This is a genomic window from Spongiibacter sp. UBA1325 (assembly GCF_002306875.1).
Taxonomy (GTDB): Bacteria; Pseudomonadota; Gammaproteobacteria; order Pseudomonadales; family Spongiibacteraceae; genus Spongiibacter; species Spongiibacter marinus.
Map to the genome: position 1 here is coordinate 206,780 of NZ_DBTD01000003.1, position 56,431 is coordinate 263,210.

At 55.2% G+C, this 56,431-nt stretch carries 54 protein-coding genes and 4 tRNA genes (2 of these 58 cut by a window edge); 46 read left to right on the forward strand and 12 right to left on the reverse strand.

Translation table 11 applies throughout. The features are described 5' to 3' along the window. From uvrC to B3K78_RS02400, 4 genes are all read left to right on the forward strand, one after another. Window positions 1–495 carry the 3' portion of an excinuclease ABC subunit UvrC gene (gene uvrC, locus B3K78_RS02385; protein WP_286694175.1) on the forward strand. 1,341 nt of this gene lie to the left of the window's left edge, so only the last 495 of its 1,836 coding nucleotides appear in the window; its start codon lies off the left edge, out of view; it ends in the stop codon at window positions 493–495. A 42-nt stretch (window positions 496–537) separates the two neighbouring features. Beyond that, window positions 538–1,104 carry a CDP-diacylglycerol--glycerol-3-phosphate 3-phosphatidyltransferase gene (gene pgsA / locus B3K78_RS02390; RefSeq protein ID WP_286694176.1) on the forward strand — a complete coding sequence of 189 codons (567 nt, stop codon included), beginning with the start codon at window positions 538–540 and terminating at the stop codon, window positions 1,102–1,104. Window positions 1,105–1,209: 105 nt separating this feature from the next. Further along, window positions 1,210–1,285 (forward strand) — tRNA-Gly (locus B3K78_RS02395). Window positions 1,286–1,316: 31 nt separating this feature from the next. Then, window positions 1,317–1,390 (forward strand) — tRNA-Cys (locus B3K78_RS02400). A gap of 89 nt (window positions 1,391–1,479) precedes the next feature. Here the strand turns inward: B3K78_RS02400 and B3K78_RS02405 are convergent. Beyond that, window positions 1,480–2,070, reverse strand: a complete 591-nt coding sequence (locus B3K78_RS02405; protein WP_286694177.1) for a hypothetical protein — start codon at window positions 2,068–2,070, stop codon at window positions 1,480–1,482. Between the two features lie 520 nt (window positions 2,071–2,590). Here B3K78_RS02405 and B3K78_RS02410 point away from each other — a divergent pair. From B3K78_RS02410 to B3K78_RS02445, 8 genes are all read left to right on the forward strand, one after another. Further along, window positions 2,591–2,815 carry a hypothetical protein gene (locus tag B3K78_RS02410; RefSeq protein ID WP_286694178.1) on the forward strand — a complete coding sequence of 75 codons (225 nt, stop codon included), beginning with the start codon at window positions 2,591–2,593 and terminating at the stop codon, window positions 2,813–2,815. A 9-nt stretch (window positions 2,816–2,824) separates the two neighbouring features. Continuing rightward, on the forward strand, window positions 2,825–5,188 hold the full coding sequence (locus tag B3K78_RS02415) for a S8 family peptidase (protein ID WP_286694179.1): 2,364 nt from the start codon (window positions 2,825–2,827) through the stop codon (window positions 5,186–5,188). 106 nt (window positions 5,189–5,294) lie between these two features. Beyond that, a tRNA-Leu gene (locus B3K78_RS02420) sits at window positions 5,295–5,381 on the forward strand. A gap of 222 nt (window positions 5,382–5,603) precedes the next feature. Beyond that, window positions 5,604–6,341: a helix-turn-helix domain-containing protein gene (locus B3K78_RS02425; protein ID WP_286694180.1), complete on the forward strand. Its 738-nt coding sequence runs from the start codon at window positions 5,604–5,606 to the stop codon at window positions 6,339–6,341. Window positions 6,342–6,421: 80 nt separating this feature from the next. Continuing rightward, window positions 6,422–7,363, forward strand: a complete 942-nt coding sequence (locus B3K78_RS02430; protein WP_286694181.1) for an alpha/beta fold hydrolase — start codon at window positions 6,422–6,424, stop codon at window positions 7,361–7,363. After that, complete coding sequence (locus B3K78_RS02435; protein WP_286694182.1) at window positions 7,363–8,733, forward strand: flavin monoamine oxidase family protein; 1,371 nt, start codon at window positions 7,363–7,365, stop codon at window positions 8,731–8,733. Before B3K78_RS02430 ends, B3K78_RS02435 begins: the two co-directional genes overlap by 1 nt. Before the next feature lie 57 nt (window positions 8,734–8,790). Beyond that, window positions 8,791–10,839, forward strand: coding sequence for an MOSC N-terminal beta barrel domain-containing protein (locus B3K78_RS02440; protein ID WP_286694183.1), 2,049 nt, complete (start codon window positions 8,791–8,793; stop codon window positions 10,837–10,839). Window positions 10,840–10,961: 122 nt separating this feature from the next. Beyond that, on the forward strand, window positions 10,962–11,606 hold the full coding sequence (locus B3K78_RS02445; protein WP_286694184.1) for an SOS response-associated peptidase: 645 nt from the start codon (window positions 10,962–10,964) through the stop codon (window positions 11,604–11,606). A gap of 12 nt (window positions 11,607–11,618) precedes the next feature. On the opposite strand, the gene B3K78_RS02450 is transcribed toward B3K78_RS02445, so the two are convergent. Both B3K78_RS02450 and B3K78_RS02455 read right to left on the reverse strand, forming a co-directional pair. Next, window positions 11,619–13,907: an ATP-dependent DNA helicase gene (locus B3K78_RS02450; RefSeq protein WP_286694185.1), complete on the reverse strand. Its 2,289-nt coding sequence runs from the start codon at window positions 13,905–13,907 to the stop codon at window positions 11,619–11,621. Beyond that, window positions 13,904–15,595, reverse strand: a complete 1,692-nt coding sequence (locus B3K78_RS02455) for a VRR-NUC domain-containing protein (RefSeq protein WP_286694186.1) — start codon at window positions 15,593–15,595, stop codon at window positions 13,904–13,906. Before B3K78_RS02455 ends, B3K78_RS02450 begins: the two co-directional genes overlap by 4 nt. Window positions 15,596–15,893: 298 nt before the next feature. Here B3K78_RS02455 and B3K78_RS02460 point away from each other — a divergent pair, with 298 nt between their 5' ends. The 8 genes from B3K78_RS02460 to B3K78_RS02495 all read left to right on the forward strand — a co-directional run bounded on the left by B3K78_RS02460 (window position 15,894) and on the right by B3K78_RS02495 (window position 23,898). Further along, window positions 15,894–17,165, forward strand: coding sequence for an ABC1 kinase family protein (locus B3K78_RS02460; protein ID WP_286694187.1), 1,272 nt, complete (start codon window positions 15,894–15,896; stop codon window positions 17,163–17,165). 75 nt (window positions 17,166–17,240) lie between these two features. Beyond that, window positions 17,241–17,915, forward strand: coding sequence for a porin family protein (locus B3K78_RS02465; protein WP_286694188.1), 675 nt, complete (start codon window positions 17,241–17,243; stop codon window positions 17,913–17,915). A 164-nt stretch (window positions 17,916–18,079) separates the two neighbouring features. Then, on the forward strand, window positions 18,080–18,586 hold the full coding sequence (locus B3K78_RS02470; RefSeq protein WP_027872564.1) for a (2Fe-2S)-binding protein: 507 nt from the start codon (window positions 18,080–18,082) through the stop codon (window positions 18,584–18,586). Further along, window positions 18,583–20,745, forward strand: a complete 2,163-nt coding sequence (locus B3K78_RS02475; RefSeq protein WP_286694189.1) for a xanthine dehydrogenase family protein molybdopterin-binding subunit — start codon at window positions 18,583–18,585, stop codon at window positions 20,743–20,745. Before B3K78_RS02470 ends, B3K78_RS02475 begins: the two co-directional genes overlap by 4 nt. A gap of 114 nt (window positions 20,746–20,859) precedes the next feature. Further along, window positions 20,860–21,963, forward strand: a complete 1,104-nt coding sequence (locus tag B3K78_RS02480) for an MBL fold metallo-hydrolase (RefSeq protein WP_204995441.1) — start codon at window positions 20,860–20,862, stop codon at window positions 21,961–21,963. 2 nt (window positions 21,964–21,965) lie between these two features. After that, window positions 21,966–22,385 carry an HIT family protein gene (locus B3K78_RS02485; RefSeq protein WP_286694190.1) on the forward strand — a complete coding sequence of 140 codons (420 nt, stop codon included), beginning with the start codon at window positions 21,966–21,968 and terminating at the stop codon, window positions 22,383–22,385. Window positions 22,386–22,481: 96 nt separating this feature from the next. Then, window positions 22,482–23,351 (forward strand): amidohydrolase family protein, encoded by an 870-nt coding sequence (locus B3K78_RS02490; protein ID WP_204995437.1) that lies wholly within the window; start codon window positions 22,482–22,484, stop codon window positions 23,349–23,351. 103 nt (window positions 23,352–23,454) lie between these two features. Then, the gene (locus B3K78_RS02495; RefSeq protein ID WP_286694191.1) at window positions 23,455–23,898 is read left to right on the forward strand and encodes a nuclear transport factor 2 family protein; all 444 of its coding nucleotides are present in this window, start codon (window positions 23,455–23,457) and stop codon (window positions 23,896–23,898) included. Window positions 23,899–23,907: 9 nt separating this feature from the next. Here B3K78_RS02495 and B3K78_RS02500 read toward each other — a convergent pair whose 3' ends face one another. Continuing rightward, window positions 23,908–25,758, reverse strand: a complete 1,851-nt coding sequence (locus B3K78_RS02500; RefSeq protein ID WP_286694192.1) for a cation:proton antiporter — start codon at window positions 25,756–25,758, stop codon at window positions 23,908–23,910. A gap of 136 nt (window positions 25,759–25,894) precedes the next feature. Between B3K78_RS02500 and B3K78_RS02505 the strand changes: the two genes are divergently transcribed. Next, the gene (locus B3K78_RS02505) at window positions 25,895–27,520 is read left to right on the forward strand and encodes a hypothetical protein (RefSeq protein ID WP_286694193.1); all 1,626 of its coding nucleotides are present in this window, start codon (window positions 25,895–25,897) and stop codon (window positions 27,518–27,520) included. Between the two features lie 81 nt (window positions 27,521–27,601). After that, entirely contained in the window at window positions 27,602–28,519 is a 918-nt protein-coding gene (gene rdgC, locus B3K78_RS02510) for a recombination-associated protein RdgC (RefSeq protein ID WP_027872557.1), read from the forward strand. 50 nt (window positions 28,520–28,569) lie between these two features. Here rdgC and B3K78_RS02515 read toward each other — a convergent pair whose 3' ends face one another. Next, the gene (locus B3K78_RS02515; protein WP_027872556.1) at window positions 28,570–29,064 is read right to left on the reverse strand and encodes a TIGR00645 family protein; all 495 of its coding nucleotides are present in this window, start codon (window positions 29,062–29,064) and stop codon (window positions 28,570–28,572) included. Window positions 29,065–29,541: 477 nt separating this feature from the next. Here B3K78_RS02515 and B3K78_RS02520 point away from each other — a divergent pair, with 477 nt between their 5' ends. From B3K78_RS02520 to B3K78_RS02540, 6 genes are all read left to right on the forward strand, one after another. Next, entirely contained in the window at window positions 29,542–30,450 is a 909-nt protein-coding gene (locus B3K78_RS02520; protein ID WP_286694194.1) for a LysR family transcriptional regulator, read from the forward strand. A gap of 107 nt (window positions 30,451–30,557) precedes the next feature. Then, on the forward strand, window positions 30,558–30,827 hold the full coding sequence (locus B3K78_RS02525; protein WP_286694235.1) for a response regulator transcription factor: 270 nt from the start codon (window positions 30,558–30,560) through the stop codon (window positions 30,825–30,827). Window positions 30,828–30,922: 95 nt separating this feature from the next. Further along, window positions 30,923–31,873: a hypothetical protein gene (locus B3K78_RS02530; RefSeq protein WP_286694195.1), complete on the forward strand. Its 951-nt coding sequence runs from the start codon at window positions 30,923–30,925 to the stop codon at window positions 31,871–31,873. Window positions 31,874–31,959: 86 nt separating this feature from the next. Further along, window positions 31,960–32,217 carry a DEAD/DEAH box helicase family protein gene (locus B3K78_RS16855; protein ID WP_414711276.1) on the forward strand — a complete coding sequence of 86 codons (258 nt, stop codon included), beginning with the start codon at window positions 31,960–31,962 and terminating at the stop codon, window positions 32,215–32,217. Then, the gene (locus B3K78_RS02535; RefSeq protein ID WP_286694236.1) at window positions 32,165–32,386 is read left to right on the forward strand and encodes a LuxR C-terminal-related transcriptional regulator; all 222 of its coding nucleotides are present in this window, start codon (window positions 32,165–32,167) and stop codon (window positions 32,384–32,386) included. The genes B3K78_RS16855 and B3K78_RS02535 overlap by 53 nt, the downstream gene beginning before the upstream one ends. A gap of 460 nt (window positions 32,387–32,846) precedes the next feature. Further along, a complete protein-coding gene (locus tag B3K78_RS02540; protein WP_286694196.1) occupies window positions 32,847–35,894 on the forward strand; it encodes a hypothetical protein in 3,048 nt (1,015 codons plus the stop codon). Window positions 35,895–36,101: 207 nt separating this feature from the next. Here the strand turns inward: B3K78_RS02540 and B3K78_RS02545 are convergent. Further along, a tRNA-Ser gene (locus tag B3K78_RS02545) sits at window positions 36,102–36,189 on the reverse strand. A gap of 171 nt (window positions 36,190–36,360) precedes the next feature. Between B3K78_RS02545 and B3K78_RS02550 the strand changes: the two genes are divergently transcribed. Next, entirely contained in the window at window positions 36,361–36,687 is a 327-nt protein-coding gene (locus tag B3K78_RS02550) for a hypothetical protein (protein ID WP_027872548.1), read from the forward strand. A gap of 18 nt (window positions 36,688–36,705) precedes the next feature. Here B3K78_RS02550 and B3K78_RS02555 read toward each other — a convergent pair whose 3' ends face one another. Next, on the reverse strand, window positions 36,706–38,544 hold the full coding sequence (locus B3K78_RS02555) for an amidase family protein (RefSeq protein WP_286694197.1): 1,839 nt from the start codon (window positions 38,542–38,544) through the stop codon (window positions 36,706–36,708). 224 nt (window positions 38,545–38,768) lie between these two features. Between B3K78_RS02555 and B3K78_RS02560 the strand changes: the two genes are divergently transcribed. From B3K78_RS02560 to B3K78_RS02600, 9 genes are all read left to right on the forward strand, one after another. Further along, window positions 38,769–39,413: an MBL fold metallo-hydrolase gene (locus tag B3K78_RS02560; RefSeq protein ID WP_204995728.1), complete on the forward strand. Its 645-nt coding sequence runs from the start codon at window positions 38,769–38,771 to the stop codon at window positions 39,411–39,413. Between the two features lie 4 nt (window positions 39,414–39,417). Then, the gene (moaC, locus tag B3K78_RS02565) at window positions 39,418–39,915 is read left to right on the forward strand and encodes a cyclic pyranopterin monophosphate synthase MoaC (protein WP_286694198.1); all 498 of its coding nucleotides are present in this window, start codon (window positions 39,418–39,420) and stop codon (window positions 39,913–39,915) included. Then, on the forward strand, window positions 39,908–40,150 hold the full coding sequence (gene moaD, locus B3K78_RS02570; RefSeq protein ID WP_286694199.1) for a molybdopterin converting factor subunit 1: 243 nt from the start codon (window positions 39,908–39,910) through the stop codon (window positions 40,148–40,150). The genes moaC and moaD overlap by 8 nt, the downstream gene beginning before the upstream one ends. A gap of 8 nt (window positions 40,151–40,158) precedes the next feature. Next, window positions 40,159–40,602: a molybdopterin synthase catalytic subunit MoaE gene (gene moaE / locus B3K78_RS02575; RefSeq protein WP_414711279.1), complete on the forward strand. Its 444-nt coding sequence runs from the start codon at window positions 40,159–40,161 to the stop codon at window positions 40,600–40,602. 120 nt (window positions 40,603–40,722) lie between these two features. After that, on the forward strand, window positions 40,723–41,199 hold the full coding sequence (locus B3K78_RS02580) for a flavin reductase family protein (protein WP_027872542.1): 477 nt from the start codon (window positions 40,723–40,725) through the stop codon (window positions 41,197–41,199). A 31-nt stretch (window positions 41,200–41,230) separates the two neighbouring features. Then, window positions 41,231–41,794 (forward strand): NUDIX hydrolase, encoded by a 564-nt coding sequence (locus B3K78_RS02585; RefSeq protein WP_027872541.1) that lies wholly within the window; start codon window positions 41,231–41,233, stop codon window positions 41,792–41,794. Window positions 41,795–41,871: 77 nt separating this feature from the next. Further along, on the forward strand, window positions 41,872–43,320 hold the full coding sequence (locus tag B3K78_RS02590; RefSeq protein WP_286694201.1) for a DNA recombination protein RmuC: 1,449 nt from the start codon (window positions 41,872–41,874) through the stop codon (window positions 43,318–43,320). 10 nt (window positions 43,321–43,330) lie between these two features. After that, window positions 43,331–43,825 (forward strand): thioredoxin-dependent thiol peroxidase, encoded by a 495-nt coding sequence (gene bcp / locus B3K78_RS02595; protein ID WP_204995415.1) that lies wholly within the window; start codon window positions 43,331–43,333, stop codon window positions 43,823–43,825. A gap of 72 nt (window positions 43,826–43,897) precedes the next feature. Next, complete coding sequence (locus B3K78_RS02600) at window positions 43,898–44,338, forward strand: hypothetical protein (protein ID WP_286694202.1); 441 nt, start codon at window positions 43,898–43,900, stop codon at window positions 44,336–44,338. On the opposite strand, the gene B3K78_RS02605 is transcribed toward B3K78_RS02600, so the two are convergent. From B3K78_RS02605 to B3K78_RS02615, 3 genes are read right to left on the reverse strand one after another with little or no spacing between them, the layout of a single operon-like run. Then, entirely contained in the window at window positions 44,335–44,760 is a 426-nt protein-coding gene (locus tag B3K78_RS02605; protein ID WP_286694203.1) for a YkvA family protein, read from the reverse strand. The two genes, B3K78_RS02600 and B3K78_RS02605, sit on opposite strands and share 4 nt — an antisense overlap. A 44-nt stretch (window positions 44,761–44,804) precedes the next feature. After that, window positions 44,805–46,523 carry a class I adenylate-forming enzyme family protein gene (locus B3K78_RS02610; RefSeq protein ID WP_286694204.1) on the reverse strand — a complete coding sequence of 573 codons (1,719 nt, stop codon included), beginning with the start codon at window positions 46,521–46,523 and terminating at the stop codon, window positions 44,805–44,807. Between the two features lie 12 nt (window positions 46,524–46,535). Next, on the reverse strand, window positions 46,536–47,015 hold the full coding sequence (locus B3K78_RS02615) for a nuclear transport factor 2 family protein (RefSeq protein WP_027872536.1): 480 nt from the start codon (window positions 47,013–47,015) through the stop codon (window positions 46,536–46,538). A 204-nt stretch (window positions 47,016–47,219) separates the two neighbouring features. On the opposite strand from B3K78_RS02615, the gene B3K78_RS02620 reads away from it, so the two are divergent. The 5 genes from B3K78_RS02620 to B3K78_RS02640 all read left to right on the forward strand — a co-directional run bounded on the left by B3K78_RS02620 (window position 47,220) and on the right by B3K78_RS02640 (window position 51,801). Next, window positions 47,220–47,990, forward strand: a complete 771-nt coding sequence (locus tag B3K78_RS02620) for an exodeoxyribonuclease III (protein ID WP_286694205.1) — start codon at window positions 47,220–47,222, stop codon at window positions 47,988–47,990. A 97-nt stretch (window positions 47,991–48,087) separates the two neighbouring features. After that, window positions 48,088–48,426: a preprotein translocase subunit YajC gene (gene yajC / locus B3K78_RS02625; RefSeq protein ID WP_027872534.1), complete on the forward strand. Its 339-nt coding sequence runs from the start codon at window positions 48,088–48,090 to the stop codon at window positions 48,424–48,426. Between the two features lie 70 nt (window positions 48,427–48,496). Then, the gene (locus tag B3K78_RS02630; RefSeq protein WP_286694206.1) at window positions 48,497–49,507 is read left to right on the forward strand and encodes a D-cysteine desulfhydrase family protein; all 1,011 of its coding nucleotides are present in this window, start codon (window positions 48,497–48,499) and stop codon (window positions 49,505–49,507) included. A gap of 72 nt (window positions 49,508–49,579) precedes the next feature. Beyond that, window positions 49,580–50,938 carry an alanine/glycine:cation symporter family protein gene (locus B3K78_RS02635; protein ID WP_286694207.1) on the forward strand — a complete coding sequence of 453 codons (1,359 nt, stop codon included), beginning with the start codon at window positions 49,580–49,582 and terminating at the stop codon, window positions 50,936–50,938. Then, a complete protein-coding gene (locus B3K78_RS02640) occupies window positions 50,935–51,801 on the forward strand; it encodes a CPBP family intramembrane glutamic endopeptidase (RefSeq protein WP_154653802.1) in 867 nt (288 codons plus the stop codon). Before B3K78_RS02635 ends, B3K78_RS02640 begins: the two co-directional genes overlap by 4 nt. A 19-nt stretch (window positions 51,802–51,820) precedes the next feature. Here the strand turns inward: B3K78_RS02640 and B3K78_RS02645 are convergent, their stop codons facing one another. Then, a complete protein-coding gene (locus B3K78_RS02645) occupies window positions 51,821–52,576 on the reverse strand; it encodes a lipoprotein intramolecular transacylase Lit (protein WP_286694208.1) in 756 nt (251 codons plus the stop codon). Further along, window positions 52,569–53,645: an alanine racemase gene (alr, locus tag B3K78_RS02650; protein ID WP_286694209.1), complete on the reverse strand. Its 1,077-nt coding sequence runs from the start codon at window positions 53,643–53,645 to the stop codon at window positions 52,569–52,571. The genes B3K78_RS02645 and alr overlap by 8 nt, the downstream gene beginning before the upstream one ends. Between alr and B3K78_RS02655 the strand changes: the two genes are divergently transcribed. The 3 genes from B3K78_RS02655 to cysB all read left to right on the forward strand — a co-directional run. Further along, window positions 53,640–55,016: a trypsin-like serine peptidase gene (locus B3K78_RS02655; protein ID WP_286694210.1), complete on the forward strand. Its 1,377-nt coding sequence runs from the start codon at window positions 53,640–53,642 to the stop codon at window positions 55,014–55,016. The genes alr and B3K78_RS02655 overlap by 6 nt on opposite strands. A 64-nt stretch (window positions 55,017–55,080) precedes the next feature. Further along, complete coding sequence (locus B3K78_RS02660; RefSeq protein WP_027872528.1) at window positions 55,081–55,992, forward strand: 5'-nucleotidase; 912 nt, start codon at window positions 55,081–55,083, stop codon at window positions 55,990–55,992. Window positions 55,993–56,017: 25 nt separating this feature from the next. Then, window positions 56,018–56,431, forward strand: partial view of an HTH-type transcriptional regulator CysB gene (gene cysB, locus B3K78_RS02665; protein ID WP_286694211.1) — the 5' end (the start) only. The gene runs 561 nt beyond the window's last position; the window shows 414 of its 975 coding nt (coding positions 1–414); its start codon is at window positions 56,018–56,020; the stop codon falls past the right edge of the window.

Here is a 56,431-nt window from a genome sequence, read left to right on the forward strand (position 1 = left end):
GCGCTGAGTCGCCGTTACAAGCGTATTGCCAGCGGCGAAGTTCCCAAACCTGACATCCTGTTCATCGATGGCGGCAAAGGGCAGTTGAATCAGGCGCTTAAGGTTTTGCATGAGCTCGGCATTCGCGATCTGCTGACCGTGGGTGTTGCCAAAGGCTCCGATCGCCGCGCGGGATTAGAAGTGCTGATTCGCGGCGATAATGGACGCGAACTCAGCCTGCCAGACAACAGCCCCGCGCTGCATCTTATTCAGCATATCCGCGATGAATCGCACCGCTTTGCGATTGGTGGGCACAAAGCCCGTCGCGACAAGGCGCGCCGACAGTCGGGGCTGGAGGCGATTCCCGGCGTGGGCGCCAAGCGTCGCAGAGAGCTTCTGCGCCATTTTGGTGGCTTACAAGGAGTGCGCCAGGCGAGTATCGCCGACCTGTGTCGCGTGTCGGGTATTAGCGAAAAAATTGCCCGTGATATCTATGAAGGACTGCGTAGCGCCTAGAAAAAGCCTAAAATAGCGCCAATTCAAAGAAATGAGAGCCCCATGAATATACCCAACGCCTTGACGCTATTCCGGATTGCATTGATTCCCGTGTTTGTAATCCTGTTCTATCTGGACTTTCCCGGTAGTTACATCGCAACGGCCGCGGTATTCGCAATAGCCGGCATGACTGACTGGCTCGACGGCTACCTTGCCCGCAAGCTTGAGCAGTCCACGCCGCTGGGCGCGTTTCTGGATCCCGTGGCCGACAAGCTTATGGTCGCCGTTGCCCTGGCGCTGTTGATAGAGCGCTACAACACCCTCTGGTTTACTGTGCCTGCCATCGTAATCATTGGTCGGGAAATTGTAATTTCCGCTCTGCGTGAGTGGATGGCGGAATTGGGCAAGCGCACCAGTGTGGCCGTTTCTTACTTAGGTAAAGTTAAAACGACGGCGCAAATCGTCGCCATTATCGGCCTGCTGATGATGCCGCCCGTGGAGGGCAGTTTGTGGTACCAGGCAAATATGCTGTGCTTGTATGTTGCGGCGGTATTAACCCTGTGGTCGATGTTGATCTATCTTCATGCAGCGTGGCCGGATTTGCGCGGCAAAGTGGAAGAAAACAGATAAAACTGCGATAAATCAGCAACTTTCCTTGACAGCAAGCGGCGAGAAGCTAGAATAGGCGCCTTCTTGAGTTGCCGCCCTGTAGGGCCTTGTCTGGCATCTCAAATTGCGGGAATAGCTCAGTTGGTAGAGCGCAACCTTGCCAAGGTTGAGGTCGCCGGTTCGAACCCGGTTTCCCGCTCCAATACTTGCAACTCATCGGTTCGAGTATTAAAGGCGCGGTGGCAGAGTGGTTATGCAGCGGACTGCAACTCCGTGTACGCCGGTTCGATTCCGACCCGCGCCTCCATTTTTCTTCAGACATAATTCCCAGACATAAAAAAACGGCTGGATAATCAGCCGCTTTGTAGTGTTTTTTTCCGTATTCTTTATCTGAAATCAGGCAATGCCAACACCAACATGGCGGGTAGTGTCGTAATGCCCCCGGTGCGCCTGGCTAAAGTGCTCCCAGCTCATTGGCATTTTTTGGCGCCAGCGGCCGGGTAGGTTGCTCAGTGGCACCGCAATGCCGTCGCTGTCACGCCAGAACAGCCAGTCACAGTGTAAATGCGGTGTCAGGCGGCTGGCGATCTGCGCGGCCGCGGGACTTAGCTTTACGCCGCGCAAGTCACTGCGTTTCATGGTAATGGCTTCGAGTAGTGACAGATTTTCGCTCAAGGCAAACAAGATGGCGGCTCGTTCACCTCGTTCAAAGCGCGAGATCATATAACCCGTTTCTGACACATTGCTTAATGGGTCTGGCAGCAAGCTGTTAGCGGTGGCAATCCAGCCGTTTTGCTCAGCTTGCTCGGCGGAGATTTGTAAACGGTGAAAGGCGTCGTGCCGAGCGCTTGCACCGTCCATTAACTCAATGCGGTTAAGGGCTTCCGCCACATCCTTGAGAGCGACTTCCTCCAGTCGTAGGTCATAAAAGCATGTTTGTTTAAAACAGCTTAGGTCCACAAAGCAATTCAGGTCTGAAAATCGCATGGTTTATCCGCCTCTGTGCTCTAACGGTTTTATTATGTCTCTGGTCTGGCGTAGGAACAAATCCAGATACGTATTTTTCCCTATTGTTACAGAAAAACGTGCAGTGTGTCTCCTTTTCTAATGGTATTGCTGCGGGTATTTTGCTGCGAAATGACGCGAAAACCCCTAACTTAACTAGTGTTAAACCATATATCTGCAGAAAAGTGTGCAGTAGTCTTTTGGCGTTTATGTCAGCCCGTGCAGACGGCTGAACACTGCGTGAATCCCTTACTGCCCCTCGTCAGCCTTCGCTTTATCCTTTTTCCTATGTTTGTGTCATAACCAGTGTGAGGGATCGGTGTTGGGGAAGCTGCGCGTAATACATTGGCTGCTTTGCGTCATTACGCTGCCCGGCGCGCTGGTATTGGCGTGCTCCGGCGGTACAGGACATCAGTCACAATCCGGTGACGCACAATGGCGAGCGGACACGTTTTATGGGCCGCGATTACGAGAATACATAGAACGGGGCAGGGGGGAGGTTTTGTTTAATACAGAACAGCGTGTTCTGCTGCATTACCGCGCGGGAAGTCTGGCCGATGTACTTGAGCGCTTAAAACTCCACGACTACGCTGTGGAGAAGACAAATGCGACCTTTCTGCAGATTACGCTGCGCCTAAACAGTGAAGAGAAGCTACATCAACTGCAACAAATCGATGCAATAACGGCGGTATCTCTCGCGCCAAAGCTACCCCCAATTTCTAAATGAGATCCTAATATGACCTTAGCCCCAGCAAAAATCGGATGTGCGATCGCGGGAATACTGAGCCTGGGCATGAGCTCAGTAACATTGAGTCAGGGGGCAGGCACTGCCATTAGCGAGCGATTGGGCAGCCATTTGCGGGATATTCGCGCAGGCGTCGGCCAACGCGACAGCACCGGACTAACGCGCTTGATGCGCAGTAGTATGGAGCAAGCGCGCTTGTTCATCACGTTGCGCATCAACCCGGAGAATGTCACGGACGAGGCTTTGCGCCGCGAAATAAACAGCCTGACGGGCGTTGATCTACGCTATCTGAGCGGCGATAGGCGCTGGGCGCGCATCAGTATTTCCAGCCTGGATATACTCGATCAGCTTAGTCAGCAGCCGTGGCTGAGTGAAGCAAGTTTTGCCCCGTCGGCCATTCTTCGCCGTGGCGAAGCCCGAAGCCGAGCAGGCGTTGCGCTGCGTAGCGAGCAACTGGCGGCAAGCTATACCGTTGATGGCAGCAGTCAAGCGATTGGTATTATCTCAGACAGTTTCTCGCACACCAGCAATGTCCGTGACGCCAATACCACGCCAGCGGTGGGCCAGGCGGGCACGTTAATGGGCAGTCGGCCGCAAGACAGTGGCGATTTGCCGCAATCCGTGCGTATCCTCGCCGATGGCAGCCGAGACGAAGGTGGGAATTTCGACGGTACGGATGAAGGCGCCGCTATGGCCGAGCTGGTGTACGACATCGCTCCCGGCGCCGATATTCTATTCCACACCGCGGGGGGCAATCGTCGCGAATTCGCCGATGCAATCAGTAACCTTTGCAATGGCGGCGCCAGCATTGTCGTCGACGATATTCTATTTCTAACCGAATCCAGTTATCAGGACGATTTACCGGCGATTGCGGCCAGTAATTGTGTCGCCAAAGGCATTCCCTATGTCAGTGCGGTCGGTAATGACGGCGACCAAGGGCATCGCTTTGTCTATCGCGACAGCAACCGCTTGGTTGATGAAGAGGCCGGCAATCGCAACGCGCCGACGGGCAGCGATCTTCACAATTGGTCGCAGAGCGGCACTGACCGCTTTATGGCGGTCACCCTGCCAGCCCGCGCGTCCACGTTTGTATTGCTTAACTGGAATCAACCCAGTGCCAGCGTAAACCCAAGCAATGGCGCGCAAGTTGACTTAGACCTCTACGCGACAACCCGCGCCGATATCAGTGCTCTCACCACCACTAACGCAAGCTTCTATGCGCGCGGCGCCAATACACAGGGCACCACCAATAACCCGCGTGGCGACGCCGTCGAGTTTTTATTGCTTGAAACCGGCAGCACTGCCCAGACGTTTTACCTGGCCGTTGAGCACTATGCCGGCAGCCAGGGAGATATCCCGCAACAGAGTGGGGTGCCCTTGGAGTTCCGGCTGCTATTTACCGGTACATCGCCTGACTCTGTTGAGTACGACTACAACGGCCCCAGTACCTGGGGGCACGCGCTTACCGCGGGCATAGCCGCCGTGGCGGCCGTGCCGTGGTGGGAATCACCAGAGTTTGCACCCAGCCGTTACACCACACCGGATATCGATCCCGAGCCATTCACCTCTCGCGGTGGCAGCCAAACCATCCAATTCGATTCCCAGGGTAACTACCAAGCCAGCAATCGCAACCCGCCTGCCTTCGCCGGCGTCGATGGCAATAACACAACCTTCCTGGGCTCGCCCTCCAGCAGTGCAGCCCCCGAAGATGGCGAGCCCGACGGTTTTCCCAATTTCTTTGGCACCTCAGCCGCGGCCCCCAATGTTGCTGCGGTTTTTGCGCTGATGTTGGAAGCGTTTCCGGCCGCAACGCCCGCGCAATTAATCAGTGCCGCGCGCGATAGCGCCATTGATGTCACCGGATTTCGCGCCGCTTCGGGCAACGACGATGTAACCGGCCCGGGCTTACTAAACGCCAGCGCAGCGGCGGACTTATTAGCGCAGCGTGTTGGCGACGATGACAATACCGACGACACTCCGCCGCAAGATAATGACGGCGGCAATACCGGTGGCGGCAGCGGAGGTAGTGTCGGTGGCAGCTCCGGCGGAGGCGGTGGTGGGTGTTTTATCGCCACGGCGGCCTACGGTAGCTTTATTGCCGAAGATGTTGAGCTGCTGCGGGACTTCAGAGACCGCGTGCTGTTGCAGTTTGGTCTTGGCAGACAATTTGTCGCCTTTTACTACCAGCACTCGCCAAAACTCGCCAACGCCATTGCCGAGCGAGAATGGGCAAAATCGGTGGTTCGTGCTGGCCTGTACCCAATGGTACTTTCTATTCGTTATCCGCTGAGCAGCGCGGCAGGCTTACTGCTGTTGCTGCTGGCGTTGCACATCCGACGTCAAAAAAAGCGCTGATTCAAGTGTAGAACAGCGCTAAGGCATTGTTTTTGAGGGGGGTAGGCAGTAGAATCTGCCGCCTCTACAAAAACCGCGACGGCTGCAATAGCCTCGTCGGCCTTTTGCCCGGATGGTGAAATTGGTAGACACAAGAGACTTAAAATCTCTCGACCTCACGGTCGTGCCGGTTCGATTCCGGCTCCGGGCACCAATATCTCTCAAGCGCTTACTGTATATTCGCTGATTACGCATGATTTTCTGACCTCAACCGTGCCTTTACGGCGCGCTTAAATGATCAATAGTGACCGTTTCTAAAACAACACGTCGTATTCCTAGGTCATCACTCTTCTCGTTGTTTGCCTCCCGACCTATTTTTCTTTGGAAATGCCGTTAATATGCCCTTCAATACAAAAATACTGTCGAGGCAGACTAGTTGACGAGTAGAGATTGGGGTGGCGATATTGTTGTGTCTCAAGGGGTGGCAATTTACCGAGGTCGCGTCGGCGATAATCGTTTGCATAGCCACTGGGCATCGCAGTTAACCATAGCGCTGGATTCTGAACTCATTTTTGAAACACGCGCGGGTCGGCGCAGTGCCGGCGCGGTGTATTTCTCCTCAAAGACTGAGCATCGCCTTGAGTCGGGCTTTGTCTGTTCAATCTATCTTGATCCATTGGCAGCGCCGCTTCCCGATAGTGTCGATTTTAAGCTGGTTGATGGCTGGGCGACGTTGCCATTGGATACCTTTCCGGAGTGGTTATCGGGCATTGACCGAGAGACAGATTTACGGGCGCTCGTAGAGTCGGGGAACTTGCTCAGGCCACGTCAAACGATGGATCCGCGATTTGCTTTAGTCGCCGAGGAAATCAGCCAGCAGCTGGCGTTGGGACGGGATATTAGTCGAGATGCCCTGGCGGCGGTGGCGGGTTTATCTCCTAGTCGTTTTTCGCATTGGTTTGTTGAGTGTTCTGGTGTGCCACTGCGGAGCTACAAAAAATGGCTCAAGTTGAGGCTGGCGGTGGATGCGGTGTTGGCGGGCCAGCCGCCGATGGAGGCGGCAATGCAGGCAGGTTTTAGTGACCTGGCTCATATGAGCCGTGCGTTTTCAGCGTCTTTTGGCTTCACCTATTCCGATGCAATGCGCGCGATGGCGCAATCAACCTTGGTATAGCTGTTTCGTTCAATACCTCTGCCAACTCACAGAGTAGACTGGGTCTTTTAGAATAATCAGCGGCTGATAGGGGGGCTGGCATGAAGGTCAGAGAGGGTTTCGTTGAGTCGGATGGCCATCGCTTCGCTTATTTAGCGGTCAATGAACACTTGGCGAGCGATGATCAGCCGGCGATTATCTTTATTCATGGAGTGCTGGCCTCAGTCAATTTTTGGCGAGACTGTGTGCCGGCCAGCTTCCGTGAACAGCGCGCGTGGTATGCCTTAAGTTTGCCCGCCCATCACCCCTCTACCGTTTCGGAAAACTTTGCTTCTGAAAACCTGGATGAGCAGTGGTTTTACGACATTACCCACGGCGCAATTTCCGCATTGCTAGGTAGCCGAAAGGCAATTGTTATCGGGCATTCCACTGGTGGTTTCTGCGCGTTAAATCTGGCGATCCGTCGTGCGCCGAATGTGATTGGTATTGTAAGTATTGCTGGCTTTCACAGCGGGAACTGGGGCGGAGTGGAAGGTTTGCTCGTTAAGCTGGCGGCTGCGGGAAGCTGGGCAAAAGGCTTGTTTGCAGTAAATATCTGGTTGGCCAAAAAAAGCGCATTCGTTCAGCGCCTGTTTGCCAGTTTGCTGGCCTATGACCGACATGCTTACCTGGCAAGCCCATTGAGTCAGAAGATGATCGACAATATTCGGCCTAATGTTCGCAGCCAAGACTCCTCGGCATTGTTTTATTTATTCCGAGGTATCAACCGTCTGGAGATTGCTGAGCAGCTGAATGACATTTCCATACCGTGCTATCTGCTCGCCGGCACTCACGACCCAGTTGTGCCAGCCGAGCAATCTCTGTTGTTGGCGGGAGCGATTAAACGGGTCAAAACGGTGGTGTTCCAAAATGTTGGTCATATGCCGTTTATGGAAGCTACCGAGGTCTGCATGGCCGCCATCGAGGGGGCTGTTAACGACATTGCATCGCAGTATAGCCGCTATAGCATCGAGGTTGATGCTCAGCTTGAAGGAGAGCGCTGATGAACGCTACGGGTGCCAACAATGTCATTGTCATCGGAGCGGGTTTTTCTGGGCTGGCGGCGGCTGATGCACTCAATGCCGCGGGCCTGGCGGTGACCGTTGTGGAAGCTCGTGACCGCGTGGGTGGACGAGCGCGCACGCAGCAACAGGAAAATGGTATTTGGCTGGATTATGGCGGTCAATGGCTGGGGCCCGGGCAAGACGAAATGTATGCGCTGGCAAAGCGCTTGGATCATAGCACCTGGCCGATGTATACCGCTGGCAAGCACCGCACCTTATTTTCCGGGCGGCTCGGGGCATATCGCGGCAGCATTCCCCTTAACTTGCCACTGCGCGCACTCTCTAGCTTAGGCTATGCCTACTTTCGCTTGCTGCGCCTGATGCGAAGGGTCGACAGAAATAGCCCGTGGCTGTCGCCGTGGGCACAGGAGCTGGATAGCCAAAGCATGGGGGAGTGGATGCGCGCGCATGTGCGTCACCCCGATGCCTTCAGTGTTTTTCGTATTGCTGTGGAAAGTATCTTCGCGGCTCACCCGGACGATATAAGCCTGCTGCATGCGCTGTTCTATTTTCGCAGTGGTGGAGGCTTTTTCTCCTTGGTGGAGTCCGAGGGTGGCGCGCAGCAAGACCGCCTGCAGAGAGGCGTGCAACCCTTGGCCGAGGCCTACGCTAAGGACCTGCAGCAGCGCGGTGTGCAGATGTTCCTCAATGCGCCTGTGCGCAGCGTCGAGCAGACGGGCAGCGCAGTAACAGTAAAAAGCGATACCCGCGAGTGGCAGGCAGCGGCAGCAATATGCGCCGCGCCGCCAATATTGGCCCATGACATTGTATTTACGCCGGCCTTGTCGGAGGCCAAGAAGGCGCTGCTGAACAATCTACAACCGGGCTGCGCCATTAAGTGTTTCGCTATTTATGAAACGCCATTCTGGCGCAACCAGGGTTGGTCTGGTTCGGCGGTCTCGGATGTGCCCCCGGTACATGTGTGTTTTGACGTAACGCCTCCCGATGAAACGCGCGGCATTCTTATGGGCTTTATCGAGGGGCGCGAAGGCGTCAAATACACGGAATTGGGTGAATCGGCGCGCCGCGAAGCCTTCTTGGAAGCGCTGACAAATTGGTTTGGCGATGAGGCAGCAACCCCGCTGGATTACTGCGACCACAGTTGGCGAAATGATGACTGGGCGCGTGGTTGCTATGCCGGCGTCGCCGGCCCGGGTCACTGGACGTCCGTTGGGCATAGCATTCGTGCGCCGCACGAGCGGGTGTTCTGGGCGGGAACGGAAACGGCGACGCAGTGGAATGGCTATTTTGAAGGGGCGGTGCGCGCGGGTAAGCGCGCTGCTTCTCAAGTGATCGAGACTTTGTCTTAAAACGGCAAGTGATTCGCGTTAAAACGGTCGGTGATTCTCTGAGGGTATGGGTGAAAAATGCATGTAGGCACCATTAAGGAAATATGGCGTTTTCCTGTGAAGTCGATGGGTGGTGAGCGCATCAGCGCAGCCAACATTGACTATGCGGGATTTGCAGATGATCGTACCTGGGCGGTCCGCGATGACGAGACCAATGAGATTGCCACTGCTCGGCGTATTCCCAAGCTAATGATGCTAAAGGCCCGCTATCTCACTGAGCCGACTACCGGCTTTGGCCCGGTGGCGGCGTCGCGGGTAGAGATCGAATTGCCAGATGGGCGCCGCGTGAGCTCTGATGATCCCTATGCGTCGGCGATTTTGTCGATGTATCTCGGCAAACGCGTCACCCTGATACCGCGACCGGCTGCGCGAGATAAGGCTGCCTACCGCCTGACTCAGCCGATGAGCCCGCGAGAAATCCGCTATATATTGGGCATGGCAGCGGATGATCCAGATCCCGATTTTTCTTGGTTTTCGCTCAAAGTACTCACCAATTTGTCCAAATACACAACGCCGCCAGGTGCGCTCTACGATGTCTATCCGCTGCATTTCATCACAACTGCCGCACTGGATAGCATGAATGCTATTTACCCTGAGGGAAACTTTTGCCCCCAGCGCTACCGGCCGAGTTTTGTTATCGAAACTAAGCCCGAGTTAACGGGCATAGTGGAGAACAGCTGGCGCGGCCGTGACCTGCGTATCGGCGATGCCCTCATTCGCTGTAATCACCCGACTATCCGCTGTTCTATGCCCGGCACGCAGCAGCCCGGTATTCACCAAGACCCCAATGTTCCCCTCACGGTGATGCGGCATGCCGGTCAGCACCTGGGGGCGTATGCGAGCCCGCGTAACCGCGCGGTGATTCAGCTCGGTGATAGCGTTGAGCTGGTCGATCAGGCAAGCACAAAACTTTACGTCTGGTTTGATGACGTTGGGCGTCGAGTCAAGTCGCAGGTCGTTAAGGCAGGGAATCGTATTGCCCAGTGGCAGGAGCAGAAGCGCGCACCGTCGTCCGCGGTAAAATCGCCTTATCCCCGGGGATTCCGCCCTTTTACTCTGGTTAAACGGGAGCAGGAATCCAGCGATATTATCTCGCTGTGGTTTCAAGACCCGGAGCGCAGCGAGCTGCCGCGCTTTGTACCCGGTCAGCATATCGTGCTGGCCATACCGCAGATTGATGGCGGCCTGGTTTATCGGCCCTACACGCTGTCCAGCCCCAGCGATCAGTTGGATAGTTTTCGCATATCCGTGAAGCGCGAGGTCGGCACGGTGAGCGGTGAATCGGCGGTGGGCAGAGGCTCCGGTTGGCTGCATGATCAACTCGCCGTCGGTGACAGTGTGGCGATTAAAGATCCGAATGGGCAGTTTGGCGCCGTCCCGACAGACTCCCAGCCACTGGCGTTAGTTAGTACCGGCATCGGTATTACGCCGATGCTATCGATCCTGCAGAGTGTCGCCAAAGAAAACCCCGAACGGGATGTGCGCTTATTTCACGGCATTCGCGACCCACAAGATTTTGCTTTCCAAGGTGCACTCGAGGCGCTGAAGCAGCAATTAACCAATTTCGACTTACAGCTTTATGTGACGGGGCAGGGAAGTGAGCCGCCTGTTGGCAGCCATGCGGGTCGCATGACCCCTGAGCGAGTGTGCGCTGCACTACCCGATGTCGACAAATATGATGTTCTGATCTGCGGAAAACCGGCATTTAGTAAGGCTTTCCACGATGGCTTGTTAGCGTGCGGAATCGCCGCAGAACGCCTGCACTTCGAGAGTTTCGGTGCTAGCCTTGGCGTCGATGACGGCGACCAAACCGCGTATCGCATCTACTTTAGCCAGAGCGAGCAAACAGTAGACTGGAACCCTGCACAGGAGAGTTTGCTTAGTTTTGCCGAAGAGCAGGGCATTCATGCCAATTCAGGCTGTCGCTACGGCGCCTGCCAGGCTTGCGAGTGTACCTTGCTTTCCGGCGAGGTCAGCTATCCCGACGACGTTCAACCGCCGGGAGGCAAAAACAAAATCCTACTTTGCTCAGCGAGGCCAAAGTCGGACTTAACGCTAGCGCTGTAAGTTGCCGTCAATGTAGGGTTGCGAAGAGTAACGCTCGGGCTTGTTGTCGATTACAACAAGCGTGTTTTAAGAATTGCGGCTGTGCTTGGCTGAGCGCGGCCGCGTTGTTTGGGTAGCGTTAAATGTGTGGTCGCTTGTTTTTTGAACACAATGCGTCGGTTGAAATGTTAATCAGAGCACTGGGGTTTAATGACTTTCAAATGCCGTCGTTGCCCAATGTGGCACCTACTGAGGCCGTGCCCGTTGTGCATTTTCTAGAGGGGCAGTTGACGATCAGCCCTATGCGTTGGTGGTTGGTGCCAAGTTGGTCAGACGGGCCAAGCACGAAGTTTGCGATGTTCAATGCTCGGATCGAGTCGGTACAGACAAGCAGGGCCTACAAGGGGCCACTCAAATACCGGCGTGGGATTGTTCCGGCGTCAGCATTCATGGAATGGCAGACGGTAGCGGGTAAGAAACAGCCCTATTATTTTACCGGTGACCCAAAGCCGCTGGCGCTAGCGGCTATCTGGGAGGAGTGGGGCGGGGAATTACTGTCAGTATCGGTGCTCACGCAGTCTGCCGATAGCAATTTTACCCGCTACCACCCGCGTATGCCGGTTATGCTATCGGGCGAGCAAATAAACCACTGGCTCGACCACCGGCTTGCGCCAAAAGACGTGCTGGCGGCTGTGTCTGGCGCAAGTGTTCCGCTGTTGGCCAGGACGGTTGATCCCCAGCTCAATAATGCCCGGCTGAAGGTCTTTCCCGATTCTTTCACACCGTAGTATTCATGGCGGTCAACGCAGGCCCCACCACTTGGGCAGTAATGCCCGGATTGCGGGCCGGCTAAAGCGATCATCGATTAACTCGATAACGCCGCGATCCTCCTCGGTGCGAATCAATCTCCCTGCCGCTTGTACCACTTTTTGTATGCCGGGGTAGAGGTAGGTGTAGTCATAACCGCGGCCGTAGCGCGCTTCAAGCCGTTGCCGGAGAACTTCGTACAGGTCGTTGTGGGGAGGAAGGCCGAGGGTGGCAACAAACACGCCGATCAGCCGTTCGCCCGGTAAATCTATGCCTTCGCCAAACACCCCGCCTAATACCGCGAACCCGACACTGGGGGTGGCGTCGCTGACTTCAGTAATGAAACTGTCTCTTTCAGCGGGAGGCATGCCCGGGCGTTGGCGCAGTAGCCGCAATGTGGGGGCGTGCTCCCGCAGGTATTCAAACAGGGCGTTTAGGTAGTCAAAACTGCTGACATACACCAGGTAGTTGCCGGGGGTTACGGTCATTTGTTGCACGATACGGTCGCAAATTGGCGCGAGTGAGTGCTGGCGCTGCTGCTGACGCGTGTTGATTGAGGTGATGAGTCTCAGGTCTATTTGCTCGCGAGAAAATGGGCTCTCCACATCCTTAAAAACCGTATCGGCGGGCAGTCCCAGCAGGTCTTGGTGGTACTGAGGAGGGGACAGGGTGGCGGAGAACAACACGGTGCAGGCGGCGGCGTCAAAGCGAGGCCGCAAATGGTCGGCGGGAATGAGGTTGTCGATACACAGTTTGCCACTTCCCGGCTTGGCTTGAAGACTACCACTTACGGTTTCAAAGCTGAGCGTACACAGGGAGTGGTCTGCAAAGCTGTCAGCTAGGCGCAGAAAGGCGAGGGCGGTGAATAGTACCTGCTGTACATCGGCGGCGGCCGGGTGGTCAGTGAGGTAGTCGGTAATGGCGGCAATGACACTGTACAGCGCGCTATTGAGCGCCTCTGGCACCTCGTCGAGATAGTATTGGTGGTGAAGTTCGAACTCGCTGTCCTCAAGATAGGGGCGAATCAAGGCGGCCCAGGCGGTTTCCAGCTCAGAGAGTGGTTTGAGTAGCGGTGCCGGAACCTTGCGCACGGTGTAAAGTAACTCGGCCTCGGAAAGCTCCATGCTGTACATACCGCGGGCCCGGTCGATAAGGTTGTGGGCTTCGTCGACCACCGGCATTACTCGCCATAGATGTTGCTGGGCCAAGCTGTATAGGAGGGCGAATTGATCGAAATAATGATTCACATCGCCCACCACAATATCTGACCAGCGCGCCATTTCCTGGGCGAGAAAGTAGCGGCAAATGTCGTGCTCTGCGGCAATCTGGCGCAGCGTTGTTTGGTCGAGACAGCGCGTCTGGGTCGCCTGCTGGCGCGCTGCGCTAAGCCTGTCGAAAAAACCATTGGCCAGGGGGCAGGAATCGCCGTGACAGGCTTTGTCTGGATGGTCACAGCTGGCTTCTTTGGCAGAGAGCTCCACGAATCGCAGGGGCACTGTGGTGTCTTGGTGGTCGAGGATGCTGCGAAGGCCGTCTAAGCCGAGCTGGCGCCCGGTGTTGCGATTACTTAGAAAAAACACGCGATCGAGGTCGCTGGCTGGCATAGCCTTTAGCGCCGGGAATAAAACACCAACGGTTTTGCCGATACCGGTCGGGGCTTGGAGTAACAGTGGCGTGTCGCGCCTTGCGGCCTTGTACACGTTTTCGGACAGTGCCCGTTGGCCGGTGCGAAAGTCCGGGTAGGGGAAACGCAGTGCCGCGAGGGCCTCGTCCCGCGCGCGGCGATGTGCGGTTTCACTTTCCGCCCAGTGCCGATAGCGGTCGCAAAGTGTGGTTAAAAACTCTATCAGTAATGCGGCCTCGAAGGTTTGCGTGTCCGGCGTTTCCTGTTCGTCGCGGACTTCAAAGTAGGTGAGCCGCAGGTCGATATTGTCGCGTTTGTCGCGCAGGCACAGTAAAGCGCCGTACACTTTCAGCTGCGCCCAGTGTAAGGCTCGCCGCCCGGGTCCAATGCGGTTGATATTTCCCCGATGCGTTTTAATTTCTTCCAGATAGCATTTGTCGGGGTTCGCGTAGTAGCCGTCTACGCGCCCACTTATCACGATGCCCGCGCACTCCCCGGTTAACCGGTATTCGGCGACATAGGGGTCGGGTCGGCGTTGTTGAACGGTGAGGTGGCCGATAATGCCCTCATCGGCGCTCGGTGCGGGGGTGTAGCGAAACTCCAGGCTGCCGCTTCGCGCGGCAAATTCGCAGAGGTTGCGCACCGATACCTCAATCATGATTTGCTCTCCCAATCGACTTCTGCAACGGATACGGGTAAACCGGCCTGAAGCATGGTTTCAATCCACAGGCGCTGATGGTCTTGCAGGCGGTCGCCGGGGCCTTTGACTTCAATCAGTTGATAGCGGCATTGGGCGGTATCGAATAACACCAGGTCCGGCATACCGCGTCGGTGGTGGCGAAGATCGCTGAGTAGGTGGCGGAAAACGATGCGCAAATGCTCGGCAGGAATACAGCGTAGCGCCGCTTGGACAAGCGCCTCGCTCATCGCCGGCCAGTGTATCAATGTGCAGGAAATACCGTGCTTGGCCCGCCAGATTTTCCATATTTCCTGCTGATAGGCCTTGGTTTCCAGCAAGCGCAAGCGCTGGTCGATTAGTGTTTGCCGGCGAGTGACAAAATCGGCTCTAAACAAGTCGGCGGGGCCGGCCTGAAAGGGATGAAAGAAGGCGCCGGGCAATGGTTCAAATAACACCGGCCAGAACAGCAATCCAAAAAGCCCAGTGAATAAGGTGTTTTCGCTATAGAAGCCGGTAAGCGATTTATTTTCGGTTAGCGCAGCAAGCGTTGCGACTTCCACGCTGTGTTCAGATTGACGCAATAGCAGGGTCTGGCTGGGAATAGGCTGTAGGCGCCGGGCAGCGCTGGGCTGACCGGCCTTGCGCCGAAGGCGATGCTGAATCCGTTGTAAGTGCAGCCGAGTTTCCGGGCGCTGCACGTTGTGAAGTGACGCATCCAAACGCGGCAGCAGTTGCTCGGGTAAGGGTGTGGATTTTTCCAACACGCGAAACTGCCTGACCAGTGCTTCTTCCAAGGGGTTGTCTCGGTAGAGCTGCAGTGCGGTATCGATATCACCGCAGCGCTCAGCGTGATGGGCGAGCTGAAAGAGTAGTTTTTGTCGGCGGTGTTCCAGCCAGCTATTTGTGCTGGGGCCAGGCACCTGAAGCTCATTGACTGAAACGCCCTCTGCCAGGGCAGTTTGGCAGTGATAGATGTCGAGGTAATCGTCGACGTCATTGCGATCTGAAAACGCGCGCGATTGAGGCGTGAAACTCACTGCCTCGTAACGCTGATAGCCCAGCTCGGCGAGCACAAATTCCGACCAGTCTTGGTAGAGGTTGCCGAAGAACATCAATCGAATTCGCTGCAATAGCGCGTCGCGAAGTAGGCTGATTGTATTAATAGTGCCCTCGGGCCACCACTGCTGCATGGTTCGTCCGGAGTGATCGGCAACCAGGGTTTGCAGCGGCGCCAGCATCTCGCTTTTGCGCAGTGTTCGTGGGCAGTCAACGCCGCGGCTGGTCAGTAATTGCAGTAATTCCGCTCGGCGGCACAGCTTGTGAACATCGTTGGCCGTTATAGACGGGTTTAGCGCCACCCAGCCAGCGTCGACCAGTGGCCGTAGCGCGTCATCGATAGACGGAATCTCTCGATAGCGCAGCGTGTCGCCACGAAATAGTGTGCCACTGCGCATGCTTAGTCTTGCGAGTAATGCGCGGCTGTGCTTCGGTAACGCGATAAACTGGTCGAGTATCGATCGTTCTGCCGTCTCCAATAAGTCACTGTGGTGGCTGCGTACCCAGTGAATAACCGTTTCCAGATTCGCCAGGTAGTACAGCGGATCGTTCAGCGAGGCGCGCTGAATTTCTGCGTTGTGATGGCGTTTATCCGGGGGCGTTGTTTTCATAGAGGGTGTTTGTGAATGAAGCAAGGGCCTTAGCAGTTAGAGGAAAGCGACTGGCGATACTGCGTTGATCGATCTTCGCTCATCATACATTTTGTACTGTACGGGTGTACAGTGATAGACCTGAGCGGGCGGGAATGCAGCCGCGCGCCTGTGGGGCGATTAAATAAACCGTAATCCAAATCCGCGCTGTAACATCGTATACCGTAACAAACGGCTCAGTAGTGATGTGATCACCGCCGTGGCGGGTGAATTTTATCGGTGTTGGGATATCGCCAACCTATATCGGAGGGAAATGGCATTGCCGAATTCTACAAAGCGCGGGCGGCGCATCCTGGCGGCGGGGGCGCGTACCTTAGGGCGCGGCATTGTGCGCACCGTTACCCGATCAGATGCGGGGGCACACTGGGCGCGGGTAGGAGGCGACTGGTACGAAACCCTGGGGGAGCTTAAAGGTGCGGCAATGAAACTTGGCCAGCTAGCATCCCAGTATCACGATGTGCTGCCGCCGGAGTTGTCTAAGCAGTTGGCGCGGCTGCAGGCCGATGCCGCGCCGTTGCTCTGGAAGAACATCCGGGAAGTGCTTGATGGACAGTGGTCAGCGCATCAGTGGCAACTGATTGCAGAGATTGAACACGCGCCACTGGCCAGTGCCTCGATTGGTCAGGTGCATCTGGCAACACTTCGTGACGGGCGAAAAGTGGCAGTAAAAATACGCTACCCCGGTGTTGCTGCGGCGATGGACGCTGATATTAATAATCTCGGCAGAATGCTGCGGATGGCGGGCATTTTGCCCTTTGATGGCGCCAGCCTGAAGGCCTTGCTGGAAGAGGTTCGCGAGCGGATGGCCGAGGAGATGGATTACCAGCGCGAGCGAGAGTATTTAGAAATTTTTGCCGGCTTGCCAAATCGCGATGGCATCATCGTTCCCGATGTCGTTACTGAGCTCTGCAGTCCATCGGTGGTGGTGACGGAGTTTGTCAGCGGTAGCGGCATCGAGGTGGCGCAACACTGGCCTCAGGCTGTGCGCGATCGCATTGGTGAGCGCTATGTAGACTGGATGGTGGCGCAGATATTTGATCACGGTATTGTCCACGCCGACCCACACCCCGGTAACTACAGTTTCCGCGAAGACGGCAGCATCGTTGTTTTCGATTTTGGTTGCGTGAAACGTGTTAGTGGCACGGATCAACGGCTAATTGCCGAGCAAGTGCGCGCGGTGGTTGAGCGCAATATGGCGGCGCTGCATCAATCGCTGGGGGAGATGGGGAGTTTGGCCAAGCCGGGCCGTCAGCCCTCTGCTGGCCTGGAGCGCGCATACACGGAAAGCACCGAGTTTTTGCATGAGCGGATGATTGTCGAGCCGCCATTCGATTTTGCAGATCCGAGTTTTATTACCGACGCCCGGGCGATCGCGCGGCGCGCACTGCCGGTATGGGGGCAATTTCAGCCGGTTCCTGACCTGGCCTTCGTCGCTCGCTCTCTCAGTGGTGGCTACTGGTTGCTGCGTCGACTGGAAGCGCAAGTCGATTTACGTGAGCGCATTGTGGAAATAGCAAAACGGCGCCACTAGCTAAGGTCGTTATTCAGGCTCGATTCAGGCTGAGCGCGCCACACTGGCGTCACTGTTCACTCTTGGAGTACTGCAATGAAGCCACAACTGATGGGCTGGGCGCTTTTACTTTCTACAACCTCCGGTATTGCGATGGCCAGCCACGCTGGCGGGCATTATTCTTCCTATAGCCGCTCCCCTAATTTTTATTTATTCGGAGGCCTGGGAGCCTCTGAGTTCACCACCGATGCAGGTGATATTCGCTACAGTTTCGGTGACGGCTCACTGAGAGATATCGAGGTGGATAACCAGTCTACCGCTGGGCGTTTTGGATTTGGGATTGTGCTCAGTGAGGCGCTGTCGCTGGAGCTGGGTTACGCGCACTTAGGTGAGCTCAGTGCCAGAGCGCAATCCGACGGCAGTCAGGTGTTAAATAATGGCTATGCGCCCGGGCCGGTTGCGATCGATGGCGACGTAGACGGTGCGTTTTTTGGTGTGCGCTTTCATACGCCGATGTCAGAACCGGCGTCGGCCTTTGTTCGGGCGGGGATGTATGGCTGGACAATGGAGGGCTGGGTGGACGACAGCGATCGCCGCGGCCAATTCACCCTTGAGGGTAGCGATCCCTACGTGGGCGTTGGCTTTATGATGGCGATCTCGCCCGCCGCTGCGGTATCGCTTTCCTATGATTACTATCCTCTGGAAGACGACCGCCGCTCCTTCGACTCAGCAGCCGATGTGTTGTCGCTGGATGTGGTGATGAGCTTCTAGCAAGTTACGGCTATGTAACCCGATAATAATGCATTTTCGCCGCATGTTCTGCGAATTATGAACAAGCTGTAATGGGGTTGTCAGCATCTTTTCTCCATAATCGTCGTTTATAAAAAATAGTCGTATGCTCGCTGCTGAGCATGCAGATCTAGTACGGAGAAAATATGACCAGTCTGGCATTTACGCTAAACGGTAAGGCCGTTGAACTTGATGTTGACCCGAGCACACCGCTGTTATGGGTCATTCGCGACGAGCTGGCAATGACCGGCACCAAGTTCGGTTGCGGCATGGGGCTGTGCGGCGCATGCACGGTGCACTTAAACGGCAACCCTATTCGCAGCTGTAGCTTCCCTGTTCAGGGGGCCGTAGGCCAGGCAATCACCACGATTGAAGGCTTGGTTGACGAGCAGGGTGGCCTCCACCCGGTTCAGGAAGCGTGGATCGAGCACAATGTTCCCCAGTGTGGATATTGCCAGTCCGGTCAAATTATGTCGGCGGTGGCCTTGTTGGAAAGCAATCCGCAACCGAGCGATGCCGATATCGATGCGGCCATGTCCGGTAATATCTGCCGCTGCGGTACGTATTCAAAAATTCGCGCGGCGATTCACGCTGCAGCAGCGGGCGTGCAACATTATGACCCCCAGGCAAATAAAGCGGAGGTGGCGTCATGAGTATTCGTCGTCGCCGTTTTATCCAAGGTAGTGCCGCCGTCGGCGGGTCCCTGGTTCTGGGCGTTAATCTCACCGGTTGTGGGCCAACGCCGCTGCCGCATGCCGCGTCAGCAGACCTTCAACCCAATGCGTTTTTGCAGCTGAGCCCCGACGGGCAGATAACCTTGCAGCTGCACAAATCGGAAATGGGTCAGGGAACCTACACAGGAATGGCGACGATGGCCGCCGAAGAGCTGAACATGCCGCCAAGCATGCTGCATATCGAACAAGCTCAATTCCACCCGGATTTTATCGACCCCGATTTCTACGTAATGCTTACCGGTGGCAGCTCATCGATTCGCACCAGTTTTGAGCCCTTGCGTAAAGCTGCCGCCAGCCTTGCGTATTTGCTGCGCAGCGCCGCGGCGGAGCAGGCGGGCGTGGATATTGCGACAGTGATGTTGCGCGATGGAAATGTTTATATCGGTGATTTAGAGGTTAAGCCGGCCAGCCTGATTGATCGGGCTCGTCAACAAGAATTACCCGAGGAGGTGCCGCTCAAAGCCGCGCGCGACTACCGTTTTATTGGCAAGCACAATGCGCGCTTAGACGCTCGGGCAAAAGTGACAGGGCAGGCTGACTTCGGTCTTGATGCCCAGTATCCTGGCGCGCTGAGCGCCGTGCTGGTGCGCTGTCCACATTTTGGCGGCAGCTTAAAAAGCTTTGATGCCAGCGCTGCCTTGTCCAGCCCCGGTGTTGAACAGGTGCTTGAAGTCGACGGTGCCGTGGCGGTATTGGCCGGTAATTATTGGCAAGCGCGCCAGGCGGCAAACAAAATCAGCGTTGAGTGGAACAAGGGGCCACTGGCTGGTGTGAGTAGCCGAGCACTGCGCGCCCAGCGTCACGAGCTGGCAAAGACTGAAGAAGGCAAACAAGTTGAAGAGGTCGGAGAGGCAAGTGCCGCGGTAGGGGAGCGCTTTGAAGCTTTCTACGACGTGCCACTGTTGGCACACGCCACGATGGAGCCGATGAACGCGCTGGCCGTTGCCAGTGACGATGGCATAGAAATCTGGTCTGGTATGCAGGGTGTGCAACTGGCGCTCGATGCGGTAGAGCGTGCCACCGGGATCGAGCGTTCGCGGATTCGCCTGCATAACCACTTTCTGGGTGGTGGCTTCGGGCGACGCATTCAGAACGACTACGTTGTAGAGGCGGCGCGTATCGCGCAGCTCTCTGGCAAGCCTGTGCGACTGGTATGGAGCCGTGAGGACGACACTCGCCACGATTTCTATCGCCCCAACTCTACGGCATTGATGGCCGCGACCATCGATGGCGACAGCGTAAGCAGCGTGCAGATCAAAGCGGTGGCGCCGAGTATTTTTGGTCAGTTTTTACCGGTGATGACCCGCAGTTTGTTACCGAGCTGGTTGCCATCGGGTGTACACGACGGCATTGGCAGCATGGCGGCGGGCTCAGACCCCGCGGCAACGGAAGGTTTGATTCACACGCCCTACAACTTCGCTTACAAGCGCAGTAACTACGTGATGCAGGATGTCTCTGCGCCGCTGGGTTACTGGCGCTCAGTGGGCCATTCGCAGAATGCGTTCTTTATGGAAGGCTTTATCGACGAACTGGCTCACCAAACCAACAAAAACCCGCTGGATTTTCGTCTGGCCAATATGGATTCGGAGTCTCGCCACTTCGCGGTATTGAGCAAGGCCGCTGAACTGGCTGATTGGGGTAACCCGCCTGCCGGTCAGTATCAGGGCTTAGCGGTGCATGAATCCTTTGGCAGCGTGGTGGCAGAAGTGGTGAATGTGTCAGCTGACGGTGGCCGAATTCGGGTGCACAAGGTAACGTGTGTTGTCGACTGCGGCCAAGTGATTAACCCGGATATCGTCGTTGGACAGATGCAAAGCGGCATTAACTTTGGTTTGACGGCGGCCCTGAAAGGCGAAATCACCCTTGAGGATGGCGCCGTCCAGCAGAGTAACTTCCACGATTATCAGTTGCTGCGGATTAACGAATCCCCAGAAATTGACGTTCATATACTGCTGAGTACCAACCCGCCCAGCGGCGTCGGTGAGCCAGGTACGCCACCCGTGGCACCCGCGCTGGCCAATGCCATTTTTGCGGCGACCGGGCAGCGTCTGCGCGAGCTTCCTTTGCGTTTGAGCTAAGTCTGCACTGAGGTTAAACCGCCGCCGCTTTGGCGGCGTGTTTAGCTGCATCTTCGCCAATCTTCTGCCAAACTGGTGTTTTGCCTCTCTTCACGGCAACGATGGACCGTATCTATGAGTTCTGAATCCCAAAACCCTATTCGTTATCCCTTCTCCCAAGCGCCTGCTAAAGGGGAGTGGATTGAAGTTGCGCCCGGCGTCTTTTGGTTGCAGATGGCGCTGCCCATGGCCTTGGATCACATTAATTTATATGTGCTGGACGACGGCGACGGTTGGTATATCGTCGATACCGGCATGAAAACAGGGGATACCCAGGAGCGCTGGCAGTTATTGTTCGATGGCCCGATGGCGGGCAAGCCGCTCAAGGGGGTTATCTGTACCCATATGCACCCCGATCATATTGGTCAGGCGGGTTGGCTTTGCCGCGAGCACCGCGTGCCCCTGTATATGAGCTTTGGCGAATATATCAGCTCGCGCGTGTTTAGCTCGATGGGGCAGGGTGATCTGGAGTGGACCACTGAGCGCTATTTTCAGAACGCCGGCATTCCCGCAGACGTCATCGAGAAAATGCGCAATAAATTCCGCGGCTTCGGCAATATCGTTGAGCCAATGCCCAAGGCCTACCAGCGTCTGAGAGACGGTCAAACGCTGAAGATTGGTGGCCGACGATGGCAGGTAATGACCGGCAGCGGGCATTCGCCGGAACACGTCAGCCTGTTTTCTGCCGACGATAAACTGCTGCTTTCCGGCGACCAAATTATTCCGCGCATCACGTCAAATGTTAGCGTGATGCCCAGCGAGCCAGAGGCCAACCCCCTCGCAGACTGGTTTGCCGCCCTCACGCGCTTTCGTGAAGCATTGCCTGCTGACACCTTGGTGATGCCCGCCCACAACGCGCCGTTCTACGGCGTGCATTACCGCTTGGAGTATTTGATTGATCATCACAAGGGGCACTTGGCGGCTGTGGAGAAGGCCTGTGAACAGCCCAAATGTGCCATTGAGCTTTTCGATGTTTTGTTCGCGCGCAAGGTCGAGATGAGCCAATTAACGCTGGCCCTCGGTGAGTCCATTGCCCACCTGCATTACTTGTATTACCAGGGGCGCTTACAGCGTCATCTCGACGAGCAAGGCGTTTATCGCTACAGCAGTTTAGACCCGGATGGCAGCCCCTACTCGCGCTGCCCGCATCAGCCCGATGATGGCCCGATGGAGGTATAGAAATGAGCGATTGTATTTTTTGCCAAATTGTTGCGGGCCAACTTCCCTGTCACGAAGTGTATCGCGATGACCAGTTACTGTGTTTTATGGATATCGCACCGGCCAGTAATGGCCACTGCTTGATAATTCCGCATGAGCACCACGATGACATTTTCACCATGTCAGACACTTTGCTGGCGGCAGTAAATCAGTTCGCCGGACGCCTTGCGCCCATTTTAAAGGCGCACTGCCAAGCAGATGGCATTGGTGTTCATCAGCTAAACGGCGCCGCCGCTGGCCAAACGGTATTTCATTACCACATGCATTTGATTCCCGCGTATCCGGGGCAAAGCATTCAAATACACGGTCGCGCCCAGGGTGACCCGCAGCAATTGGCTGATAACGCGGTGGCGTTACGTGAGGCGCTGGCCGCGGGTAATTGACCGATTTTGTGCATGGGCTGGCGTGTAATGCTATTGAGGGAAGGCCGGTCTGCGCAGAGAATGAGGGCACTTTAGGAATCATCGAGGAGCCAACCCATGCCAATACCCAGTGACATTAAGGTCGTGGACCTGATGCTGAGTGTGCCCGGGGAAGACAACAGCCAGTGGTACGAGTTTATGAAGCCGCTGCTGATGGACGAAGAAAGCCGGACCATGTTCAAAATGCCGGCGCAGTACATGTTCAAAGACATTCCCGACACCGGTAAAAAAGAAGACTATATTGCCTACACCATCGAACAGATGGACAAGCACAATATTGAGCGGGCAATGCTGGGCATTGACGACCACAATGAAGTGGCCAAAGAAGCCTACAAGCGTCATCCGGATCGCTTCTTTACCTCACTGGAAGTCAACCCCAACAATGGCATGGATGAAGTGCGTAAAATTGTGCGCTTCCACGAAGAGTACGGTATTAAAGCCGTAACTGGCTTTGCCTCGGGCTTGTGTCCGCAAGTGCCTTACAACGACAAAAAGTGGTATCCGATCTACGCCAAGCTGGTTGAGCTGGATATTCCATTCTGCCCATGTGTAGGGGTTCCCGGACCACGACTGCCCATGGCGCCGCAAAAGGTGGAACTGCTGGATGAGGTTTGCTGGTTCTTCCCCGAACTGAAGGTTGTTATGCGTCACGGCGCCGAGCCATGGGAAAAATTGGCTTGGAAGCTCATGCTGAAATACCCCAACCTGTACTACATGACCAGCGCCTTCGCGCCGAAGCACTATCCACAAGAAATTGTGAACTTTGCCAATAGTCGCGGTGCTGACAAAGTCATGTACGCGGGTTACTTCCCGATGGGCCTGTCACTGGATCGTATTTTCCGCGATATGCCTAATGTGCCGTTCAAAGACGAAGTATGGCCGAAGTTCCTGAGTGAAAACGCACGCCGCGTGTTCAAGCTCGACTGATTCACCCGCTTGGGTCATGCGCGATAAAACGGCAGTCACTAGACTGCCGTTTTTCGTTGTACTGGCGTTATATTTTTAACGATAACAATAAGAGGGCATTGCCGTGAGCTTGAGCTTGCAAGAGATTTCTGACCGCCTTGAAATACAGGACCTGCTATTCCATTACGCCGATATTATCGACCGGCAGGCGGCCGACGAGCTGCGTGACGTGTTCACACCGGACGCGGCGATAGACTACAGCGCTTTTGGTGGCTCAGTGGGTGATGTGGAGACCACAATCGCGTTTTTGCAGGAAGCGCTGCCTGCCTTCAGTAATACCCAACACCTGAACGCGAACATTCAGATACGCGTTGACGGTGACCGCGCAACCGGGCGGGTAATGTGCTTTAACCCGATGGAAATGCCGCTGGGTGAAGAAAGCCAAGTATTTATGCTGGGCCTCTGGTACGTAGACGAATACCGCCGTGGCGACAATGGTTGGCAAATTTCCAGCCGCCGTGAAGAGCGCAGCTGGGTATTTAATGTTCCCGACTTTATGGGCTTGTAAGAGACAGCCCTAGGTCGGAAGGTCCACAGGTGTGCCGCCATCGCGCTTAGTACTGGTTACCACCTCGGGTTTAGTCGTCACTTTCTTTGCATCCGGCGGCACAAAGCTGATCACCGTGTCGCCGTTTTGCAAGCGGCGGCTGGATTTGCTCAACCACTCCAGCTTGCCACTTTCCGGAATTAGGGCCAGTTGCACTGCCTCGTCCGGCAGGCTGCTGAGAAACTGGGACTCGTCGAAGCTCTCGGTGATACTGGTTTTACGAAAGCCCCAGCCGCGAATGAGCCGGGTCCACATTTCGGCGTAGGATACATTGCTTGAAAATGCGGTGATTCCGCGGCGGGTCTCGGGGACTTGGTGTTTTTCGCGCTCGCTGCCACTGTCGTGGGGCTGAAAAACGCGGTGGCGCCCGATATGGGGGGCGTAGTGGTTACACACCATGGAGTTGTAATGGTTGTTACCTGTGGCCGCCAGCACGGTGTATATGTTGTCCAGCGCCATCGCTTCCTCGGCCATATCGGACAATACTTCGCCAAACCAGGTTTCAATACCGCGCTGACGGGCCGTTTGTAATCGCGCCCACTCGCTGTCGGCGATGATCACATCCTGCTTTAGGTTCTTCAGCTCCAGTGCGAGTTCTATGGCCCACGGTGAGGCGCCGACAATCAAGATGCGGCCTTTGCCCGGCGAGCCTAATTTCAGTAGGCGGGTGAGGGGCCCCAATGAGAAGCCGTGGGCAAGTACCGTCACAAATATCAACATAAAGACCGCGGGTACCAGATACTGAGCATCACTAAAGCCGGCATCGATCAACGCTGGTGAAAATGCACCTGCCGAGGCCGCCGCCACCACTCCGCGAGGGGCGATCCAGCCAATTAACAATCGGTCGCGCCAGTCGCCACCCGCGCCGATCGTTGCCAGGTACACCGCGAGAGGGCGCACCACAAACAGAAACGCCAGCACCATAAATATCAGCGGAGGGTGTATCGCGCGAATGGATTCCATGGTGAGCGAGGCGGTGAGTACCACGAACAAAAATGACACCAGTATCAGTGTTAAATACTCTTTAAAGCGCCGCATTTCATCCAGACTGCGCAGGCGCATATTGCCCATCACAATGCCCATCAGGGTTGTCGCCAGCAAGCCGGATTCGTGCTGCACCAAGTCCGCCAGAGCATATACTGCCAGTACCGACGCGATGATTACCGGCGCTTTCAAGTATTCCGGTATCCAGCCCTGACGAAAGCTCACTCCCAGGCCGTAGGCAATGCCGCCGCCCAATAGCAGCGATACGCTGATGGCCAGGCCCAGACTGGTTAACACGTGGCCGATCGCTGGGCCTTCACCCGAGTACAGCAAGTACTGGTAAACCAGCACCGCGAGCAGCACCCCGATGGGGTCGTTGATAATACCTTCCCACTTCAGGTAAGACGCGGTGCGCCGGTTTAGTTTGGCGTGTTTTAACAGCGGCATGATTACCGTGGGGCCAGTGACCACTAAAATCGCCCCGAGTAGCGCCGAGACGCCCCAACTGAGCTGGCCAACCCAATGGGCGGCGGCGGTGCCCAGCAGCCACGCAAAAATCACCCCGAGGGACGTGAGTCGCCGCGTAACTTTTGCGGTTTCTCGCAATTCGTGGAACTGAAGGTTCAGTCCCCCCTCAAAGAGGATGATCGCTACAAACAGTGAGGTAACGGCTTTTAAACCATCGCCAAAGTCGTCCAGCGGCGAGATCCAGCCGCTGAGTGGGCCAAGTATCAGGCCACCCGCAGCGAGTAGTACAATGGCCGGCAGGCGGAACCGCCACGCCAGCCATTGACAGAAAATACCTAAAACCAGAATGCTGACCAAAGTAAGGGTCATAAACCACCAAAATTAAAAACTTGCGTTACAGCCCGCCACATTGGCATGAAGCGAGGTAGACAGTAAAGACGCGACAGCGATCAACGTCTACGCACAAATACCGGGCTAGGATGACGCAGGGTAAAGAGATAATGAAATGAAATGTAGTTCCTTGGGTGTTTTTCGCAACAGCTTTTTAGCCAGTGTATTGCTAGTGTCGGCCTGTGCTCTGCCTACTCAGGAGCGCGTGCTGTTCGATGGTGATGCGGGCAGCGTAGTGTTTGAAGGCCGGATGAATGGCGACATGCCGCGCGAGGGGAAATTGGTGTTCAGCGCCAGTCGCAGCGAATTTAGCGGCCGCTTTGATGATGCCGGCTTTCCAAAAGAAGGTGTGCTGACTCAGGTGTATTCTGATCGCTTCGGGGAGCCGCTTACACTCTCTTTGGATGGCCGGTTTCGGTATAACGCCAGTGAGCGGCAGTTACGCTTTCTCGGCGCTTTTGTTTTGAGCGATAGCAAACAACGCGTATTGGCTGAGTCAAACAAGAGCCAATGGGTGAGCCATTATCCGGCAGCGGTGTTTCGCATATCGCCGCCGTTGTTTGCCATGGAGGGCAAACAGCAGTATCGCCAGTATCGCCGCGATATCAGCCCCGCTAACGCCCCTCGCAGACTGTTGAGTATCTACCGGCCCGTGTCGGGGCCCTTCATTGTCAAAGCCAACTATCAAGACGGCCTGCCGCGCGGTGTTGCACAAATTCGCCGTGAACTCAGTAGCGGCCAGCGTTATGTTATTGAGCGCCAGTATTTTAACTATCAATTACCCGACCAGCGCAGTCACTACTTTTACTTTGAACCGGGCAGCTTTGAGCGGGTTAGCATTATCGGCGGTTGCGAAGCGCCAAACCTCACCGTCCCGCAGCAACTGATCAACGTCTATGCCTACGACTGCGACAGTGGCAATTTCTATGCATTAAGTGAAAGCCTGCCGGCCTCTGTGCTCAGCATTGCCAGCAGCCAGATCGATAACAGCGGCCGCTTCCACAAAGTACGCATCATGCACCACGGTAATACCTCAGAATTCGAGGTGGATGCCGAGGCCTTATTGCAGGGGGTATTGCGCCCCCACGGTCTGTATTTAGACTGGCATTACGGTCAGTTGCGCGCCGCCCACCACGCACAGCACGGGCAAGCTGTTGGCGTAGGTATTGAGCAGCTCAGTGCTGGCGAGCCGCGTTTTATCAGCCACCGGCTCGAAGGCACCGAGGGAAGCGCGCCATCTGAAAGTCAGCACGCCGCGCTCAATGGCATAACAGCCAACGCCGCTGAGCGCCTGGAGCAGATATTTAAAGCCAAGGGGGCAGGGAGTCTAAACACCCGTAGGGCCGAAGCGCTGAAATCTGCACTGGTGAAAGCCTATCAGCAACCAGCGGCGGATGCCGTCAAGCAATTGCCCGGCGCCTTGAGCCTTTATCAGCGCTGGCAGCAAGACTCTAATGCGCTGCTCTCACGTTGGCCTTGGGCATCGCGCCGCAGTGCGAAGGATATCTCAACCTTGCGCCGTGCGTTGCTTGCCAAACACCAGCACTACAGCGAACAACTGGAAGCGCTGCATGCAGAGCAGGCTCTGCGCTTTTGCCGGAGTCAGGGTGAGAGCTTTGATGCATTGCGCTGGCAGTGCCGCCTACAGGCCGATGTGACCATTGCGCAGATATGTCAGCAGGCCTACGGTATTAACCGATGCGACGCAATGCAGGCCGAGTTTGGCGCCAATAGCCAGTAAGCTAGCGCTGGTGTCGGCGGCAAAAAACTCTACAATGGGCGGCCTTTTTGCCGCCTTTTTTATACTGGAATTATCGATTTTATGTGGTTTAAAAATCTGCTCGTCTACCGTTTTACCCGTCCCTTTAGCACCAGCCTGGAAGAACTTAATGAAAAGCTCAGTGCCGCGGCATTCCACCCCTGTTCAAGCCAGGAGCAGTCGAGCTATGGGTGGAGCAAGCCCTTAGGCGACGCCGGCAGCGAGTATCTGCACGCGGCAAACGGCTGCGTCATGTTGTGTGTTAAACAGCAGGAAAAAGTCTTGCCCGCCGCCGTGGTTAACGAAGTGCTCGATGAAAAAATTCGCGAAATTCAAGAAGCTGATGGCCGCAAGCCGGGCCGAAAAGAGCGAACGGATATGAAGGAAGAGATTGTTTTCGACCTGCTGCCGCGCGCTTTTTCGCGATCCAGAAAGCTGTACGCCTATATCGACATTGAAGCGGGTTTGCTGTTTGTCGACAGCGCCTCCCACAAAAAGGCCGAGGAGCTTCTCACCCTGTTGCGCGAGACCCTTGGCAGTTTGCCCGTCATTCCTTTGAAAGCTAAGAACACTGCTCAGCATTGTCTGACCGAATGGGTTGCCGGCGCAGCGCCAACCGGTTTTGAATTAGGCGGAGAGTGTGAATTGCGTGATCGCGCTGATGAAACGGCCGTCATTCGCGCCAAAAACCAAGACTTGTCCTCGGAGCAAATTCAAAGCCATTTGCAGTCTGGTATGTTTGTCAGCAAGTTGGCCATGACATGGACCGGCGGGATCGATTTCGTGGTTGATGATCAGCTGAGTATAAAGCGTATTGCGTTTGGTGACTTGATCCGTGAGCGCGCCGACGACATCAATGCCGATACCATGGCCGAGCAATTCGATGCAGACTTCAGCATTATGGCGGGCGAATTTGCGAAATTTATCCCGGCAGTCATTGCTGCTTTTGGTGGCGAAGAGGTGGAAGAGGGCGCCGCATAGTGCGCCATAGCATGCAGTAATGCGCTGATCATGCAGACCAGCGCATTGCCTTACTTGCCGCTGCGGGTGATTTTGTCCAAATAGCCCATCGCAAAAGCAGACACCACAAAGGTGATGTGCAGCAATAAATACCACATAATTTTATCGTTATCGATCTGCTTGGCGTTCATGAATACCTTAAGCAGATGAATAGACGAAATTGCCACGATAGAAGCCGCGACCTTGTTCTTAAGTGAGCCCGCATCCAACTTGCCGAGCCAGCCAAGCTTATCGGCGTCATCATCGACATCCAGCTGGGAAACAAAATTTTCGTAACCGGAAAACATCACCATCACAATCAGGCCACCCACCAGGGCGATGTCGATTAACGACAGGGTGACGAGAATTAAATCTGCTTCCTTCATCGAGAGAATATGCGGAAACACATGGAAAATTTCCTGGAAAAATTTGATGCCAAGAGCAAGCAAGACCAGGCTGAGGCCGAGATAGATCGGCGCCATGATCCAGCGGGATGAATACATGAGTTTTTCAAACATTTTTTCCATGGCGGTAAAGACTCTGTGTAAAGATGTAGAGAGCGTGACAAGCGGCGGTTAACCGGGGCGGGATAATACCGCCCAGATTCACAGCACACAATTGTTTGTGGTCCGCGGTTGAGTACGGTTGATCATGCTGATGCCGAAATGGTGTGCAGGCAGTACTCATCGGCTCTGCTTTGCCTTAGGTGTGTGGCTTCGTGTTGATGACATGTGGCGATTATACATTCGGTTTGTTCTTGAGTGGCTCACACCTGTTTGCTGATATGACTAGGTGGTTACACGGTTGTATTTGGCTTCACCCACTTCGCCGCGCTAACGGCGGAAATGATAGTTTGGGCGGTTTGGATTTCGAATGGCACAGGAATGAGGGGTTTTCAGGCCATCCGTAATATAGGATGATCTCGCGTCTAACATTGAGATATTCTTGTCGCTGCCCTGCAATGTTTGTATCGATTAGCCTGCAGTATCGTTGAGTCGTATCGTATGCCCACGCCGCACCTGCCCTCACTTAACTTGATTCGTGTTTTCGAAGTCGCCGCGCGTCGATTAAGCTTTAAAGACGCGGCAAATGAACTGTTTGTGTCTCCCCCGGCTGTTAGCCACCAGATTAAGGCGCTAGAGGAAAATCTTGGTGTCACTTTGTTTCAACGAGAGAATCGTAAAATCTCTTTGACAGCGGAGGGCAAACGCTATTATTTGCATGTTAAACGCGGTTTAGACTTGATTGATACCGCTACACTGGCGGTGCGCAAAGAGCAAAAAAAGCGGCGCTTTGTTATCAATACTTTGCCAAATATCGCAACGCTATTACTTTTTCCCAATATCCACGAATTCCAAACCAAATATCCAGATCTGACGATTCAGATCGATTCCGATACTTCTCGTGTTGATCTAGAAAACTCGGAAACCACCGTCGCAATCCGTCACGAATGCGGTAATGAGCCAGAGCTTACCTATCATCCCCTGGTAGAAATCTCACTCACGCCTATCTGCACCCGTCGCTATCTCGCTGAGCACCCCGGCTTGGCAGAAGGCGACTTCACGGGTTGCCGGATCATCAAAATCGCCAACGACAGTTATCAATGGCCACGATGGCAAACGCAGTGGGGCCTGCTCCCGGATATTGCGAATGAGCTTGTAGTCAGCACGGTTCAGGCGAGTATCGAGGCCGTCAAGAGCAATATCGGCGTTGCAATGGGCTACCTGCCAACATCCTACCAATTCATGCGTAGTGATGATGAGCTAGTACTGCCAATGTCAGAAAAGGTGACGCGGCACGGGGAATGTTTTTTAACCTATAGCAACAACTATCGGGGCGATGGCGTCATTCAGGACTTCCAGCAGTGGGTGTCTGGCATCATCGCTAAAGAATGGTCGGATAAGATAATCTAACCTGACGGCGCTGAATTATTCATTTGTCAGCCCCGTATTCACAGGGGAAGATACTCGGCAATCGCAACGGAAAAGTGATCGCCAACATGCCCCTCGACAACGCTAGTATGCTGTATTCCGACGTAAAGCCGCTGCCTCTCACGCCCCGTGAGCGCCAGGTGCTCCAGGAACTTGCACTAGGTAAGAGCAACAAGATGATTGCAAATATCTTATCTATCAGCATGTACACGGTAGACGGATACGTGAAAGACATTTATCGAAAACTCGGGATTAAAAATCGCGCGATGGCGACACTCGTCGCCGTCCAGCACGGCATTCTTAATTTGAACCATCTTGATATGGCAGACTTTTCTCAGAACAACGCTGCAACTCAGTAAAGACAACCCAGCGCTGCAACATTTTTAGAGGGAACCTAATGCCCAAGCATACGAAGGCGGACCGGGCGTTTACGGCCGCAATAGTTAAATCAATAGTGGCCACCGTTGCCATTTTGTCTTTTTCTTCCTCTGCCGTGGCGCAATTGGACTCGGACAGTCAGCCTCCGCCCGCATGTAATTTAAGCTCAGAGCAGCTCGAGAATCCCCGTGCTTTCGTCGCCGTTGACAAGTCTTTTGGTGTTGTTGCGTTTTGGGCCCTGAAGGGCAAAGAGGGGATACAAACGGCGGCCTCCTACATGCGACGCGACTTCGCAGCACAGGTATTTGGAAAATGGGCTCAAGATCACTCCAATAAATTAAAGAAAGGCGAACCAAACCGCTGGGGCATTGTGCCCGATAAAAAGGTGGAAAAAGCGCTGGAAAAGCACAAGCCGCTTCCTCTCGACAGAATATCCGAGTATCCGCCGCGTGAAGCGATGATCATGGTGACAAAGATTTACGGCGATTGCTTTGGTGAGCGCAGCGCAGAGCTCAATTTCGAGGAGATTGGACTGATTCGCGGTGAATTCTCGGCCGACTTCTGCAACGCGGCAGCGGCAATGCCGAAAATGACGCACTACCTAGCAAAAGATAAAGCCTTGATGCATTGGGGGCGCTCGCAAATCGAGCATCGCAATGCGCGAGGGTGTGGATATGTTCCTGCCATCGCCTATGAATACGCGCTGGAAAACGACGCAGCGGGTCGAGAAGCTGCCGAAAAAGCACGAAAAATCGCAGCAGCTCAACGTCAGCAATATCTCGATAGTATTCGGGGCCAGAAACTAGCCAGAGAGGCTTATGAGGCGGGCCGGGCGCAGCGTGAATTCTATGCCAGGCAGGAACGCGATAAACAGGCAGCCAAAGACCAAGCCCGCAAACAGGCTGCAGATGCTGCATATAGAACAATGATCAACAACTCGCAAAACCAGTTGCCGTCAGCGCCAAGCTCCAATCGCCGCGATTGCTACGACCAGGGCAACGGCAAGGAAATCTGTTTCACCGATTAAATGCTCGGCTTGCAAGCATTGGGTTGCGACAACAAGCATGGTAGGCCGTCAATGCGTCCAAAGGACACCTGTCGGATTCTAGCCCGGTGAGCCTTGTATCTGAGAAAGGCACCAAGGGTGCGGTCTATTTTAGTATCTACCCCATTATGATGGGCTTAATTGAAATCAAGACCGACGGTAAACGACGCTTTGGGATTGGTCGTTTCGACCTGGTAATTATCGACGAAGCCCACACAACGTGTATCAATAAGTACCGGGCCATCTCCGACTACTTCGATAGCTCTAGTCGGACTGACGGCCACGCCACTCGAATGCCAGGTACTCCACGAACTCGCGATGGGTAAGAGCAATAAGATATTTGCCAATATCTTATCCATCAGCATGTGCACGGTAGACGGATACGTGAAAGACATTTACCGAAACCTCGGCGTTAGAAACCGGGCGATGGCGACACTGGTTGCGATTCAGCACGGTATCCTCCAACTGAATCAACTTCAAATGGCTGACTCTTAGCAGCGCGGCGTTGTGAGTAAGCGAAGAGATATCCGTTTCAATGTATTGAAGTGGAGCATCATGCTAAACCTGCGCAGGGGGTATAGCGTCAAGTTAAACGAATACGCAGCCATTGCTCCTGTTACACCCACTGCTTTGTCGCAACTGCATCCGCATAGTCAGCCTTTCTCGTGCAATTTACCTTTACATTAGCTACCGCATTATCAACATATCCCGGTGAATATAAGCCTTTCTCTACGAGTGATCCCCACAAGTTAAATCATGCTACGGCGGAAAATATTAAGTCCGGTTTGAATGTACTAAGGCCACCCACAGCTCGCGCTGATTAGACACAGCACCCCTGAATACGGGGTTGTTGGAGGGGCTTGTCCTGCGAATACTGCTTGCAAAATTATTCAGAGGTTTCGCGCAGTTGTTATCCCAGCGACGGAACTAGATGATCGTATAGTCGGAGAGCGTTATGAAATTTCTAGCTTGGAAGCACCTTCCCGTGCTGGCGTTGGTCGTCACGGTGGCAGCTTGTAATGAAGATCATAAATATCCTCAGGGCGGTGAGTCAGAGTCGATAGCGGTGTCGCCGTCTCTAGGTTTGGTGTCCAGTGCTCTGGTTAACATTTATGAGGCAGATGGCGTCACGCTTATCGGTACCGGAACAACGGCTGCTGACGGCAGTGTTAGCGTGGACTACGGTCGTTACCAAGGGCCGGTAGTCGTAGAAGTGCTCGGTGGCGGTGGTGCTAGCTATTACGACGAATCTGCCAGGGCAACATTGGCTTTTCCTTCGGGTCAGAGTATGCGCGCGATGGCTATTGCTCCTAATCGTGCCCTGGCGGTAACACCACTGACCCACCTCGCATATGAGATCGCTATGGCCCGTGGCAGCTCTCCGCTGACAAGCGATATTGTGACTGCGATTAACGATGAGGTTCGCACTGCGATCGCGCCAAGTTTAATTAGTATTCTCAGTGTGCCGAGCCTCGTGTCTGGTGCGACGGAAGCCAACAGCCTGGATGATACCGAGGCAGGGCGTTACGCTCTGCTACTGGCCGCTCTCGCGGAAATGTCTTCTGGCGAAGGATTACCTGCTGTGAGCACCATGAATGCGCTGATTGCCGATGGTAAAGACAGCGCCCTGGATGGTGTCTCGGACGGTTCTTCAGTGGCCGTTCCCTATACTGATTTTGTGGCGGACTTGTCTGCAGCGATCAATTCACAGGCTGCGCTGTTAGCCAACACTGCTCTACAGACAAACACAGTAGTCCTCATTCCCGATTCAAACACAATAGGTGACAACGCGTCGGGTGGAGAAGCCGGAGGTGAGACTGGGGGAGAAACCGGAGGTGAGACTGGCGGAGAAACCGGAGGAGAGACTGGTGGAGAAACCGGAGGAGAGACTGGCGGAGATACCGGAGGAGAGACTGGCGGAGATACCGGAGGAGAGACCGGAGGAGAGACCGGAGGAGAGACCGGAGGAGAGACCGGAGGAGAGACCGGAGGAGAGACCGGAGGCGAGTCTGGTGGAGAAACCGGTGGTGAGACTGGCGGGGAAACCGGCGGCCAAACCGACCCGGAAGTCGATAATCAAGGCAAAGGCCGCTTCACTGGCGATGGTTTCACTGGCGATATCGATGGTGTGACTTATACCTTCACTGATGTTGTCGACATCCTAACCAGCAACAACGGCAATGGGCTGGTTTATCTCGAGGGGCTGGATAGTGAGCGACGCGAGAAGTGGCGAGTGCACGTGCCGGCAACAATAGGCACCTATTCCTGCGACGATAACGGCCACGACACGGTACTGCAGTACATCAATGCCGATGATCTCGATCAGTCAGGACTGGCTTCGAACAATGGCGACTGCGTGATTAAGGTGGTGCAGGCCGGCCCTGTCTACGAGGGTTACTTCTCCGGGAATTTCTTGGGCGAGGAGCCTCGTCGCGTAGTGAGCAATGGCTACTTTAAGGCGACGATCGAAAATAGCGGCGGCGGTGAAACCGGCGGCGAGACCGGCGGCGGTGGTGTCGCGGGCGAACTCGACAATCCGGTTTACGATTCTCTGAATGGTAAGAACGGCGCTTACTTGAAGTTTGCAGGCAGTAATTATCGCTATTTGTTGGATTATGCCAGCGTGTATACCACGTTGGGTGGTGTTCGGCAGCTGCGGTTTAATGTCGATACCCGTAACAACATCGATACCACGGAGTACGAAGGCGTAGTGCCTGCGGCCATGTATCTGAATATTCCTCATGTTCTGGGCGAGCAAATCTGCGACGATCAGCTACAGATGGTGCTGTCAATGAATGCCGTTACCGGAGCGCCAGCTAATCGCGGCGATTACACGGCCAGCGACTGTAGGCTACGCACTGACTACGTCAGCGAGTTGGGGGGTATTCAAGGCGTTATTCTTGCGGCCACACTGGAGAAGGACGACTACGCTATTCAGCTTGAAAATGTGCCGTTCCGCGTATATGACCACGAGGGTGTACCAGGAACACTTGAGGGTGACTTGCCTCGGGACTATTTTGGCAGTATCGAACTGGCCGATAATCCAAGTTATGAACTGGGTTCAGATCAGCACTTCCTGTTGGATAACCCTGTTGGTCTCGGTGGTACCAGCCCTGATGACGGCACGCCTCCGTTTACCGGCAATGCCTCCGATATCATTAGCCTGCATGCGGGCACCCAGCCACAGGGTGGCTTTGCTGGGGATGCAACCTACCACTGTGGCACCGAGTACCGAAATCGTGCTGGCGCTATGCACATGTGGGTAAAAGTCGGTACCTATTTGCTGGAGCAACGCTATACCTCAGATGATGCCGGTGGTGAGTGTGAAATCGTAACCGTGTCGCGTGGTGGCAAATTCTATGACGCTAGCTACACCGCGACGTTGTTTGCCCAGGAAAACTTATTGGAGGGTGACGATCGCCGTTTGGAAATCAGTGGCAAATTCCGTAACTATGCCGTTGTGCTGACGCGCCCTGATAATGACAGCGGTGACGAAGGCGAACTGGCGCCCGACGAAGTCGGCATGACCATGCGTGTTGAAGACGGCAGCGGCCATTGGCAGACGGGCGATCGTTTCAAATTTATCTATGACCCCTTCGATCAGCTTTACAGCTATGAGAGTTCTTACAGTCAGTACGGTTATCGCACCCTGGATCGCCGCAAAGGCCTCAAGTTGGATGTGATCAATATGCCGCGTGCAGTGGGTGTGTATAACTGCGCCGATGTAAACAGTGCCGACAATCGCGCGGTGCAGGTGAATCTGCAGGCGATTGGCGCGCTGTACCAGACTACGCAGTATGATCGTGACGCCAAGGCAGAGCTGACGCTGGATGGTGCAGCCTGTCAGGTAGAAATTCTTACCGATGACAATGGTTATGTGACCGGCACCTATAAGGCCACAGCGCTGATTATCGACGGTGAGCAAATCATGCCCGATGGCGACAATATCGTGCGGATCTCGGGCAGCTTCCGTCGCAAATTGGAGCCAGTGCCAAAGTCTTGAGCAGACTTAGAGAAAGGGTTGGATCCGCAGGTTGAGCGGCCTAGCCCTTACTACACGATAAATGGCTATTTGCTTATCTCTTCGGGGCGCCTTCGCGTTGCTTCGGCGTCTAAAACGCGTTGCGTTTTATAGAACCCTGGCGAGGGTTCTCACCGACCCCCACGGGATAAATAAAAAACCCGGCTCAAGGCCGGGTTTTTTTATTTATGGCGGTGAGGGAGGGATTCGAACCCTCGGTACGTTGCCGTACACACACTTTCCAGGCGTGCTCTTTCGACCACTCAGACACCTCACCAAAACAGGTACAGCCGAGGCTGTGTTTTGAGGGCCGACACTCTAAGGGATTTTCTACGCCTTGGCAATTGTGAATTTACATTGACGCCTGCTGCTGCACTCAGAGTGGAACATTTCTTGCGTCGACGTTGCTGCTTATTCACGCTACGCCTTGTGCGGCTAAGGATATCCAATGTTGTATACCCCGGAGATGGTGTCGCGCCTTCAGAAGCTGCGCTCCAGATTGTATGCCGAGTTTGGCATTCGTATTCGTTTGGCCGATCCGGAATTGCTAGATATTTTGTCGGCGTTGGCGCCCCGCACCCGCGACCCTATCTCGAAAAACACCATCGGCGAGCTACTCAGCCTCGCTGGTCGAGAGTCGGCGGAGAAAAAATCGCTGGAGGCTATTACCGAGATTACCTACCGGGGGCATAAGATCCCCTCTACTGATGAGCAGCAAAACCCGGCCCCCGGCGCTAAAAAGCATGTGTACCGGGGACGGGTGTTTTATAAGTAAGATTTTCTGCTGGCGGTGTTAGCCGCCAATATTTCCCAGAACTTCAATGTAATGCTCAACGGGCAGGTTCTCAGGGGCTTCGGTCATTGCCTCTGATAAGGCCTGCTGCATGCGTGCATTGAAGTCTCCAATGCTCTGGTCCGCCGTCAGGGGAGAGGGCGAAATACTGGGGGGCTGACGGTGCAGAGTTGCCTGTTCGTAGTCGTAAGCGATGGCAAGTCCGGTTCCCTCGTCATACTGACGAACGAATATCTCCATGCCGCGCGGCACACCAACGCTGTCGTCAAAGCCGACAGGCACGACGATTGAGCCCATTTGAGTGGTCGAACCGAAATCGCAGGTTCTGCCGCCGGTCGGCCCCGGGCTCAAAATCAGCGCATCCAAGCGTACCTGTGCACCATTTTCGTCCAGTACCGGTTCGCCTGACTCATCGACCAAGGCGTCCATAAGTGAGGTGGTGTAGTCACGCATTTCAATCAGACCGTTGAGCTGGGCTTCGCTAGGCGCAAGATTTGGGTCGTCTGCGGCAACAAGCGCGAATAGCGCGGCCGTGCGCGGTCCCACTCTGCCCGTTTCAAGTATGCCGTCCAGGCCACTGCAGGCCTCGCGCTCATGGGCGATGGAGTCGGAGCCGTTGGTGGCAATCGCCAGGCTGCTTACGCAGGCTCTGGGGCTGTCTCCGCCTTCTTCCTCGAAGGTGAGGAAGTACTGGTTCATATCATAGTGCCGTGAACCCGCGCCGCGGCTTTCAAAATCGGGGAGGTAGATGTCATAGACCTCTGCGCCCAATTCGCGCATTTTTTCAACAGCGGCGCTAATCAGTTCGCCCTGGGCGCCGGTACCTGCCGCATCGTTGTTGCTGCCCAGCTGTTTTACCACGCCAATTTTTCTTCCCTTCAGACCATATTTTTCCCGGTCCAGAAAGCTCATATAGCTTTCGGGCCGCAATTCGGCAGGGTAGAGAAGGGTTTTCGGGTCGCGGGGATCAACGCCCGCCATTGCATCGAGCATTAACGCTGCGTCGCGCACCGTTCTTGTCATCGGCCCGCCGGTGTCGCGCTCGTGGCTGAGGGGGAAGATTCCGTGCTGAGAGATAACACCTAAACTGGGGCGGATGCCCACTAAGCCGTTAACTGAGGAGGGGTGGCGAATTGACTGGCAGGTGTCACTACCGGTGCCGCCTAGGGCAAAGTTGGCGGCGATAGACGCGCCTGTACCTGAGGATGAACCGGCGGGGCTTTCTGCGGTGTTATAGGGGTTGCTTACCTGGATGGCGCGATTGGAAAAGCCAGTAGTAAAAAAGGCGAATTCGTCTTGATTGGCCTTGCCGAGAATGACGGCCCCGGCTTGTCGCAAGCCCGCAACCGAGTGGGCATCTACCCCGGCCTGATGGCCGAGCATACTGTAGGAGCCCTGTGTGCTTGGGTAATCGTAGGTGTCGTAGTTGTCTTTCAATAAAACGGGCATGCAGTGCAGCGGGCGATCGCCGATGCCACCGTCACGCGCATAGAGGGCATCCAGCGCCTTGGCCTGGTCGATACTGTCGGGGTTAACAGCAAGCACGCCGCGAATAGGCAGCCCGCCGTTTGGTTGGGGGTTGTCGTTATAGGCGAAGATTCGCTGGATATACATATTAACGAGGGCTTCGCAGGTGAGTCGCTGACCATCGGCAAGACTGAGATCGCCGCGAAGCGCCGCGTGGACGTCCGCCGTGGTGGCTTCTTCCAGCACAAATTCCCCACCTGGAGTGGTAGGCGGCGCGGGCGGCGCGCTGGTACTTGATGAGCTGGACGAGCCGCCGCACGCAGCAAGTGCGAGGACGATAGGGGCTAGGGTGTATGCGAATGCACGCTGCATAGTGAAATTACCTCTAATAATGTATCGCCTCCTGGCGAACTGCTCACCTCCCTGTGTAAATGGCTAGCTAAGCTAGTGTTTGCGACGTTTGTGGTTTCTCAGTAACAGTCTCCAAACAACAGCAAACAGCGTGCCAGTATCGATTTATCGCCGCTTGCGCTATGAAGTTGCCAGTCGACTGCTTATCATTGTCGCCAGATGTGGAATAACGAGTGGAAGAAAAAATGAAGTGTGCGATGGTGCCGGTAACGGCATATCAGCAAAATTGCTCGGTGCTGCTCTGTGAAGAAACGGGGCAAGCCGCGGTGGTTGATCCAGGCGGCGATATTGACCGCATCGAGGCAGCGTTGGAGCAGTTGGGCGGCAAACTGTCAGTGATTTTGCTGACCCATGGCCATATGGATCATTGCGCGGCGGCAGATACCTTGCGCCAGAAATACGGGGTGCAGATCATCGGGCCGCATAAGGACGATGCATTCTGGATCGACAAATTGCCTGAATGGTGCCAGATGTCCGGCTTTCCCCATGCGGAGGCTTTCACGCCGGACCGCTGGCTGGATGACGGTGAGTCTGTTAGTTTCGGGAACCAGCAGCTGGCGGTCAGTCATTGCCCTGGGCACACCCCGGGGCATGTGGTGTTTTTTCATGAGCCGAGCAAGCTGGCGATTGTCGGTGATGTGTTATTTCAAGGCTCGATCGGTCGCACCGACTTCCCGCGTGGTGATTACGATACCTTGATTACGTCCATCCGAGAAAAACTCTGGCCGCTAGGGGATGATGTCACCTTTATCCCCGGCCATGGCCCGACCTCGACATTCGGCGAGGAACGCCAGACCAATCCTTTCGTTGCTGACAGTCGCTATGGGTGATCACGTGGAAGAAAAACAGTTCACGCATTTTGATGCACAGGGCCAGGCGAGCATGGTCGACGTGACCGATAAAGCGGTAACGGCCAGGGAAGCCGAGGCGACAGGCCGTGTGGTGATGCAAGCAGAAACGCTGGCTATGGTTGCCGCTGGCAATCATAAAAAGGGTGATGTGCTCGGTGTAGCCAGGTTGGCGGGCATTCAAGCGGCAAAAAAATGCAGCGATTTGATCCCCTTGTGCCATCCGCTGATGCTGTCTTCAGTCAAGGTCGATTTTGACATCGACAGTGCAGGGCAGTGCGTGCACATTCGTGCGCGGTGTAAATTAGCTGCGCAAACCGGCGTCGAGATGGAAGCCCTTACGGCCGTATCTGTGGCCGCATTGACGATCTACGACATGTGTAAGGCTGTCGATAAAGGCATGTGCATTGAGGGCATCCGCCTTCTCAGCAAGCGAGGCGGGCGTTCCGGCGAGTGGTCGGCGGAGGAGCATGACCATGATTAAGGTCTTGTTCTTTGCCAAGCTGCGTGAAACCTTGGGCACCTCTGACTTGGATATTGACTACGCCGGCACCGTAGCCGACCTTAAGGCACAGCTGTCCACGCGCAATGATTGTTGGGCCGAGCAGTTCGCCCAGGAAAATTTGCTATGCGCGATTAATCAGCAAGTTGCTGCCGACGAAAGCCCTGTTTCCAAGGGTGATGAGGTTGCTTTTTTTCCTCCAGTTACAGGAGGTTAAGTTAAGTGATTAAAGTTTTAGTTCAGGTTGAGGATTTCGATGCAGGCGCTGAAGTTGCGCAACTGCGCAGCACCGCCAGCGGCGCAATTGTGCAGTTTTTAGGCGTGATGCGCGATAACAACCAGGGCGACACCGTGGCATCGATGCACCTGGAGCATTACCCCGGTATGACCGAGTCCAGCATCGAGCGCATTGTGGTAGAGGCGAGTGAGCGCTGGTCCTTGCTTGGCTGCACCGTTATCCACCGGGTTGGTACCGTGCTGCCCGGCGAGCAGATTGTACTGGTTGCGGTGAGCGCGGCGCACCGTCGCGCTGCATTTCAAGCCTGTGAGTTCGTTATGGACTACCTTAAAACCCAGGCGCCATTTTGGAAAAAAGAACAACTGCACAACGGTGAGAGCCGCTGGGTGGACGCCAGGGAAAGCGACGATAGGGCCGCCGCGCGCTGGTAGGGCGTCAGCCGTTCGGACGAGCTGTAACAGCATCGGTGAATGCATTCCCACGGTATACTACGCGCTCCTCACGCCGGCCCATACGCAGGTCGGCGGCGAATCACAGATAACAGGATATTTATGAGCTTCGATCCCCGTAACTTCCGCAATGCCCTCGGTCAGTTCGCGACAGGTGTGTGCGTAATTACCGCCAATCCACGCGGCTATGAGCCTTTCGGTATGACGGTTAATTCATTTGCCTCGGTGTCGCTGGACCCGGCTCTGGTGTTGTGGAGCCTGCGTAACGACTCCGAATGTTACCCGGCCTTTGAAGCGGCCGATGGCTTTACGGTCAACGTACTGAGCCAAGAGCAGGTTGGCCTGTCCAACCAATATGCGAAGAAAGATGCTCACCAACTGGATAAGGATCACTACCGCATTGGTAAAAGTGGCCTGCCGGTTCTGCGCGGTGCACTCACTAGCTTTGAATGTGATATCTGGCAGCGCTATGATGGCGGGGATCATTTGATTCTTGTTGGTAAAGTTACTGAAATGGACCTGAGTCCCACTGGTAAACCTCTTGTTTTCCACGGTGGTGGCTATCAGGAACTGCGCTAGGACTTTGCCTCTCAGCGGAGTAGCGGTATAGATGAAGTTTTGCAGTGAGTGTGGTGCGCCGGTTGAACTCCGTGTGCCGGAAGGAGACGACCGACCACGTTATACATGCACTCAGTGCGACATTATTCATTACCAAAACCCCCGTGTGGTGGTGGGCTGCCTGCCCACCATCGGCGATCAGGTTCTGCTTTGCCGGCGCGCTATTGAGCCACGGTTGGGCTTCTGGACGATTCCCGCCGGTTTTATGGAAAACGGCGAGACGATGCTGGAGGGCGCTCTCAGGGAAACCCGTGAGGAAGCGGCCGCCAAAGTGAAGGACGAGAGCCTGTATCGATTATTCGATATTCCCCATATCAATCAGGTGTATGTATTTTTTCGCGGTGAACTCGACGGCGATTTCGGCGTCGGTCCGGAAAGCCTGGAAAGTAAGCTTTTCCGAGAAGAAGACATTCCCTGGTCCGAGCTGGCGTTTCCGGTGGTTACCGATATTTTAATAGATTATTTCGAAGACCGTCGGCGCAACGATTACCCCATTCGCCTGGGTAAGCCCGGCCCCCTCTGGGCCAAGCACGTAAACTGGAACTTCGACCAATAGCCGCTGCGCGGCACCCGGGTAGGGTTTCAGCGCTCGGTGTATAGTACTCCATTCACTTTCTAGTCAGCCCGAATACGATGAATAATGTAGATCTAATTTTGCTTGTTAGCAGCGCGGTAGCGCTACTGCTAGGGCTGGGTATTGGTGCGCTGATCTGGCATCGCATAGCCGTGCTTGAGCGACAAAAAACGGTCCAGCAAATGGACGCATTACGTGCACAGAGCGAGGACCTTAACGCGCGTTTAGACACCGCACAACATCGCTTGAATGCCGCTGAGCAACGGGCTAATGAGGCGCAGCGCGCTGAAGCCGTTGCTCAGGATAGAGTGCGCCATCAGGCAGAGGAGCTGGCAAAAGCCGAGGCGTACCGCAAGCAACTGGCGGACGCTCAGGCGGCGCTGGCGCGCAAAGAGAGTGACTATCAGCACCTGCAAACTGCCAGCGCCGAGCAAATTGGCCTGCTCAAGCAGGCCAAGGAAGAACTGAGTGCGCAGTTCGAGAAGTTGGCGCACAAGATCTTTGACGAAAAATCCCGCCGCTTTAGCGAGAGTAATCAACAGAGCCTTCAGCAGTCGCTCAATCCCTTTCGCGAACAACTTAAAGGCTTTCAGGAGCGCGTAAACCAAATTTACGACATCGAAAATCGCCAGCATGGTGAATTGCGCGAGCAGTTAAAAACCCTTCAGGAAATGAACCACAGTATCAGTCGCGAGGCGCACAACTTAACGCGCGCGCTTAAAGGGGACAACAAGGCGCAGGGCAACTGGGGCGAAGTGATTCTGGAGCGGGTGTTGGAGGAGTCCGGGCTGCGCAAGGGCCACGAGTATGACACCCAGCAAAGTTTTACTGATGAGCAGGGGCGCCGCCGTCAGCCCGACGTGATCGTCCACTTGCCTGACGACAAAGACATCATTATCGATGCCAAAGTCTCTCTTATTGCTTATGAACGCTACTGCAGCAGCGAGGATGACAGCGAGCGCAGCGCTGCGCTCAAAGAGCATATCCAGTCGGTGCGCCAGCATATCGGGGGCTTGTCGACCAAGGCCTATCAACATATTGAGGGCCTGCGAACCCTAGATTTCGTGTTTATCTTTATCCCGGTGGAGGCCGCGTTTATGGCGGCTTTTGAACATGATCCGGAGCTGTTTCGCAGCGCGTATGAGCAAAACATTGTGGTTGTCGGGCCGACAACCTTATTGGCGACGCTGCGCACGGTGCAGAGTATCTGGCGTTACGAGCGCCAAAACCGCAACGCCGAGAAAATTGCTCGCGAAGCGGGTGCCTTGCACGACCAATTTGTATTGGTGTCCGAGTCTCTGGAAGACCTGGGTAAGCACCTGGACAGAGGCCAACAAGCCTATGAGAAAACCCTTAAGCGTATGACAGAGGGGCGCGGCAACGTGGTCGGTCGTATTGCCAGACTGGAGGCTCTGGGCGCGAAGGTTAAAAAGCAGATTCCAGCGGCACTCAGCGATCGCGCTGATCTGCAACACGACGATACTGACAATTCAGCGATAGATGATTGAGGAGTAAATCATGGCGTTCCCCAAAATCGGTAATCTGGCTCCCGCCTTTACGTTGCAAGATCAAAATGGCGATAAAGTCAGCTTGAAAGATTTCAAGGGTAGTAAAAATGTTGTTTTGTATTTTTACCCCAAAGCGAAGACCCCGGGTTGCACCGTGCAGGCCTGCGGTATTCGTGACACGCAGAAAGAATTTGCTAAGCGGGACACCGTGGTGCTGGCTGTTAGCCCCGACCCGGTTGCGAAATTGAAGAAATTTGAAGAAAACCCCAAGAAGGAAGAGGCGCCGTTAAACTTTACCCTGTTGTCTGATGAAGACCACGCTATAGCGGACAAGTACGGCGCCTGGGGCCTCAAGAAGTTCATGGGCCGTGAGTACGATGGCATTTTGCGTACGACCTTTATTATTGGCAAAGATGGCCGCTTAAAACATGTGATGGAAAAAGTGAACACCAAGCGCCATCACGACGACGTTATCAGCTTGCTCGATGAGCTGGATTTAGGCTGAAACCGCGCATAAATACGCATAGGCAAGGTTCTGTGGGCTTGCTATAAAGAGGTAACGTCACAGGAGATGCCGATGAGCAGCGACGCACACGGTTCTTTTTCCGTAGAAACTCAGGGCAATATCGTTATTGCCACCTTGCGCGGGGCCTGGAATATAGAGGGCGCCATGGCGTATTTCCAAGAATTGGAGCGCGTGGTTGCCCGCTATGACAAGCAGCCGTGGTGTCGAGTGGTGGATTATCGCGACTACGACCTTCATACCCCGGAAGTCACCGCGGCGCAGCCGAAGTTGTCGCTCTGGTGCCAGCTGCAAGGCTGTGTTGATCAGGTTTATGTCGGCTGCAACTCGGTTGACTTAAAAGCGCTGGACTTTTCCTACGCGGACTCGGGAATGACCTACGTCGCCTGCGATACCGTGGGGGAGGCGGTGCGTTATTGCCAGAGCGTGCTCAATGACGAACCACCGCCCGCTGACCTCAATTTCATTCTCGCCGGTGACCTGCCTGACGATTAATCGGTGTCTTCGTTGCTTATTTCGCCCTGTTGCTCGGCCTCATCTTTACTCAGACGGTACTGCTGAAGGTCCCGGGCGATCATGTCTAAACACAGTTTTAACACCACGGCGTCATCCAGATAGCCCGCTACAGGAATGAAGTCCGGGATGCTGTCCAATGGCATTAAAATATAACCAAGGGCTGTGATGACCGCGCCGATGGACCACCAGGGTATTTCCCGATAATTGCCCCGAGCATAGTCTTGCACAAGTTGAAACAGGGTTTTCACTTGTTCCAGGTAAGGGACCAGTGAAGCGTTAGTGAGGACTTTATTGAGAATGCGCCGCCGGTTTTTCAGGGTGGCTTCCAGCTGTTCTTGCTGGGCATCGTCGGCCCCGTCTTCAAGAATCTTGCGCGCCCGGCGCTCGGAGAAAAATTTCATTAGCGCTCCGAAGGGTGGCCCGGCCGTTAGCCGGGCGTGAGAACTTAAACCTTCGCCAGTGTAGCGTACTCCTCCTTAATTTGCTTTTTCAGCAGCTTGCCTGCGGCATTGCGGGGCAGGGGCTGTGCTACGAAGTGCAGCGCCGAGGGCACTTTAAAGCCGGCCAATTGCTCGCGTAAAAAGGATAGCAGGGCATCTTCCGTGAGCGTTTCGCCGTCATTCAGCCTGACCAGGGCGGCTACCGATTCCCCCATACGCTCATCCGGCAAGCCGATAACTGCGGATTCAAGAACCGCAGGGTGGCGGCTTAGCAGTGTCTCAATTTCCGCTGGATAGATATTTTCCCCGCCGCGAATAATCAAGTCTTTGGCGCGGTCTGCGAGATGAACGAAGCCGTCTTCGTCTAGGAATCCGATATCGCCGGTGGCCATCCAGCCATCTTTAAACTGGCTACCGGTTGCTTCAGGACGGTGCCAGTAAGACTGGATATTGCACACTGAGCGCAGCCAGATTTCCCCCTTTTCCCCCGGCGGGAGGTCGCGGCCTTCCTCGTCGCAGGTTTTAAAGTCGACCAGGGGGGACAATGTTCCGGCGGCGCCGGGTTTTTCTTCGTAGGCAGCGCCGGTGCAGCTAGAGCAGATCGCGTTGCTTTCCGTCATGCCGTAGCCGGTGCCCACGTAGGCTTGTTCAAAACGCTCGTCAATCACACGTTTAAACGTCGGTGGACAGGCGCTGCCGCCGCCACCGAGAGAAAACAAGCTACTGGTGTCGCGTTTGTCGAAGTCCGGGTGTTGCAGCAGGTCTATCACCATCGAGGGGGCTGCGCTGAATATCGTGACGGTTTCCTGCTCAATCAAACGCAGGGCCTCGGCGGCGTCCCATTTATAGGTCATCACAATTTTGCGACCGCCGCGAAGGTTCAGCAGAAAGGCGGCATAGCAGCCGGAAACGTGAAACAGCGGCACTGATAGCAGTGAGCAGGGAGCATTGCCGCCGGCAAACATCGCCTCGATCGCCTTCGGGTTGGCCATCGCTGACATGATTGCCTGTACCTCAAAGCTGATAATCGCCTGGATGATATTGCGATGACTCGAAAGTGCTCCCTTGGGCTTACCACTGGTGCCAGAGCTGTACATGATTTGTACAGGATCATCCAGTTGGCATTGCCAGGGCTGCGGCATGGCTTGGCCCATTGCGCCGGCGATAAGCGCTTCCATACTTTCGGCATGTTCACTGGCTTGGCTGCGTGCAACGATGGCGCGGCAGGGCAGATCGGCCAGCATCGGTGTGAGCAGCTCGAGACGGCGAGCGTCGCAGAAGACAATGTCAGCGGCGCTGTCGCGCAGTACAAACTCCAATTCTTCAGCGCTGCCCCAGCTATTTAGTGGCACCACAATAGCACCGAGTGACGCGATAGCTGTGTAGGCCTCCATCCACTCTGGATAGTTGCGCATGGCGATCGCGATACGCTGGCCCTGTTTGAGTTGATAGTGGTGGACAAGCTGGTAGGCGAGTGCGTCCACCCGCTGAAAAAATTGTGCGAAGCTGCGCCGCTCTTCCGGCTTGCCCGGCTCGGCATACACCAGAAATTCCCCGTCTCCATGCTGGCGGCCGGCATCGAGCAGCTCACGCATGCTCGATGGTGCCTGCTTAAACTGACGGAAATGCTGCCCGTTTACCACACAGTCTTCCATCTCATAGGGGGCACCCGGGGCGCAGAGCTGTTTTTGGCAGTCGCGAAGCGTTTGAGCAATATTGGTCATAGTCTGGGTTGCCTATTTCTTTTCAAACATACTGTGGGTAAAGCTCAGGGTCGATGGAATCGGCGCATTGATGGTTTCCATTATCCGCTCATATTCCGTTCGGCAAATTTTCCACTCACCATTTTCCAGGCGATAGTGATCCGTGTAGATGGCCGTGCCAAACAGCATCCAGTTTTGCTCTTTATTGAACACGAGGTCCTGCAGGTACCACTTTCCGCGTGCCTCACTTTCGCTGAGCAACTCGATTTCAGGGTGGTGGCCATTGTGCATGGTTAGTACATTGGGGCTATCCATGTGGCCGCGCAGGCCAGCGATGAGCTCGCTGCGGTTGTCGAAGCTATACTTGCCGCCGTCGTAGCGGGCAACGCAGTCTTCACTGAGCGTGCTTTCCAATAATTGCCAGTCGTGGGTATCTACTGCGCGCAAGTAAACATATTTGAGACGTTTGATCGCCTCGATCTGTAAGAGTTGGTCAGCGGAGCTGGCGTTCATAGCGAATGTTCCTGTTTGGTCTTTATGTTGCCGCAATGCGGTTGTTATCGACCCTGATTCTAGGGTAAGCGACGCGGAACAACATGCTCTGTATGGGTGACGTTATATGGCTTCAAAATATTGAATTTGGTGAAAAAAAATGTACAGCAGTACTTGCCGGCAGGCCGGGTCTGCTAAGCTCGGCCATTTTTTGGAGGGTACGTGGTGCGCGTAATTACCGTAAACACCAACGGTATTCGAGCAGCAGCTCGCAAGGGTTTCTTTTCCTGGCTGGAAACTCAGCAGGCTGATGTGGTTTGTATTCAGGAAACCAAGGCTCAGCAACACCAGCTAAGTGACCCACTGTTCCACCCCCAGGGTTATGTATCGGCCTTCAATGATGCGCACAAGAAAGGGTATAGCGGCACGGCCATTTATTGTCGCACGCCGCCACAACGCTTTGTTTGCGAGCTGGGCTGGGACCCGCTGGACAGCGAGGGGCGGTATGTCAGACCCGATTACGACAAGCTCAGTGTTATCTCTCTTTATATGCCCTCCGGCTCAAGCAGTGATGCGGCGCAGCAAAAGAAAGATGATTTTCTGGAAAAGATATACCCGCATTTTGTCGAGCTAAAAGCCCAGGGTAGGGAGCTGATCATTTGTGGCGACTGGAATATGTGCCACCGCGAAATTGACCTAAAAAACTGGCGCGCGAATCGCAAAAATTCAGGCTTTTTGCCCCACGAGCGGGCGTGGCTGGATAAGCTCTATGACGAAGCGGGTTTTGTTGACGCCTTTCGGCAGATTAACACCGAGGCGGTATACACCTGGTGGTCAAACCGAGGGCAGGCCTATGCCAACAATGTTGGTTGGCGGCTCGACTACCATGTGGTCACCCCCGGGCTCATCGATAGCATTCGCGATGGCTGGGTATACCGCGAAGAACGCTTTTCCGATCATGCGCCTTTTATAATGGACTATGACATCTCGCTTTGAATCTGGGCCTTGTGTACTATATTTCGCTCGGGATCTGCCGAGCAGCCCAAATTGAGGGCTTTCGCCCGGCTTTTTTAGTTTTGTTTAAGGAAACACGATGAGCTTTTTTATCTCTCAAGCCCACGCACAAACTGCTGGCGCTGCAGGCGCCCCTCCGGGCGGTGAGTTGTTCCAGATCGGCTTTCTGGTGCTGATGTTCGGCCTTTTTTACTTCATTGCGATTCGTCCTCAGCGCAAGCGTCAAAAAGAGCACGCGGCAATGGTCGCCGCTCTGGCAAAAGGCGACGAGGTGGTCACCAGTGCGGGTATTCTCGGCAAAGTCACCAAGCTTGACGATGACTATGTTGTGTTGAGTGTTGCGGACAACGTAGAGCTGAAGTTCCAGCGCGTTGCCGTGCATGCAGTGCTGCCCAAGGGCACGCTCAAAGCCATTTAATACCGTAAACGGGGCGCATCAAGCGCCCCGTTTTCATTTCACGTCATAAACGAGCGATTGCGGGTTTCACATGACTATCCCGACTCAGTTCACGCCCCCACGTCTGGGCCTAGCCAATCTACCAACACCGCTCCAGCCTCTGACACGCCTGCAGGAAGCTCGTCCTGGTCCGCGCATATGGGTGAAGCGCGACGACCTAACGGGCTGCGCACTGTCTGGCAATAAAATACGCAAGCTGGAATTCAGTTTGGCGCAGGCGTTGGAAGAGGGCTGTGACACCATCATTACCTGTGGTGGCTTACAGTCCAACCATTGTCGGGCCACCGCCTTGCTGTGCGCTCAGCTCGGTTTGAAGTGCCACCTGCTACTGCGCGGCGAGAAGCCCGAGCATGCCGATGGAAATTTACTGCTCGACCAATTAGCGGGCGCCCAGATTTCGGCTTATCCCGCCAAGCAATTTCAGGCTCAGCTGCCGCAGTTACTCGCGCAGTGGCAGCAGTACTACGCCGACAGAGGGCGGCGCGCGTTTATCATACCCACCGGAGCATCCGATGCGGTGGGGGTTTGGGGCTATTTCTCGGCGTGTGCCGAGTTAGCCGACGATTTTCGCCACCATGACATTCGTCCACGCCATATTATCTGCGCAACCGGATCCGGCGGCACCCAGGCTGGCTTGACCGCTGGAGCCCACTATTATCTGGCCGGTAGCCGCGTGTGGGGCGTGAATGTCTGCGACGATGAAGCGTGGTTCTTAAATAAAGTGGCCCAAGACCTGCATGATTGGCAGCACCGTTACGACTTAGACGTCGCATTGGACGACTTACAGGTGAGTGTTATCGATGGTTACGTTGGGCCGGGCTATGCGTTGGCCGACGAAAAGGTTTATCAAACCATCGCTGACCTTGCCGCGACCGAGGGCCTTATTCTGGACCCTGTGTACACAGGGAAGGCCTTTCATGCGTTGCTGGAAGAGCGCGACAACGGCCGCTTTGGTGACGATGGGGACATCGTCTTTGTGCATACCGGCGGCATTTTTGGCGTCTTCCCGCATCGGCAGCATTTTACTTCATTGGGTGGATGACTATTTGGCCTGCTATTAGCGGGCCAGCAGCGACTATGCACCGCGACCCAATAACAACGATAAGGTAGCGCTATGGAAACAATTACGTCGATCATCGGCGGCCTCAATGGTCTGGTGTGGGGCTGGCCCATGCTTATTCTTATTCTCGGCACCGGGGCCTACCTGATGTTGGGGCTGGGCTTTATGCCACTGCGCAGAATCCCCCAGGCCTTTGGTCTGTTATTTCGCGGTCGCAAAGGCGAGCAGGACAGCGGCGATATCAGTCCCTTTCAGGCCTTAATGACCTCCTTATCAGCAACGATCGGCACCGGCAATATCGCCGGTGTTGCCACAGCGATCGCGCTCGGCGGTCCCGGTGCGCTGTTTTGGATGTGGTGCACAGCATTGGTGGGTATGGCAACCAAGTACGCCGAGGCGGTCTGTGCCGTGCACTATCGCGAACAAGACGAGCAGGGCAACTTCAGCGGCGGCCCGATGTATTACATAAAAAATGGTCTGGGGCCAAAGTGGCGTTGGCTGGCGGCAACCTTTGCATTTTTCGGTGTCTTTGCGGGCTTTGGCATTGGCAATACGGTTCAGGCTAACTCTGTGGCCGATGCGCTTCACGCCACGTTTTCTCTGCCGGTATGGGTAACCGGCGCGGTGCTGGCAACAGCGGTTGCGCTGGTGGTGTTGGGCGGGGTGAAGCGCATCGCCTCGGTTGCCGGCGTGCTAGTGCCCATCATGGCGGTGGCGTATATGGCGATGGGCCTCGTTATTATTGCGATGAATATTAGCGAAATTCCGGCACTGTTCTTACTGGTAGTCGATGCCGCCTTTAATGGCGCGGCGGCGGTTGGTGGATTTGCCGGCGCGAGTGTGGTGGCCGCGATACGCTTTGGTGTGGCGCGGGGAATATTTTCCAACGAGGCTGGCTTGGGCAGTGCGCCAATTGCCCACGCCGCCGCACGAACACACAACTCGGTGAACCAGGGCCTGATCGCCATGCTGGGCACCTTCATCGATACCATTTTGGTGTGCAGCATTACTGGCTTTGTCATTCTGTTGTCTGGGGCATGGCAGGGCGGCGAAAGTGGCGCGGCGCTGTCGGCGTTGGCCTTCGACAGTTTGATCGGCGGCGGTGACTTTATTGTGTCCGTGGGCTTGGCGGTCTTTGCGTTTACCACCATGCTGGGCTGGGCCTACTACGGCGAGCGCTGCGTGGTGTATTTTTTTGGCACTCACGCTATTTTTGCCTTCCGCCTGGCCTGGGTCGCGGCAATTCCCCTCGGCGCGATGGCGGAGCTCGATTTTATCTGGCTATTGGCCGATACCCTGAACGCGCTGATGGCGCTGCCGAACTTGCTGGCATTGCTACTGCTCAGTCCGGTGGTTTTTGCGTTGACGCGTGAGCGCCTGGGCAGCAATGGCTCAGCGGAAGCGCGCGAATGAGCGGTATAGGCGCTAGCTTATCTGGCGCATTGCAGCGCCTGAACCCACGGCGAATTCTCGTTCTTCTCGACGATATCGATGCCGAAGCAGATAGTTACCGTTTATCGCGCCCGGCGGCGCTCAGGCGGGTTTTTGCGGTGCTGGCCTGTGTGTCCGTGAGTTTGCTACTCATCCACTACTTAAAGTTTTCCTCTAGCTTGCAAACCCTGCTCCAGTGGCTCAGTGAAGTGCAGGGGCGTACACCGAACTATTGGTGGTGGGAGCTGCGTCGCAGTGGCTATGGTGAGTTGCTGTCCTACCTGTGGTGGACCACTTGGCATGTGGTTGGCTACGTGCTGCTGCCGTGGCTGATAATTCGCCGCGTAATGGGCGAGCGCATGCGCCATTTTGGCTGGGGCTGGGGGGACACCCATCGGCACTGGCAGGGCTATCTGCTGTTGCTCAGTCCAATTCTTGTGTTCATTTACCTGGCCAGTTTTCGGCCCGATTTTTTACAGCACTATCCCTTCTATAAACAGGCGGGTAGAAGCTGGTTTGACTTCATTAGTTGGGAGCTTCTGTACCTCACCCAGTTTATCTGCCTGGAGTTCTTCTTTCGCGGCTTTGTGCTGCAAGGCTTGCGTCCGGCAATCGGCGCGAATGCAATCTGGGTAATGTGTGTTCCCTATCTGATGATCCACTTTCCGAAGCTGTGGCCTGAAGCGGTGGGTGCCATCCTGTTTGGGTTGTTTCTGGGTATATTGGCGCTGCGCTCGCGATCTATCTGGGGCGGCTTTTTCGTTCATGCCGGTGTCGCGGTTGGTATGGATGTGGCCTCTTTACTGCGCCAGGGACGAATACCCGAGACGTTTTGGCCCTTTTAAATCCTGCCAACGCGACGACTTACTTCCCCGCATTTTTGCGCGAATAACGGTGCAATAGCGCCGTTATAGCGCAAAACAGCGCAACGCCGAGCGCTGCAATGCTGCCGCCAATATAGGCAAATAACACCGGCGCTTGCATCATGGTCGACATCAGCGAGTCTTGGTAATAGAAAAACCATTGGTGCTCTGCCGGAAACACCCAAATATGCAGTTGGTAGAACACCGCTTCAAAGCCAAAAACGCCCAGCAGGCCAGCTATTAACACGGAGACGCCAAGCAATTTACCCAGTTGCTGAGTCAGAGGCGGGAAGGGCGCCTTGCGGCGTATTTTTGCCAATGTCCAAACGGTCCAGGCCATCGCGGTAAGGATAACGAGCAAGCGAGTTGCACTAATCAGATGCGCAACATCTTGGAGGTGGATAATTTCCGCCTCGTGCAACAGGGCGACGGCGCGGGTTCGCCCCGCGGCGCGATAGCTTATCTCCTCGAGGCCTTCGCCACCGCTGTGCACGGCGCGAACAATCTCCGCAAAGAGCGTGATGCGCTGTGCTCGGTCAGTTGTTTCAAAGCCATCTTTAAAGCGATTTTGGGGGCCGTATTCAGCGATGGTTTCAGCGATGCCGATATGGTCGTGAAAAAAGCCATAAAAGTAGTTGAGCTGCGCTGATAGCAGCCATGCAAGGCCGGCGGCAAGCACCAAGGTTAATAGGGCGTAGAGGCCATCGCTTGTGCCGCTGCGCAGGCGGTGAACGTTGCCAGCGGGGTGTTTAGTCATAGTAGCGCTCAACCCGTGATGACACCTGAGTGAACAGCTCATAACTGATGGTGCCGCAGCGCTCGGCGACCTCCGCGGCACTCACGCCCTGGCCCCAAAGGGTGACTTCGTCGCCAACCTTAACGTGGTCGACGTCAGTGACGTCGGCGGTGAGTAAGTCCATGGAAACACGCCCGGCCAACGAGGCGCGCTGACCATTCACCATTAGCGGTGTACCATCAGTGGCGTGGCGCGGGTAGCCATCGGCATAGCCAGCACCAATAGTGGCGATGAGGCGTTGTCCGCTGGCCTGCCAACGCCGCCCGTAACCGACGCCGTCGCCCGGGTGAACGGTTTTAAGCGCGACAATCCGGCTCTTGAAGTGCATGACCGGGCGCAGCGCTTTATTGCCCGTTAATGTCCCCGTGGGGTCGTCGCCGTAGAGCATAATGCCTGGCCGCTGCCACTGTGCATGGGTGTGCGGGTGGGCAATAATCGCGGCGGAATTAGCCAGGCTTAAAGGGAATGTGCCCAGTGCTCGACTGCTGCTGAACAGACGCTCAGCCTGTTCTTCGGTGACTTCTGCCCGAGGTGTATCGGCATCACTAAAGTGGCTCATATGAATCACTTCTTTCACATTTTTGCTACCGACGAGAAGCTGCTGCGCGGCCACAAAATCCTCATGGCTCATGCCCAAACGGTTCATGCCGACATTCCGCTTAAGCCAAATTGACAGAGGGGTAGTTAAGCGAGCGCCGGAAAGCCGTTGTGCATCCTCTAGGCGATGAATAACCAAGTCCAGGCGCGCCTCGGCGCAGTGTTTAAGCGTGTTGTCATCAACCAGGGTGCCGAGCAGAAGCAAACGTTTAAACGGCGCGTGTTCGCGCAGTGCCAGTGCTTCACACAGGCGCGCCAAGCCAAAGCCCTGAGCGCGTTCGCCGAGGGTTTCGGCAACCCAATTCGCGCCGTGACCGTAGCCATTGGCCTTGAGCATGGCTAAGATAGCGCCGCCCGGCGCTAACTGTTTCACAACAGCGAGATTGTGGCGCAGTGCCGCTGCATCAAATTCCAACCAGGTTGTATTATGCAAGATATGTTGCCGCTCCGAAGCCTGTTGAGAGATTACCGCTGTCGCGTCCCGCGTAATTCTACCGCCCTCTGGTTTACCCTGACAGTGTTTCTGCTCGGTGTTTCTCCGGCGTGGTCCGACAATCAATGCCCGCCGCGCTATTCACCTGCAGACGCCGACGATGCGCTTTATATCAGTGTATCGGCTTGGCAGGCGATGCAGGCACAACGTCGCCTTATCGAGCGCTGCCCAACTCTTGCGGCAGATTTTGCATGGGCGACTTTTTTCAGTGGGCCTGCAACGCAACAGGCCGTTGCTGAGTCTGCGAATTATGCTGCGCTGGCGACCTCGGTGGAGGCCCGCGATCAACTGCGCCTCGTAAGAGTCGCCCATGTTTTGTTGGGGGCGTCGCAAGATTTCAGCGTGTCGGCTGCGGTGCGCCGCCTGCGCCGGGAATTCCATCGACAGCCGGTGATTTACCGGGATAAAGCCTTGGCGCTAAGCAATCGACTTGCTGAGTTTCTGCCAAGGGTGTCCATTGACGGCCGCCGCGGCCTCGCGTTGCCTGCGCATCCGGGCTACTACCTGCTAGCAGGGGAGCAGGGCAGGCCTGAACTGGTGCTTAGCGCCGCAACGCCGCAACGCGAGCAAAGCAGCGGCGCAGTGTTTTTTATCAACGCGCAGGCCCGAAGACTCCGTGTTTGGCCGCAGGCTGGCGTCCAGCAATGGCAGGTGGGGCGCCTATACAGCCAGTACCGCATGGGGGACGCCTGGTGCACTGCCACTGCACTAACACGGCGCTGGCTGATAACGGCAGCGCACTGTTTGTTTGAACCGCGCTCGCCTGCACGCAGAGCGCATTCGGTGGTGTTCTACCCGGCGCGCGATGGCGCGCCAAACCCGGAAATCCCGGCGGTGGCGGCGTGGACATTGGATCACAAGCATGCACAATTGCTTGCTGGCGACCTCGCGGCCTATGCAGGTAGTGACGTAGCACTCGTACAGCTTGCCTTGCCGATTACTGGGCAATTTATCGGCGCGCCATTGGCAGCGCTGTCTGCAAATGATGCCGCCGTAGAGATAGTTTCCTACCCAAGCGCGTCGTCCTCCGGCGGTTTGTGGTTGAGTCGCTGTCAGACGAGTCCGCGCAGTGAGGTAGGTGGTGACCTTGCTCTTGTCGGGCTCGACTGCTTGAATCAGCCCGGCCAAAGTGGCGCCATGCTGCGCGAGGGAATGAAAGCGGTTGGGGTATTGTCGGCGAATGTCAGTAGCGAGGGCATCGCCGCCACATCGATAGCGGCTGTATTTTCCCAAGCATTAATCGATGATATCGCCTTGATTCGTCAGGGCAGCAAGCCGCGCTCGATGAACTGGCAGCGTTTGCAATTCTAGCTTCGGCTCTTGTCTGCACTTCGCCATCTTGTATAGTGGAGACGCTACGTATTGAGGGACATTCATGCCCAAGGGATTTGAAGACAAGTTAGTCGTTGCGATTTCATCACGGGCGCTGTTTAACTTGGATGACAGTCATCAGGTGTTTGAAACGCAGGGGCTGGACGCGTATCAACAATATCAAATCGATCGCGAAGATGAGGTGCTCGATAAAGGCGAGGCCTTCAATATTGTTGAACGCTTACTCAAACTTAACGACTTGCTGAAAGAACCGCGCGTTGAGGTTATTTTATTGTCTCGCAATTCCGCGGATACCGGCCTGCGGATATTTAACTCTATAGAGCACTACGGTTTGAATATACGCCGTGCCGCCTTTAGTGGTGGGGCGAGTCCCTACAATTACGTGTCGGCGTTTGGCTGCCACCTGTTTTTGTCCACCCATGCCGAAGACGTGCGTCGAGCACTTGAAAACGGCGTTGCTGCAGCGACCTTGTTACCGCGTAGTAAAAAGTCTGAGCAGTCAACGCAGCGCGAACTGCGTTTTGCTTTCGACGGTGATGCAGTGCTGTTTTCCGATGAGGCAGAACAGATATATAAACAGCAGGGGTTGGAGGCCTTTACAGCCAGTGAAGTGGAGGCGGCAGACCGCCCGCTGAGTGGCGGCCCCTTTAAACCCTTCCTGTCAGCATTGAATACCTTACAGCGAGAATTCCCATCGGACGCGCCGCCGATTCGAACTGCCTTGGTGACTGCTCGGTCGGCACCGGCGCACAAGCGCGTGATACGCACACTGCGCGAGTGGAATATCCGGATCGATGAGTCACTATTTTTGGGCGGTCTTGAAAAGGGCGAGTTCTTGAAAGCCTATGGTGCGGATGTATTTTTCGACGATCAGCAAAGTCACTGTGAATCAGCCAGTGAACATGTGCCAGCCGGGCATGTCCCGCACGGTATTGCTAATGCCCCACAGGCTTAGCCGTTGTATTTGGAGACAATAATCAATGAAACTTCAGCAGTTACGCTACATCTGGGAAGTGGCCCATCACGAGATGAACGTATCCGCAACGGCGCAGAGCTTGTTTACCTCCCAGCCAGGGATTAGTAAGCAAATTCGCATGCTAGAGGATGAGCTGGGCGTGGAAATCTTCGCGCGCAATGGCAAACATCTGACACGGGTAACGCCGGCGGGCGAGGCAATATTAAAAGAAGCCGGAGAGATACTGCACAAGGCTGAGGGCATCAAAAGCATCGCTCAGGAGTTTAAAAACCCGAGCAAAGGCAGCCTGTCTATCGCCACCACGCACACGCAGGCGCGCTACGCCTTGCCGCCGGTGATCAAAACCTTTATCGAGCGCTATCCCGATGTGTCCCTGCACATGCACCAGGGAACGCCCATGCAAATATCGGAGCTGGCG

Bases quoted from the DNA above. Each gene is read 5' to 3' on its own strand.
- B3K78_RS02500 (WP_286694192.1), bottom strand. From the start codon at position 25,758: ATGACCCTTACTTTGGTCAGCATTCTGGTTTTAGGTATTTTCTGTCAA.
- B3K78_RS02450 (WP_286694185.1), bottom strand. From the start codon at position 13,907: ATGATTGAGGTATCGGTGCGCAACCTCTGCGAATTTGCCGCGCGAAGC.
- B3K78_RS02540 (WP_286694196.1), top strand. From the start codon at position 32,847: ATGAAATTTCTAGCTTGGAAGCACCTTCCCGTGCTGGCGTTGGTCGTC.
- B3K78_RS02640 (WP_154653802.1), top strand. From the start codon at position 50,935: ATGAGCGGTATAGGCGCTAGCTTATCTGGCGCATTGCAGCGCCTGAAC.
- B3K78_RS02605 (WP_286694203.1), bottom strand. From the start codon at position 44,760: ATGAAATTTTTCTCCGAGCGCCGGGCGCGCAAGATTCTTGAAGACGGG.
- bcp (WP_204995415.1), top strand. From the start codon at position 43,331: ATGGCGTTCCCCAAAATCGGTAATCTGGCTCCCGCCTTTACGTTGCAA.
- B3K78_RS02430 (WP_286694181.1), top strand. From the start codon at position 6,422: ATGAAGGTCAGAGAGGGTTTCGTTGAGTCGGATGGCCATCGCTTCGCT.
- B3K78_RS02405 (WP_286694177.1), bottom strand. From the start codon at position 2,070: ATGCGATTTTCAGACCTGAATTGCTTTGTGGACCTAAGCTGTTTTAAA.
- B3K78_RS02630 (WP_286694206.1), top strand. From the start codon at position 48,497: ATGACTATCCCGACTCAGTTCACGCCCCCACGTCTGGGCCTAGCCAAT.
- B3K78_RS02490 (WP_204995437.1), top strand. From the start codon at position 22,482: ATGCCAATACCCAGTGACATTAAGGTCGTGGACCTGATGCTGAGTGTG.
- B3K78_RS02555 (WP_286694197.1), bottom strand. From the start codon at position 38,544: ATGCAGCGTGCATTCGCATACACCCTAGCCCCTATCGTCCTCGCACTT.
- B3K78_RS02440 (WP_286694183.1), top strand. From the start codon at position 8,791: ATGCATGTAGGCACCATTAAGGAAATATGGCGTTTTCCTGTGAAGTCG.
- B3K78_RS02660 (WP_027872528.1), top strand. From the start codon at position 55,081: ATGCCCAAGGGATTTGAAGACAAGTTAGTCGTTGCGATTTCATCACGG.
- B3K78_RS02655 (WP_286694210.1), top strand. From the start codon at position 53,640: ATGCAAGATATGTTGCCGCTCCGAAGCCTGTTGAGAGATTACCGCTGT.
- B3K78_RS02505 (WP_286694193.1), top strand. From the start codon at position 25,895: ATGAAATGTAGTTCCTTGGGTGTTTTTCGCAACAGCTTTTTAGCCAGT.
- B3K78_RS02515 (WP_027872556.1), bottom strand. From the start codon at position 29,064: ATGGAAAAAATGTTTGAAAAACTCATGTATTCATCCCGCTGGATCATG.
- B3K78_RS02415 (WP_286694179.1), top strand. From the start codon at position 2,825: ATGACCTTAGCCCCAGCAAAAATCGGATGTGCGATCGCGGGAATACTG.
- B3K78_RS02550 (WP_027872548.1), top strand. From the start codon at position 36,361: ATGTTGTATACCCCGGAGATGGTGTCGCGCCTTCAGAAGCTGCGCTCC.
- B3K78_RS02480 (WP_204995441.1), top strand. From the start codon at position 20,860: ATGAGTTCTGAATCCCAAAACCCTATTCGTTATCCCTTCTCCCAAGCG.
- B3K78_RS02485 (WP_286694190.1), top strand. From the start codon at position 21,966: ATGAGCGATTGTATTTTTTGCCAAATTGTTGCGGGCCAACTTCCCTGT.
- B3K78_RS02610 (WP_286694204.1), bottom strand. From the start codon at position 46,523: ATGACCAATATTGCTCAAACGCTTCGCGACTGCCAAAAACAGCTCTGC.
- pgsA (WP_286694176.1), top strand. From the start codon at position 538: ATGAATATACCCAACGCCTTGACGCTATTCCGGATTGCATTGATTCCC.
- B3K78_RS02590 (WP_286694201.1), top strand. From the start codon at position 41,872: ATGAATAATGTAGATCTAATTTTGCTTGTTAGCAGCGCGGTAGCGCTA.
- B3K78_RS02600 (WP_286694202.1), top strand. From the start codon at position 43,898: ATGAGCAGCGACGCACACGGTTCTTTTTCCGTAGAAACTCAGGGCAAT.
- B3K78_RS02645 (WP_286694208.1), bottom strand. From the start codon at position 52,576: ATGACTAAACACCCCGCTGGCAACGTTCACCGCCTGCGCAGCGGCACA.
- B3K78_RS02580 (WP_027872542.1), top strand. From the start codon at position 40,723: ATGAGCTTCGATCCCCGTAACTTCCGCAATGCCCTCGGTCAGTTCGCG.
- B3K78_RS02585 (WP_027872541.1), top strand. From the start codon at position 41,231: ATGAAGTTTTGCAGTGAGTGTGGTGCGCCGGTTGAACTCCGTGTGCCG.
- B3K78_RS02475 (WP_286694189.1), top strand. From the start codon at position 18,583: ATGAGTATTCGTCGTCGCCGTTTTATCCAAGGTAGTGCCGCCGTCGGC.
- yajC (WP_027872534.1), top strand. From the start codon at position 48,088: ATGAGCTTTTTTATCTCTCAAGCCCACGCACAAACTGCTGGCGCTGCA.
- B3K78_RS02455 (WP_286694186.1), bottom strand. From the start codon at position 15,595: ATGAAAACAACGCCCCCGGATAAACGCCATCACAACGCAGAAATTCAG.
- moaD (WP_286694199.1), top strand. From the start codon at position 39,908: ATGATTAAGGTCTTGTTCTTTGCCAAGCTGCGTGAAACCTTGGGCACC.
- B3K78_RS02470 (WP_027872564.1), top strand. From the start codon at position 18,080: ATGACCAGTCTGGCATTTACGCTAAACGGTAAGGCCGTTGAACTTGAT.
- rdgC (WP_027872557.1), top strand. From the start codon at position 27,602: ATGTGGTTTAAAAATCTGCTCGTCTACCGTTTTACCCGTCCCTTTAGC.
- B3K78_RS02435 (WP_286694182.1), top strand. From the start codon at position 7,363: ATGAACGCTACGGGTGCCAACAATGTCATTGTCATCGGAGCGGGTTTT.
- B3K78_RS02520 (WP_286694194.1), top strand. From the start codon at position 29,542: ATGCCCACGCCGCACCTGCCCTCACTTAACTTGATTCGTGTTTTCGAA.
- B3K78_RS02525 (WP_286694235.1), top strand. From the start codon at position 30,558: ATGCTGTATTCCGACGTAAAGCCGCTGCCTCTCACGCCCCGTGAGCGC.
- B3K78_RS02635 (WP_286694207.1), top strand. From the start codon at position 49,580: ATGGAAACAATTACGTCGATCATCGGCGGCCTCAATGGTCTGGTGTGG.
- B3K78_RS02465 (WP_286694188.1), top strand. From the start codon at position 17,241: ATGAAGCCACAACTGATGGGCTGGGCGCTTTTACTTTCTACAACCTCC.
- B3K78_RS02560 (WP_204995728.1), top strand. From the start codon at position 38,769: ATGAAGTGTGCGATGGTGCCGGTAACGGCATATCAGCAAAATTGCTCG.
- B3K78_RS02615 (WP_027872536.1), bottom strand. From the start codon at position 47,015: ATGAACGCCAGCTCCGCTGACCAACTCTTACAGATCGAGGCGATCAAA.
- B3K78_RS02445 (WP_286694184.1), top strand. From the start codon at position 10,962: ATGTGTGGTCGCTTGTTTTTTGAACACAATGCGTCGGTTGAAATGTTA.